This window comes from Novosphingopyxis sp. YJ-S2-01, assembly GCF_016093175.1.
Classification (GTDB): domain Bacteria; phylum Pseudomonadota; class Alphaproteobacteria; order Sphingomonadales; family Sphingomonadaceae; genus Novosphingopyxis; species Novosphingopyxis iocasae.
Map to the genome: position 1 here is coordinate 1,151,019 of NZ_JAEDAI010000001.1, position 57,671 is coordinate 1,208,689.

At 61.6% G+C, this 57,671-nt stretch carries 45 protein-coding genes and 1 tRNA gene (2 of these 46 cut by a window edge); 29 read left to right on the plus strand and 17 right to left on the minus strand.

Annotated elements, in window-relative coordinates; all coding sequences use genetic code 11:
• Positions 1-240, minus strand: partial view of an esterase-like activity of phytase family protein gene (locus I6A82_RS05615; RefSeq protein ID WP_198094087.1) — the start only. It extends 795 nt beyond the left edge of the window; only the first 240 of its 1,035 coding nucleotides appear in the window; it begins with the start codon at positions 238-240; its stop codon lies off the left edge, out of view.
• 432 nt (positions 241-672) lie between these two features.
• Between I6A82_RS05615 and I6A82_RS05620 the strand changes: the two genes are divergently transcribed.
• Positions 673-3,660 carry an L-glutamate gamma-semialdehyde dehydrogenase gene (locus I6A82_RS05620; RefSeq protein ID WP_187335468.1) on the plus strand — a complete coding sequence of 996 codons (2,988 nt, stop codon included), beginning with the start codon at positions 673-675 and terminating at the stop codon, positions 3,658-3,660.
• 173 nt (positions 3,661-3,833) lie between these two features.
• On the opposite strand, the gene I6A82_RS05625 is transcribed toward I6A82_RS05620, so the two are convergent.
• From I6A82_RS05625 to I6A82_RS05645, 5 genes are all read right to left on the minus strand, one after another.
• Positions 3,834-4,778, minus strand: a complete 945-nt coding sequence (locus I6A82_RS05625) for a D-2-hydroxyacid dehydrogenase (protein ID WP_232343305.1) — start codon at positions 4,776-4,778, stop codon at positions 3,834-3,836.
• A gap of 85 nt (positions 4,779-4,863) precedes the next feature.
• A complete protein-coding gene (gene cysS / locus I6A82_RS05630; protein ID WP_198094088.1) occupies positions 4,864-6,336 on the minus strand; it encodes a cysteine--tRNA ligase in 1,473 nt (490 codons plus the stop codon).
• Positions 6,337-6,489: 153 nt separating this feature from the next.
• Positions 6,490-8,307 (minus strand): cobaltochelatase subunit CobT, encoded by a 1,818-nt coding sequence (gene cobT, locus I6A82_RS05635; protein WP_198095502.1) that lies wholly within the window; start codon positions 8,305-8,307, stop codon positions 6,490-6,492.
• Between the two features lie 5 nt (positions 8,308-8,312).
• Positions 8,313-9,302 (minus strand): cobaltochelatase subunit CobS, encoded by a 990-nt coding sequence (gene cobS, locus I6A82_RS05640; protein ID WP_198094089.1) that lies wholly within the window; start codon positions 9,300-9,302, stop codon positions 8,313-8,315.
• Between the two features lie 90 nt (positions 9,303-9,392).
• Positions 9,393-10,115, minus strand: a complete 723-nt coding sequence (locus tag I6A82_RS05645) for a winged helix-turn-helix transcriptional regulator (RefSeq protein WP_198094090.1) — start codon at positions 10,113-10,115, stop codon at positions 9,393-9,395.
• A gap of 153 nt (positions 10,116-10,268) precedes the next feature.
• Here I6A82_RS05645 and I6A82_RS05650 point away from each other — a divergent pair, with 153 nt between their 5' ends.
• Entirely contained in the window at positions 10,269-10,925 is a 657-nt protein-coding gene (locus I6A82_RS05650; protein WP_198094091.1) for a glutathione S-transferase family protein, read from the plus strand.
• A gap of 30 nt (positions 10,926-10,955) precedes the next feature.
• Here I6A82_RS05650 and I6A82_RS05655 read toward each other — a convergent pair whose 3' ends face one another.
• A complete protein-coding gene (locus tag I6A82_RS05655; protein ID WP_198094092.1) occupies positions 10,956-11,549 on the minus strand; it encodes a J domain-containing protein in 594 nt (197 codons plus the stop codon).
• A 57-nt stretch (positions 11,550-11,606) separates the two neighbouring features.
• Between I6A82_RS05655 and I6A82_RS05660 the strand changes: the two genes are divergently transcribed.
• The 11 genes from I6A82_RS05660 to I6A82_RS05710 all read left to right on the plus strand — a co-directional run bounded on the left by I6A82_RS05660 (position 11,607) and on the right by I6A82_RS05710 (position 22,804).
• Complete coding sequence (locus tag I6A82_RS05660; RefSeq protein ID WP_198094093.1) at positions 11,607-11,891, plus strand: BolA family protein; 285 nt, start codon at positions 11,607-11,609, stop codon at positions 11,889-11,891.
• A 338-nt stretch (positions 11,892-12,229) separates the two neighbouring features.
• The gene (locus tag I6A82_RS05665; protein WP_198094094.1) at positions 12,230-12,940 is read left to right on the plus strand and encodes a glutathione S-transferase; all 711 of its coding nucleotides are present in this window, start codon (positions 12,230-12,232) and stop codon (positions 12,938-12,940) included.
• The gene (locus I6A82_RS05670) at positions 12,941-13,846 is read left to right on the plus strand and encodes a pirin family protein (protein ID WP_198094095.1); all 906 of its coding nucleotides are present in this window, start codon (positions 12,941-12,943) and stop codon (positions 13,844-13,846) included. It abuts the gene before it with no gap.
• Between the two features lie 201 nt (positions 13,847-14,047).
• Complete coding sequence (locus I6A82_RS05675; protein ID WP_198094096.1) at positions 14,048-14,965, plus strand: alpha/beta fold hydrolase; 918 nt, start codon at positions 14,048-14,050, stop codon at positions 14,963-14,965.
• Positions 14,966-15,036: 71 nt separating this feature from the next.
• Positions 15,037-15,705, plus strand: a complete 669-nt coding sequence (gene hisG / locus I6A82_RS05680) for an ATP phosphoribosyltransferase (RefSeq protein ID WP_198094097.1) — start codon at positions 15,037-15,039, stop codon at positions 15,703-15,705.
• A complete protein-coding gene (hisD, locus tag I6A82_RS05685; RefSeq protein WP_198094098.1) occupies positions 15,692-16,981 on the plus strand; it encodes a histidinol dehydrogenase in 1,290 nt (429 codons plus the stop codon). Before hisG ends, hisD begins: the two co-directional genes overlap by 14 nt.
• Positions 16,982-17,006: 25 nt before the next feature.
• Positions 17,007-17,462 carry a transcription antitermination factor NusB gene (nusB, locus tag I6A82_RS05690; protein ID WP_425498174.1) on the plus strand — a complete coding sequence of 152 codons (456 nt, stop codon included), beginning with the start codon at positions 17,007-17,009 and terminating at the stop codon, positions 17,460-17,462.
• A gap of 33 nt (positions 17,463-17,495) precedes the next feature.
• A complete protein-coding gene (gene thiL, locus I6A82_RS05695) occupies positions 17,496-18,404 on the plus strand; it encodes a thiamine-phosphate kinase (protein ID WP_198094099.1) in 909 nt (302 codons plus the stop codon).
• Positions 18,405-18,517: 113 nt separating this feature from the next.
• Positions 18,518-20,656: a sodium-translocating pyrophosphatase gene (locus tag I6A82_RS05700; RefSeq protein WP_198094100.1), complete on the plus strand. Its 2,139-nt coding sequence runs from the start codon at positions 18,518-18,520 to the stop codon at positions 20,654-20,656.
• Between the two features lie 121 nt (positions 20,657-20,777).
• Entirely contained in the window at positions 20,778-21,962 is a 1,185-nt protein-coding gene (locus I6A82_RS05705) for a GNAT family N-acetyltransferase (protein WP_232343310.1), read from the plus strand.
• A complete protein-coding gene (locus I6A82_RS05710) occupies positions 21,959-22,804 on the plus strand; it encodes a cupin-like domain-containing protein (protein WP_198094101.1) in 846 nt (281 codons plus the stop codon). The genes I6A82_RS05705 and I6A82_RS05710 overlap by 4 nt, the downstream gene beginning before the upstream one ends.
• A 4-nt stretch (positions 22,805-22,808) precedes the next feature.
• Here I6A82_RS05710 and gltB read toward each other — a convergent pair whose 3' ends face one another.
• From gltB to I6A82_RS05725, 3 genes are all read right to left on the minus strand, one after another.
• A complete protein-coding gene (gene gltB, locus I6A82_RS05715; RefSeq protein WP_198095504.1) occupies positions 22,809-27,287 on the minus strand; it encodes a glutamate synthase large subunit in 4,479 nt (1,492 codons plus the stop codon).
• Between the two features lie 62 nt (positions 27,288-27,349).
• Positions 27,350-27,946: a DUF2059 domain-containing protein gene (locus tag I6A82_RS05720; RefSeq protein ID WP_198094102.1), complete on the minus strand. Its 597-nt coding sequence runs from the start codon at positions 27,944-27,946 to the stop codon at positions 27,350-27,352.
• The gene (locus tag I6A82_RS05725; protein WP_442945061.1) at positions 27,943-29,376 is read right to left on the minus strand and encodes an NAD(P)-dependent oxidoreductase; all 1,434 of its coding nucleotides are present in this window, start codon (positions 29,374-29,376) and stop codon (positions 27,943-27,945) included. Before I6A82_RS05725 ends, I6A82_RS05720 begins: the two co-directional genes overlap by 4 nt.
• Positions 29,377-29,609: 233 nt before the next feature.
• Between I6A82_RS05725 and I6A82_RS05730 the strand changes: the two genes are divergently transcribed.
• Positions 29,610-30,455 carry an undecaprenyl-diphosphate phosphatase gene (locus tag I6A82_RS05730; protein ID WP_198094104.1) on the plus strand — a complete coding sequence of 282 codons (846 nt, stop codon included), beginning with the start codon at positions 29,610-29,612 and terminating at the stop codon, positions 30,453-30,455.
• A gap of 25 nt (positions 30,456-30,480) precedes the next feature.
• On the opposite strand, the gene I6A82_RS05735 is transcribed toward I6A82_RS05730, so the two are convergent.
• Positions 30,481-31,422, minus strand: coding sequence for a complex I NDUFA9 subunit family protein (locus I6A82_RS05735; RefSeq protein WP_198094105.1), 942 nt, complete (start codon positions 31,420-31,422; stop codon positions 30,481-30,483).
• 179 nt (positions 31,423-31,601) lie between these two features.
• On the opposite strand from I6A82_RS05735, the gene I6A82_RS05740 reads away from it, so the two are divergent.
• Positions 31,602-31,688, plus strand: a tRNA-Leu gene (locus I6A82_RS05740).
• A 248-nt stretch (positions 31,689-31,936) separates the two neighbouring features.
• Here the strand turns inward: I6A82_RS05740 and I6A82_RS05745 are convergent.
• The 5 genes from I6A82_RS05745 to I6A82_RS05765 all read right to left on the minus strand — a co-directional run bounded on the left by I6A82_RS05745 (position 31,937) and on the right by I6A82_RS05765 (position 37,489).
• Positions 31,937-32,605 carry a response regulator transcription factor gene (locus I6A82_RS05745; RefSeq protein ID WP_198094106.1) on the minus strand — a complete coding sequence of 223 codons (669 nt, stop codon included), beginning with the start codon at positions 32,603-32,605 and terminating at the stop codon, positions 31,937-31,939.
• Positions 32,602-34,026, minus strand: coding sequence for an ATP-binding protein (locus I6A82_RS14690; protein ID WP_332310934.1), 1,425 nt, complete (start codon positions 34,024-34,026; stop codon positions 32,602-32,604). Before I6A82_RS14690 ends, I6A82_RS05745 begins: the two co-directional genes overlap by 4 nt.
• Positions 34,023-35,912 (minus strand): potassium transporter Kup, encoded by a 1,890-nt coding sequence (locus tag I6A82_RS05755; RefSeq protein WP_232343311.1) that lies wholly within the window; start codon positions 35,910-35,912, stop codon positions 34,023-34,025. The genes I6A82_RS14690 and I6A82_RS05755 overlap by 4 nt, the downstream gene beginning before the upstream one ends.
• Before the next feature lie 190 nt (positions 35,913-36,102).
• Positions 36,103-37,308, minus strand: coding sequence for a tyrosine-type recombinase/integrase (locus I6A82_RS05760; RefSeq protein WP_198094109.1), 1,206 nt, complete (start codon positions 37,306-37,308; stop codon positions 36,103-36,105).
• 10 nt (positions 37,309-37,318) lie between these two features.
• A complete protein-coding gene (locus I6A82_RS05765) occupies positions 37,319-37,489 on the minus strand; it encodes a helix-turn-helix domain-containing protein (RefSeq protein WP_198094110.1) in 171 nt (56 codons plus the stop codon).
• A gap of 138 nt (positions 37,490-37,627) precedes the next feature.
• Here I6A82_RS05765 and I6A82_RS05770 point away from each other — a divergent pair, with 138 nt between their 5' ends.
• The 11 genes from I6A82_RS05770 to I6A82_RS14555 all read left to right on the plus strand — a co-directional run bounded on the left by I6A82_RS05770 (position 37,628) and on the right by I6A82_RS14555 (position 55,372).
• Positions 37,628-38,182: a helix-turn-helix domain-containing protein gene (locus tag I6A82_RS05770; RefSeq protein WP_198094111.1), complete on the plus strand. Its 555-nt coding sequence runs from the start codon at positions 37,628-37,630 to the stop codon at positions 38,180-38,182.
• 1,207 nt (positions 38,183-39,389) lie between these two features.
• The gene (locus I6A82_RS05775) at positions 39,390-39,692 is read left to right on the plus strand and encodes a hypothetical protein (RefSeq protein WP_198094112.1); all 303 of its coding nucleotides are present in this window, start codon (positions 39,390-39,392) and stop codon (positions 39,690-39,692) included.
• 372 nt (positions 39,693-40,064) lie between these two features.
• Entirely contained in the window at positions 40,065-42,824 is a 2,760-nt protein-coding gene (locus I6A82_RS05780) for a type I restriction endonuclease subunit R (RefSeq protein WP_332310935.1), read from the plus strand.
• A complete protein-coding gene (locus tag I6A82_RS05785) occupies positions 42,824-44,260 on the plus strand; it encodes a restriction endonuclease subunit S (protein WP_232343552.1) in 1,437 nt (478 codons plus the stop codon). Before I6A82_RS05780 ends, I6A82_RS05785 begins: the two co-directional genes overlap by 1 nt.
• Positions 44,257-45,111 carry a hypothetical protein gene (locus I6A82_RS05790; RefSeq protein ID WP_198094114.1) on the plus strand — a complete coding sequence of 285 codons (855 nt, stop codon included), beginning with the start codon at positions 44,257-44,259 and terminating at the stop codon, positions 45,109-45,111. Before I6A82_RS05785 ends, I6A82_RS05790 begins: the two co-directional genes overlap by 4 nt.
• A 68-nt stretch (positions 45,112-45,179) precedes the next feature.
• Positions 45,180-46,325: a hypothetical protein gene (locus I6A82_RS05795; RefSeq protein ID WP_198094115.1), complete on the plus strand. Its 1,146-nt coding sequence runs from the start codon at positions 45,180-45,182 to the stop codon at positions 46,323-46,325.
• Complete coding sequence (locus I6A82_RS05800; RefSeq protein ID WP_198094116.1) at positions 46,322-47,233, plus strand: DUF5655 domain-containing protein; 912 nt, start codon at positions 46,322-46,324, stop codon at positions 47,231-47,233. Before I6A82_RS05795 ends, I6A82_RS05800 begins: the two co-directional genes overlap by 4 nt.
• Positions 47,234-47,260: 27 nt before the next feature.
• On the plus strand, positions 47,261-49,012 hold the full coding sequence (locus tag I6A82_RS05805; protein WP_198094117.1) for a DUF262 domain-containing protein: 1,752 nt from the start codon (positions 47,261-47,263) through the stop codon (positions 49,010-49,012).
• The gene (locus tag I6A82_RS05810) at positions 49,002-50,444 is read left to right on the plus strand and encodes a type I restriction-modification system subunit M (protein WP_198094118.1); all 1,443 of its coding nucleotides are present in this window, start codon (positions 49,002-49,004) and stop codon (positions 50,442-50,444) included. The genes I6A82_RS05805 and I6A82_RS05810 overlap by 11 nt, the downstream gene beginning before the upstream one ends.
• A gap of 247 nt (positions 50,445-50,691) precedes the next feature.
• Positions 50,692-52,812 (plus strand): DUF4011 domain-containing protein, encoded by a 2,121-nt coding sequence (locus I6A82_RS14550; protein ID WP_332310981.1) that lies wholly within the window; start codon positions 50,692-50,694, stop codon positions 52,810-52,812.
• A gap of 643 nt (positions 52,813-53,455) precedes the next feature.
• Entirely contained in the window at positions 53,456-55,372 is a 1,917-nt protein-coding gene (locus tag I6A82_RS14555) for a DUF3320 domain-containing protein (protein ID WP_232343553.1), read from the plus strand.
• Positions 55,373-55,727: 355 nt separating this feature from the next.
• Here I6A82_RS14555 and I6A82_RS05820 read toward each other — a convergent pair whose 3' ends face one another.
• Complete coding sequence (locus I6A82_RS05820) at positions 55,728-56,609, minus strand: MBL fold metallo-hydrolase (protein WP_198094119.1); 882 nt, start codon at positions 56,607-56,609, stop codon at positions 55,728-55,730.
• Positions 56,610-56,680: 71 nt separating this feature from the next.
• Here I6A82_RS05820 and I6A82_RS05825 point away from each other — a divergent pair, with 71 nt between their 5' ends.
• The 3 genes in view from I6A82_RS05825 to I6A82_RS05835 are tightly spaced (at most 7 nt apart) and all read left to right on the plus strand, a layout consistent with a single transcriptional unit that may run on beyond the window.
• Entirely contained in the window at positions 56,681-56,992 is a 312-nt protein-coding gene (locus I6A82_RS05825) for an ArsR/SmtB family transcription factor (RefSeq protein WP_232343313.1), read from the plus strand.
• A 4-nt stretch (positions 56,993-56,996) separates the two neighbouring features.
• Entirely contained in the window at positions 56,997-57,515 is a 519-nt protein-coding gene (locus I6A82_RS05830; protein WP_198094120.1) for a rhodanese family protein, read from the plus strand.
• A 7-nt stretch (positions 57,516-57,522) separates the two neighbouring features.
• Positions 57,523-57,671: the 5' portion of a sulfite exporter TauE/SafE family protein gene (locus I6A82_RS05835; protein ID WP_198094121.1), read on the plus strand. The gene runs 631 nt beyond the window's last position; the window shows 149 of its 780 coding nt (coding positions 1-149); it begins with the start codon at positions 57,523-57,525; its stop codon lies beyond the right edge, outside the window.

A 57,671-nucleotide genomic window follows, 5' to 3' on the forward strand; every position in this document is an offset into this window, starting at 1 on the left:
CGCTTCGAGCGAGGAGATACCGCCGAACCGATCGTTCTCGCTCTTCAGCACCCAGGCGCCCAGAAAACGCAGTTTTCCCAGCTCGGTGCGCGAAGGATTGCGCGGATCAAGCGGAATGGAATGGCTGGAAATCACCTGATCATTATTAGGTCGGTGCTGCCGATCGCCGCTCAGCGCCATCCAGGATAGCGCGATGAGCAGGGCGATAACCAGCAGGGTGCGCCGCCGCTTAAATGTCAATCTGTTAATCTTGATGGCGATTTTCCTGAACGGAGGATAAAAGAGACATTCAGCGGCCACTCAACGCCAACTGTCCATAACAACATGGTCGATGGGGCAAAGCCTTCGCGTTTCGGAAGGCGCGTTTTGCTTCATCGCTACCCTTTTTTGCCCGGTGGTTCCCGCGTTTCGGGGCCGGGCGACAGGGGAACCCTCGCGTTGCGTAACCGGGGGTGGGGGTCGGCACGTCGAGACGCCGGCCCCCAATTTTTTTGGCCGGGCGTCGCGCCCGGTCGTCTCGCATCTCTTCGCGCCCGAAGTCCTGAAAAGCTGTGGAATGCACCCCCGGGCTTTTCCGCTTTCCTTGCCATACCCCCGGTGGACATGCGATTGGGAGCCTTTCCGGAGAACTTCTGTTCCCCTTACTCCCCCAATCTATTCCACTGGACTTACATGATCAGAAGCGACGACCTACGCGGCGAATTGCGCGACCTGCACCGCAAGGCAGAGCCCGACGTGCTCGCCCCCCTCGTACTCCAGGCGAAGGTGGGCGCGGAGGAACGCGCGCTGATTCTCGGTAAGGCCCGCAATCTGCTGGTCGACCTGCGCGAGGGGCAGTCCAAGGGGTGGATCAACCAGTTTCTGCAGGAATATCGCCTGGGCACCGAAGAGGGCACTGCGCTCCTCTCGCTGGCCGAGGCGTTCCTGCGCGTGCCCGATGCCTATACGTCGGACCGGCTGATTTCGGACAAGATGGGCGGCGCGGACTGGGGCGCGCATGCCGGTGCGTCCGCCAACCGCATGGTCAACAGCGCGACCTGGGGCCTCGTCCTGGGCAAAGCGGTGGTCGGCGGATCGCCGCGAGCCAATATCCTGCGCCGCCTGATCGCCCGCAGCGGAGAGCCGTTTGTGCGCAAGGCCGTGCATCAGGCGATGAAGGTGATGGGCGAAGTGTTCGTCATGGGCCGCAACATCGAAGAAGCGATCGCCCGCATGAACAAGAAGGAGAACCGCGATTTCGTGGCCTCTTTCGACATGCTGGGCGAAGCGGCGCGCACCATGGACGACGCCTATCGCTATTTCGAATCCTATCGCCATGCCGCCGATGTCGCGGGCGCGGCGGGCAACGGGCATAGCATCTCGGTGAAGCTGTCCGCTCTCCACCCGCGCTATGAGCCGGCACGTGCGGGCATCTGCATTCCGATCATTTCCGAAATGGTGCTCGATCTGGCGCTGCGCTGCCGCGAATCGGGTGTCGCGCTGACCGTCGATGCCGAGGAATCCGAGCGGCTGATGATCAGCCTGGACATCATCCGTGATGTCGCCCGCCATCCCTCGCTGGAGGGCTGGGACGGTTTCGGCATGGCGATCCAGGCCTATTCCAAGCGCGGCTCCGCCGTCGTCAAATGGGCCGATGCGCTGGGCGAGGAAACCGGCAACAAGATCAACACGCGCCTCGTCAAGGGTGCCTATTGGGACACCGAGATCAAACATACGCAGGAAATGGGTCTGTCCGATTTCCCGCTGTTCACGCGCAAGATTGCCACCGATGTCAGCTATCTGGCCTGCGCGAAGGAGATGATCCGGTCCAAGAACCTGGTCCCCGCTTTCGCCACGCACAACGCGCTCACCATTGCGACGCTGCTGCACTGGACGTCGGAAGCGGGTCTTTCCAAGGACGCGTTCGAATTCCAGCGCCTGCACGGCATGGGCGAGGGGCTATATGAGCGCATGGCCCGCGAACAGGGTTACCGCGTGCGCACTTACGCGCCTGTCGGCGGCCATGCGGACTTGCTCGCCTATCTCGTCCGGCGGCTGCTGGAGAACGGCGCGAACACCAGCTTCGTGCATCAGTTCACCTCCAGCGATGTGGATGAGGACGAGCTGCTCGCCGATCCGGTGGAGAAGGTGGAGGCGGTGGGCGGCACACGCCATCCCGGCATCGCGCTACCCGAAGACCTGTTCATGCCGGAGCGCAAGAACAGCAAGGGCCTGGACCTGGAGGATCGTGAGCTTCTCGAAGGGTTGGCAGAACGGCTGCGCAAGCCCGTTCCTGTGCAACTGCGTGGGGAGAAGGACGTCGATGAATGTATCGACAATTGCCACAAGGCGTTTCCAGCCTGGTCCAAGACCACCATCGAACATCGCGCCGCATGCCTCGAAAAGTTCGCCGACCTCATGGAGGAACGCCATGAGGACCTGATGGCCGTGATGGTCGATGAGGGTAGCAAGAACATCCCCGATGCGCTCGGCGATGTGCGTGAGGCGGTGGACTTCTGCCGCTATTATGCCGCGCAGGCGCGCAAGAACCTGAAGCCGATCGACCTGCCCGGACCGACGGGCGAACAGAACGTCCTGCGCATGGAAGGCCGCGGCGTTTGGGCTTGTATCGCGCCGTGGAACTTCCCGCTCGCGATCTTCGTCGGCCAGGTCGTCGCCGCCCTCGTCACCGGCAATACGGTGGTGGCCAAGCCCGCCCCGCAGACGCCGAAGATCGCCGCGTTGGCGGTGCGTCTGATGCGCGAAGCGGGTGTGCCGCGCAACGCGGTGCAGCTTGCCGTGGGCGGAGCCGAGACCGGCGCCGCGCTGACCTATGACCGGCGCATCGCGGGCATCGCCTTCACCGGCTCCAACGCCACGTCGAAGGTGATCGCGCGCAGCCTGGTGGCGGAGGATGACCGTCCGCTGATCCCGCTGATCGCGGAAACCGGCGGCATCAACGCGATGATCGTCGATTCCACCGCGCTGACCGAACAGGTGGTGCGCGACGTGCTGATTTCCGGCTTCCAGTCGGCCGGTCAGCGCTGTTCGGCCATGCGCCTGCTCCTGATCCAGGAAGAGGTGTATGATCGCACGATCACGATGCTGAAGGGCGCGATGGATGCTCTCGTCATCGGCGATCCGCACGAGCCCGATACCGATATCGGCCCGGTGATCGATGAGCCGAGCTATTACAAGCTGAACGCCTATCGCGAGGCTTGGCACAAGAATGTGATCCACGCCTGCGAGGTGCCCGGCAAGGACAAGGGCCTGTTCGTCCCGCCCACGCTGATCAAGCTCGACAGCATGGATGAGCTGGACAAGGAATGGTTCGGCCCGATCGTCCATGTCGCCACCTGGAAGGGCGGCGAGCTGGAGAAGACAGTGGAGCGTGTGAATGCCAAGGGCTACGGCCTCACCATGGGCATCCACAGCCGGATCCTGCGTGCCGCCGATCAGGTGGAAAAGACCGCGGAGGTGGGCAATCTCTACATCAACCGCTCGATGATCGGTGCGATCGTGGGCTCTCAGCCCTTCGGCGGCGAAGGTCTTTCGGGCACCGGTCCTAAAGCCGGCGGCCCGCATTATCTCTACCGCTTCTGCGCCGAGCGCACGACCAGCACGGACCTCACCAGCGCCGGCGGCAACGCCACGCTGCTCAGCATGGGTGACGGGATTTAAATCCTTCTCCCGGTGGGAGAAGGATAGGAAGCCTTATGAGCGCAGCGAATTAGGCTGATTTGGATGAGGGCGCGGCAAGCGGCAGGTTATGTCGTTCGTTCGCCCTCACCCAGCTTCGCTAGGCACGTGCCGTGCCAAGCTGCGCTACCTCTCCCGAAGGGAGAGGGGGGCGTTCAGTAGCCCAGCTTCAGATCGACCACATTCTTCATGTCGCCTCCCGACCGATAGCGCTCCAGATTTTCCAGAAACAGCTCGGCGGCGCGCTGGAACATTACCATGGTCGATTTGCCGGACAGGTGCATGCTGAACAGCGCATTCGGCGCGTCCCATAACGGATGGTCCGACGGCAGGGGCTCGGGATCGGTCACGTCGAGATAGGCGCCTGCGATCCGCTCCTCGTTCAGCGCGGCGATCAGCGCGTCCTGATCGATCACGTCGCCGCGGGCGATGTTGGCGATCATCGCGGTCTTCTTCAGCTTCGCGATCTCGCCCCCACCAATGATATGTTCGGTATCGCCGGTGGAAGGCAAAGCGATGATCAGCCAGTCGATATCGCCCAGCCGATCGTGCCAGTCATCCTGCCCGATCACGCCTTCGTCGGGCCGCGCGGTGCGGGCGACGGCGGTCACGTCGACACCGAAGGGTTTCAGCCGGTCGCCGATCGCCTTGCCGATGGCGCCATATCCCAAAATCATTGCCTTGGAGGCGAACAGCTCGCGGCGGCCGGGTGGGTTTTCGAGCCATTCGTGCCGATCCGCCGCGCGCACCACTTCGTCATAGCGCTTGGCGAGCGCGAGCATGCCGAGCAGGCAATATTCGGCAACGGGGATGGTGTTGATGCCGGTGCCGTTGGTGACGGTGACATCGAGCGCGGCAAGCCGCTCCATCGGCAGATGGTCAAGCCCGGCATAGATGGTGAACAGCCATTGCAGTTGGTCCGCGCCGTCCACGGCTTCGCGGATTGCCGCCTTGTTGTACATGTCGATCCACGCGATCTCGGCATCGCCTGCCGCCGCGATCGCCTCCTTGCCGCTGGTGAACCAGTGCGGCTCGATATCGGCGGGCAACCGGGCTTCGATCAAAGGTTTCGCCATGGCGGGGAGAACGGCTTTGATCATGAGCAGGTGTCCTTTAGAATTAGCGTGTAATGCGGAGAAACGCTTCGCTGCCCGATCCGATGCAGTGGGCGGGCAGGCAGGCCGTTCAGAGCGACAGGCGCCACTCCCAACCTAGCGGATCGCCGTCCATTAGCTCGATGCCCTTGGCGTTCAACTCGTCGCGCAGCGCGTCGGAGCGTTCGAAATCCTTTTCCTCCCGCGCAGCCTTGCGCTGGTCCAGCAGATCCGAGACTTCCGCGCGCGTGAGCTCGGCGTCGTCGGGCCGGATGCGCAGGCTTTCGCGCCGCAGATGCAGAAGGTCCAGCCCCAGCACCTCGTCCATATGCACGATCAGGCGGTAGCGATCGCCCTCGGACACCTTCTTCATGGCGATCACCTGCTCGACCACGGTCAGCGCCTTGGGGGTGTTGAGATCGTCGGCGATCGCCTCGTCGAACGCGGTCTTGGCGGCAAGGATCAGCGGATGCGAAAGCTCCCGCTCGTCCTCATGCTCCTTCAGCTTTTGCGCGCCCATGACGAGGCGTTTCAGGCGGGTGAGGGCGGCTTCCAGATTGTCCCAGCTGAACTCCAGCTCGCTGCGATAATGCGCCTGCAGGCACATCAGGCGATAGGCCAGCGGATGCACGCCCTTCGAAACCAGCAGCGGCAGGCGCAGGAACTCGCCCGACGACTTGGACATCTTGCCGGTGCGGTCGATCAGGAAATTGTTGTGCATCCAGATGCGCGCGCCGCTGCCGCAGGCATGGCCCTCCGCTTCGCAAAAGGCCTGGTTCTGCGCGATCTCATTGGGATGGTGGATTTCCCGATGATCGATCCCGCCGGTATGGATATCGAACGGCAGGCCGAGCAGCTTTTCGCCCATCACCGAGCATTCCAGATGCCAGCCGGGCGCGCCGCGGCCCCAGGGGCTGTCCCATTCCATCTGGCGCTTTTCGCCCTTGGGCGTCTTGCGCCAGATCGCGAAATCGGCCGGATGGCGCTTGCCCTCCACCGCATCGATCCGGCCTTCGCCATCGTCATCCGGCTTTTGCCGGGCGAGCGTGCCATAATCGGCGATCGTGGAGACGTCGAAATACAGGCCACTGTCGAGCTCGTAACAGTGCTTGTCCGCGATCTTTTCGGCGAATTCGATCATCGCGGGGACGAAGTCGGTGGCGATGGACCAGTGCGCAGGCTCGCGGATGTTGAGCGCCTTGACGTCGGCCCAATAGGCCTTGGTGTAGTGCCGCGCGATGTCCCAGATGGTGCGCGCCTCTTCGCCCGATCCGGCTTCCGCCGCGGCGGCCTTTTCCAGCTTGTCCTCGCCCGCATCGGCATCGTCGGTCAGATGGCCGACATCGGTGATGTTGATGACGTGGATCAGCCGCAACCCGCGATAGCTCAGCGCGCGGCCCAGCGTGTCGGCGAACACATAGGCGCGCATGTTGCCGATATGCGGATAATTATAGACCGTCGGCCCGCAGCTATAGACCCGCGCCTGGCCCTTGTGGACGGGGTGGAACACCTCGGTCTTGCGCGTGAGGCTGTTGTAAAGCTTGAGGGGGATGTTGTGAGGCATATCGGGTCAGTCTTTAATCGTCCTGTGCGCTACCCCATGCACTGATTTCATCGTCATTGCGAGGAGCCATAGGCGACGAAGCAATCCAGAGCGGCCCTAGCGCTGCGGCCGCTCTGGATTGCTTCGCCTTCGGCTCGCAATGACGACTTTCTGCTATTCCTCGTCGAACAGCTGGGCGAGCTGTTCGATCATCGTGCCGCCGAGCTGTTCGGCGTCCATGATGGTCACGGCGCGGCGATAATAGCGGGTGACGTCGTGGCCGATACCGATGGCAACCAGCTGGACCGGCGAGCGGGTTTCGATCCACTCGATCACCTTGCGCAAGTGCTGCTCCAGATAGGCGCCGTGATTGACCGAGAGCGTGCTGTCGTCCACCGGCGCGCCGTCCGAAATTACCATCATGATGCGCCGCTCCTCGGGCCGCGCGATGATGCGGTTGTGCGCCCATAAAAGCGCCTCGCCGTCGATATTCTCCTTCAGCAGCCCCTCGCGCATCATCAGGCCGAGATTGCGCTTGGCGCGGCGCCAGGGTTCGTCGGCGCGTTTGTAGATGATGTGACGCAGATCGTTGAGGCGGCCGGGCTGGGCGGGGCGGTCGGCGGCGAGCCAGTCCTCGCGCGATTGGCCGCCCTTCCAGGCGCGGGTGGTGAAGCCGAGGATCTCCGTCTTCACGCCGCAGCGTTCCAGGGTGCGGGCCAAAATCTCCGCGCTCACCGCCGCGATGCCGATCGGCCGCCCGCGCATCGAGCCCGAATTGTCGATCAGCAGCGTCACCACGGTATCGCGAAACTCGGTATCGCGTTCGCTCTTGTAGCTCAGCGAATGGCCGGGACTGACGACGACGCGGGCCAGCCGCGCGGCGTCCAGCAGGCCTTCCTCCTGATCGAAATCCCAGCTGCGGTTCTGCTGCGCCATCAGGCGGCGCTGCAGCCGGTGGGCGAGCTTCGTCACCGTGCCCTGCAGATTGGCGAGTTGCTGATCCAGGAACTGGCGCAGGCGCGTCAGTTCCTCTTCATCGGCCAGTTCCGACGCCTCGACGATTTCGTCGAACTTCTCGGTCCAGATGTCATAGCCAAGATCGGGCGTCGTATCCCAGTTCGGGCGGTTGGGGCGCACGGGCTGCATCCCCTCATCGCCCATATCGCCTTCCATCAACTCGCTGTCGTCGGACATCTCGCCGTCGGCCTGCTCGTCGCTTTCGTCCTGGCCGCTGTCGTCGCTCTCGGCGCGCATTTCGGTCTGGCTGCTGTCGGACTGCTGGTCGTCCTGCGTCTCGTCCTGTTCCTCCTCGGACAGGTCGTCCTCGTCGTCCCCGGCATCGTCGCCCTCATCGGGTTCGACTTCGCCCTCGGTCAGATCGAGATGTTCGAGCAGGCTCTGCGTCAGCGCGGCAAAGGCGTTCTGATCGTCCAGCGCCATGCCCAGCGCATCGAGATCGGAGCCGGCGCGCTCCTCGATCCAATCGCGTACCAGGTTGACGCCGGCCTGCGTCGCGGGCGGCGGGGCCTCGCCGGTCAGCCGCTCGCGCACCATCAGCTGCAGTGCGGTGGACAGCGGCACCTCGTCGCGGGCCTTGGCGCGGGTGATGGGATCGGAGCGCATGCGCTGTTCCAGCGCGGCCGTGAGATTACGGCCCACCCCGTCCATGCCGCGAGAGCCAAGCGCATCGATCCGCGCATGCTCGATCGCGTCGAAGGCAGCAGAGGCGATCGCTTCGGGGGGGCGCGCGGCGGCGTGGCGCGCGGCATCGTGATGGCGCATGCGCAGCGCGAACTGATCGGCATAGCCGCGCGCCTCGGCAATCTGTTCGGGCGGCAGATCGCGCTGCGGCATCGGCAGTTTCATATGCCCGCGCGAGGAGGAGGGCGCATCGGCGGTCCAGGCGACATCGAGCTCCGGCTCGCGCGCCATTGCCCGCGCGCATCCGGCCAGCGCGGATTTGAGGTCGTCGAGGCGGGTACGATCCGTAATGAGCTTCAGCCCCCAACCACGCTTTCAGGCAGATCCTCGCCAAACACGCGCTGATAATATTCGGCCACCAGCTGGCGTTCCGCCTCATCGCATTTGTTGAGGAAGCTGAGGCGGAAGGCGAAGCCGACATTGTCGAAAATCGCCGTGTTCTGCGCCCAGCTGATCACCGTACGCGGGCTCATCACCGTGCTGATATCGCCGTTGATGAAGCCCTGACGCGACAGCTCGGCCACCTTGATCATCTTCTGCACGGTGTCTTCGGCGGTGTCGGACACCTTGCTCAGCACCACCTTGGATTCGGTGGCGGCGGGCAGATAATTGAGCGTGATCACGATGTTCCAGCGGTCCATCTGACCCTGGTTGATCTGCTGCGTGCCGTGATAGAGGCCGCTCGTATCGCCCAGGCCCACGGTGTTGGCGGTGGCGAACAGGCGGAAATATTTGTTCGGGCGGATCACTCGGTTCTGATCGAGCAGGGTCAGCTTGCCCTCGGTCTCCAACACGCGCTGGATCACGAACATCACGTCCGGGCGCCCGGCATCATATTCGTCGAACACCAGAGCGGTCGGCGTCTGCAATGCCCAGGGCAGCAGGCCTTCGCGAAATTCGGTAACCTGCTGGCCGTCCTTCAGCACGATCGCGTCGCGACCGACCAGATCGATGCGGCTGATATGCGCATCCAGATTGATGCGGATGCACGGCCAGTTGAGGCGCGCGGCCACCTGTTCGATATGCGTCGATTTGCCCGTGCCGTGATAGCCCTGCACCATCACGCGCCGGTTGTGCGCGAAGCCCGCGACGATCGCGGCGGTGGTGTCCGGATCGAACACATAGCTCGGGTCCAGATCGGGCACACGCTCGTCCGCCTCGCTGAAGGCGGGCACCTGCATGTCGATGGGGATGCCGAACAGCTCTTTCGCGCTCACCATCTTGTCGGGCGCGTCCATCACCGTATCGGCGCGGCTATCGGGCTGGGCGTTGGAAATATCGGTCATCGCTGGTCCTGCAGGCGGGAGAGTCGGCCACCGAGTTAGGGGCTGGGGCCATGGCTTGCAACGCGTGAGAACCGATGATTGGTTGCAGCTTTACGGGAACGGCGTTTCGTCCGCATCCGGAAGCGGGGCCTTTTCGGGCACATCGAAGCAATCGGCAAAGCCCATCGCGAAGGCCAGATCGCCTTCCACGGCCAGCTTGTCGGCGGCGGCCAGCGTCTCATCGTCACCGCTGCCGAACAGCCATCCTGCCAGGATCGCGGGTTCGCCGGTGATCGTGACGCGCACCTTTTCGGGCCGTCCCCGGCCCACTTCGATATCGCCCTGCTCCAGCGTGGCGTAATAATCCTCGCCGCTCAATTTCATCCGGATAATGCCAGTGAGGGGGGCGGCGGCCTCCCGGTCCAGCATCACCTTCATCGATAGCAGCAGAGAGGCGGCGCTGAGCGGGCGCGCGGGATCGTGCAGCGGCGATTGCATGGCCCAGCCGCTCAGCATCCACAGGATCGGTTCGGCGGCATAGCCCCAGTCGGTCAGCTCGTAGATCTCGTCGGACAAGGGCGGGGGCAGCGCCTGGCGCGTCAGGACACCCGCGGCCTCCAGCGCGGCAAGGCGCTGCGCCAGAGCAGCTTCGCTGATGCCGAACACATTGTTCTCGATTTCCGAGAAGCGCCGCGGGCCCAGCATCAGTTCGCGCAGCACCGGGATCGCCCAGCGCTGGCCGACAATATCCATCGCATGCGCCGCCCGGCAGGCATCGCGGTAGAGCGGCCTGTCCTCGGGCGGGCGCCCGGCGGGGAGCATGGAGGGGTCCATGCCGCCATGCGTTACGCGCCGGGTGCGGGCGAAACAAGCGTGGGGCTGGATGGGGGCCGCCTTATCTTTACGAAAAAAAGCATGGGCAAACAGTCGCGAATGGGGAAGGTTGCGGCAAACCCCGATCACGGGGAAGGCAAGGAGAGACCCGCCATGATGCAGCTGTACGGCCACCCCTTTTCCTCTTTCACCTGGAAGGTGCTGATCGCGCTGTACGAGCGCGCGCTACCGTTCGATTTCCGCATGGTCGATCCCGGCCATCCCGATAACAGCGCATTCGTCCGGGAAGCGGGGCCGGGCGGGCAGTTTCCGGTGCTGGTCGACGGCGATCGCACGGTGATCGAAAGTTCCGCGATCATCGAATATCTGGAGGTGGTGCACGGCAGCGCAGGGCACCTCGTCCCCGCCGATCCGGTCCGCGCGATCGAGGCGCGGCAGATGGATGCGCTGCTGGGCGATTATATCGCCGCGCCGGTGCAGGCGATCGTGGACGATACCATGCGCGGGCAGGGCGAGCGCGATGCCCCGGGCGCGGCGCGGGCGAGAGAGAGGCTCGAAAAGGCCTACGCCTGGTTCGATCGCTGGATGGAGGACCGGGACTGGGCCGCCTGCGGGCGCTTCACCATCGCCGATTGCGCCGCCGCGCCCGCGCTGTTCTACGCCGATTGGGTGCACGAAATTCCCGAAGGCCACGCGAACCTGCGCGCCTATCGCCAACGCCTGCTCGCCCGCCCCACCATCGCCCGCGTAATCGACGAAGCGCGCCCCTACCGCCACCTCTTCCCGCGAGGCGCACCGGGCAGGGACTAAGCCAAACCCTCTCCCGGCGGGAGAGGGGCTTCACCCGAACGCCGGGCTTTTCTTCAGGCGCTCGTAAGCCTTGATCGCGCGTTGCAGCTTGTCCTCATGGCTGCGGTCGCCGCCATTGCGGTCGGGGTGGTAGCGTCGGACCAGTTCGGAGTAGCGCCGGCGGATCGTGCGGCGGTCGGCATCGCGTTCCAGGCCCAGCGTCTTCAGCGCGCGGGCATCCGCATCGCTTAAAGGCGTGCCGTCGGGCCGGGCGCGCGGCATGGTGCGGCGGAAGCGCGCGCCGATGGCGTCCAGCGGATCCTCGAAATCCTGCCAGCGCGGCGGCGGACTGGCGCCTGCGCCCCAGCGGTTCGTGCTCTGGTAGAAGCCGCCCAGCGGGGACTGCGCCTCGTAAATCTCGTCCGCGCCCATGCCGTCGAAGAAATCATAGCCCGCGTTAAATTCGCGTACATGGTCAAGGCACAGCCAGCGCCATTGCCCCGGCCCGTCACCGCTATGCCCGCCGGGCGGCGGTGCGCGAAATTCGCCCGCTTCGGCGCAGGCGGGATGGTCGCATGTCCGCTGACCGTCGCCCACGCGTCCGTGGAATCGGTCATGGCGGCGGCGGTCGGATTGAGAAGACATGAAGAGAAAGCGGCTCGGCCTTTGGGGTTTCGCGGGAGCCAAGCTATATAGGCGCGCATGACAACGGATTCAAAAGGGCCGGTACAGGCCGAGATCGAAACGCGGCTGACCGAGGCGCTCGCGCCCACCAGCCTCGTGGTAAGCAACGACAGCGCACAGCATCGCGGCCATGCCGGCGACGACGGATCGGGCGAAAGCCACTTTTCGGTGACGGTGGAAAGCGCCGCGTTCGCAGGCAAATCGCGCGTCGAGCGGCAGCGCATGGTCAACCGCGCCCTGGGCGACCTGATGCAGGAGCGCGTCCACGCCATGCAAATCAAGGCCAGCGCGCCGGGGGAATAGAGACGGGGCGCGGATGTGTGATCCGCGCGACAAAAATGATCCGTAAGTCCTGAGCCGGTGGCGCCATGCGCCGTCTGCGGCTCCGAAGGACGTCTATCGATCAAGCGCGGTGCACGGAGGAGAAGCGCCCTTCGACAAGCTCAGGGCTACGGTAAGTGGGCGAGTCACATTCAAGATCCGAAGTCCTGAGCTTGTCGAAGGACGTCTCTCGGTCGAGCGCCGCACGTGCAGGAGAGGCACCCTTCGACAGGCTCAGGGCTACGGTTTGAGCGGCGATCGGGAACGCCCGCCGGTCCCCGCCCATTCTCCTTGCCGAACCCCGCAAAGGAGAAGCCCCAATGTCCTATGATCTCTGGTACTGGCCCAGCATCCAAGGGCGGGGCGAATTTGTGCGGCTTCCCCTCGAAGCCGCAGGCATTGAATATCGGGATCGCGCGCGGGACGAAGGTGCCGAGGCGCTGATGGACGATATGGAGGCGCGCAGCGGCTGGGGCGCGCCCTATGCGCCGCCCTATCTGGTCGACGGCGATTTCTGCATCGCGCAGACCGCGCATATCGTCAGCTGGCTGGGCGAAAAACACGGCTTTGGCGGCGAGAGCGAGGCGGAAACGCTGGGCCTGATCCAGCTGCAACTGGTGGTCACCGATATCGTGGCCGAGGCGCATGACACGCACCATCCGGTCGGCACCGGCGATTATTATGAAGACCAGAAGGATGAGGCGAAGCGCGCCGCGAAAGGATTTCGCGAAAACCGCATCCCCAAATATTTCGATCATTTCGAAGCCGCGCTCGGCATCGTGGAAGGACCGTTCGTGCGCGGGGCAACGTGGAGCCATGTCGATACTTCGCTGTTTCAGCTGGTCCGCGGTCTCGAATATGCCTTCCCCAAACGCATGGCCGCGCTATCGTCCGACTATCCGAAGCTCCACGCCTGCGCCGATGCGGTGGAAGCCTTGCCGGGCATCGCGGATTATCTGAAAAGCGAGCGGCGCATTTCTTTCAATGAGGACGGTATTTTCCGTCATTATCCGGAACTGGACGCGGATTAGATGACCCTGCAAACCATCACCCCCACCACGCATGATCTGGGCGATTTCAAGGTGCGACGGACCTTGCCCTCGCGCGGCCGCACGATGGTGGGGCCGTTTGTGTTCGTCGATCAGTTCGGCCCCGCGCAGTTCGATCTGGGCGGGGGCATGGACGTGCGGCCGCACCCGCATATCAACCTGTCCACCGTCACCTATCTGTTCGACGGGGCGATCGACCATCGCGATTCGCTGGGCACTTTCGCCACCATCCGCCCCGGCGCGGCGAACCTGATGACGGCGGGGAGCGGCATCGTGCATTCCGAGCGCTCGCCGGAGGCGGAGAGGCAGCGCAGCGCGGGCGGCCATCAGGGGCGCATTTCCGGCATGCAGACCTGGCTGGCGCTGCCCGACGGCAAGGAGGAGATCGATCCCGCTTTCCAGCATATCGGTGCGGACGAGCTGCCGATCCTGGAAGACAGCGGCCTGAAGGCGCGCATCATCATGGGCGAATTATGGGGCAAGACCGCGCCGACCACGCAGCACGCGCAGACGATCTATGCCGATATCCTGCTGGATGCCGGAACGAGCGTACCGATCGAGGCGGGGGCGGACGAACGCGCCGTGCTGGTGGCGCTGGGGGATGCCGAGCTGGATGGCGACGCGCTGGAACGGCACACGCTTTACGTGCTGGCGCCCGGCGAGGCGATGACGCTGCGCGCCACGTCCGACGCGCGCGTGATGCTGCTGGGCGGAGAGGCCTTCGCAACGCAGCGCCATGTCTGGTGGAATTTCGTCAGCAGCTCGAAAGACCGCATCGCGGAAGCGCGCGAGGCCTGGAAGGCGAAGCAGTTCCCCGATGTGCCCGGCGACAGCGAAGAGCGCATTCCCATTCCGGATGGCGCGCCGAAAACGGTTAGCTATCCGTGAGGGCGGGGCGGACGACCGACGATTAGGAAATAGCTGTCCTACAGATAACCAAATAGGCTATCCGAATACGGTTATGCGAACCGTGTCAAACTCCGTCCAGGTGCCGATTCATTCCCTTGCGCTTCCGGCCTTCACTGTTCCGCCTCTGGACAGTGTGAAGTGTGTGAAGCAAGCTGGCCCAAATCGCTTCAGGAGAGCCCCATGCCCGATCCGACTCCCAACCTCGTTCCCGACTACGACCTCGTTCGCCACACGCTCGCCACCGGCGTGGAGATCGACGCCGTCGACGTGGGGCCCCGGGACGCGCCGGTCCTCCTCTTCCTCCACGGCTTCCCCGAAAGCCACCGCACCTGGCGCCACCAGATCGAGCATTTCAAGGACCGCTTCCGCTGCATCGCGCCCGATCAGCGCGGCTATCGCGGATCGTCCAAGCCGCAGGAGGTGGAGGCCTATACGCCCGACAAGCTGGTGGCCGATGTGTTCGCGCTGGCCGATGCCTGCGGTGTGGACCGGTTCACCGTCGTCGGCCATGACTGGGGCGGGGCGATCGCCTGGGCGGTGGCGTTGGCAGGGCAGCAAAACGGGCGCGTAGAGCGGCTGGTGATCGCCAATGCGCCGCATCCCTGGCTTTATCAGCGCGCGCTGATCCAGCGGCCCCAGCAGCGCGAGAGTGCACAGTACATCCGCGCCTTCCGGGACCGCGCGAACGACGATCTGGTGCGCGAGCATGGGCTGGTCGGCATCCTGGCCAAGGCGGTGAAGTGGGAGCGCAGCAGCGCCATGCCGGACGAGGAGCGGGACCGTCTGCTCGCCGACTGGAAGGATCGCGATGCGGCCTTCGGCATGCTGAACTGGTACCGCGCCAGCTCCGTCCACGTCCCCGCGATGGATGAGGATGCCGAGCTGCCCGAGTTCGCCAAGCGCGACTTCCCGAAGGTGACGATCCCCACGCTGGTGGTCTGGGCGCTGGATGACCTCGCGCTGCCGCCGGTCAACACCGAGGGGATGGACGAGCAGGTGGAGGACCTCACCCTGGTGGAGGTGCCGGGTAGCGGCCATTTCGTGCCCTGGGAAGCGCCCAACAAGGTGATCGACGCGATGGAGGCGTTTCTGGGTTAGCCGCGCCGCGCGCGAATAGGCGCGCGAGCTTCATTGCCCTTTAACGGAGCCGCAGCTACATCGCCGCCATCATGAACCGCCCCATCACCTTCGCCATCCCCAAGGGACGCATCCTCGATGAGGCCCTGCCCGTCATGCGCGAGGCGGGCATCGAGCCGGAGCCCGGCTTCTTCGACAAGGCGAACCGCGCGCTCGAATTCGCCACCAACCGCGAGGATGTACGCATCATCCGCGTGCGCGCGTTCGATGTCGCCACCTTCGTGGCGCATGGCGCGGCGCAGATCGGTATCGTCGGTTCGGACGTGGTGGAAGAGTTCGGCTATTCGGAGCTCTACGCGCCGGTCGATCTTGGCATCGGCAAATGCCGCCTGTCCGTGGCCGAGCCGAAGGATGCGGAGCCGGGGCAGGCGCTGTCCACGCTCAGCCATGTGCGCGTCGCGACCAAATATCCCGAGCTTACCCGCCGCTGGTTCGCCGGCAAGGGCCTGCAGGCGGAGATCGTGAAGCTGAACGGTGCGATGGAGCTGGCACCCGCGCTGGGCCTCACCCGCCGCATCGTCGATCTGGTGTCGACCGGGCAGACGCTGAAGGAAAACGGCCTCGTCGAGACCGAGACAATCATGGACATCTCGGCCCGGCTGATCGTCAACCGCGCGGCCTTCAAGATGATGTCCGGCACGCTTCCCGCGCTGGTCGAGCGGTTCCGCGCTATTGCCGGAGGCGTGCGTGAAGCGGCTTGATGCGGCCGATCCCGGCTTCGCCGAAGCCTTCGAGCGCATCGTTACCGCGCGCCGCGAGAGCGATCCGGATGTTGCGCGCGACGTGTCCGCCATCCTCGCCCGCGTCCGCACCGATGGCGATGAAGCGCTGGCCGAGCTGACCAAGCGATTTGACGGACATGATCTGCAAGAAAGCGGTTGGCGCATCGACCCCGCGGATTGCGATGCCGCGCTCGACGGACTCGATCCCGATCTGCGCAAGGCGCTGGAACTGGCCGCATCTCGGATCCGCGCCTATCACGAGGCGCAGCGGCCCGAAGACAGCGAGCGGACCGACGATGCCGGAGTGCGCCTGGGTGCGCGCTGGCTGCCGGTGGATGCGGCGGGCGTCTACGTACCCGGCGGACGTGCGGCCTATCCCAGCTCGGTGCTGATGAACGTGCTGCCTGCCAAGGTGGCCGGCGTGAAACGCATTGTCATGGTGACGCCCACGCCGGGCGGCGAGGCGAACCCGCTGGTGCTGGCCGCCGCGGCGCTGGCCGGTGTGGACGAAGTCTGGCGCATCGGCGGCGCGCAGGCGATCGCCGCGCTCGCTTACGGCACGGACAGGATCGCGCCGGTGGATGTCGTGACCGGCCCCGGCAATGCCTGGGTGGCCGAGGCAAAGCGCCAGCTCTACGGCGTGGTCGGCATCGACATGGTCGCCGGCCCCAGCGAAATCCTAGTGATTGCGGACGGCGAGAACGATCCCGCCATCGTCGCCGCGGACCTGCTCAGCCAGGCCGAGCATGACCCGACCAGCCAGTCCATCCTCATCACCGACAGCGCCGATCTGGCCCGCAATGTCGAGGATGCGGTGAAGGTACAGGCTGCTGCGCTCACCACGCGCAAGGCGGCCGAGGCGAGCTGGAACGATCACGGTGTGATCATCACCGTGGCGGACCTCGCCGACGCGGTACCGCTGGCGAACCGGCTGGCGGCGGAACATCTCCAGCTCTCGGTCGCCGAACCCGAAGCATTGTTCGCGCGGATCCGCCATGCCGGATCGGTCTTCCTGGGGCGGCATACGCCCGAGGCGGTGGGCGACTATGTCGCGGGGCCGAACCATGTGCTGCCGACCGGGCGGCGCGCGCGCTTCTCCTCCGGGCTTTCGGTGCTGGACTTCATGAAGCGCACCAGCTTCATTCAATTGGACCGGGCGTCGCTCGCCAAGGTCGGCCTGGCAGCGGTGCGGCTGGCCGAGGAAGAGGGGCTTCCCGCCCATGCCGAAAGCGTCCGGCGGCGGCTGGACGCCTGAGAGTTCACAGAGGAACAGGTAAAAGATGATGAGCCATTCCCGATCCCAACCCCGCTCCGCTGCCCGGCTCGCCGCCGTGCAGGCGCTGTACCAGATGGACATGGAAGACATCGGGCTGGCCCGCTTGCTGCGCGAGTTCCACGAACACCGTCTGGGTTCGGCGATCGAGGAAGAGCCGATCGCGGAAGGCGAGCCGGACTTTTTCGACGATGTGGTAACCGGGGTCGACTCGCGCCGCGCCGAGATCGATGCGCTGATCGAAGGGCGGCTGGCCGAAGGCTGGAAGATCGACCGGCTCGACAAGGCGATGCTGCAGCTGCTGCGCTGCGGCACCTACGAACTGCTCGCGCGGCCCGACGTGCCGACCGGCGCGGTGGTGAACGAATATGTCGACATTGCCCATGCCTTCTTCGACGACAAGGACGCCAAGTTCGTGAACGGACTGCTCGACGGCATTTCGAAAGAAGTGCGCGGCGAGTGAGTCCCGCCCTCGGATGACGGCTCTGGAGGGGCGGTGAGCGCCGAATTCGCCTTCATCGATCGCCTCCGCGCCCTCGCAACGCATCCGGCGGCCCGCGCCCTCCACGATGATGCCGCGGTGCTGAAGCTGGGCGGCGAGACGCTCATCCTGACGCATGACAGCATCGCGGAGGGGGTGCATGTCCGCATCGACACGGATGCTGCCGATGTCGCCTGGAAGCTGATCGCCACGAATCTCTCCGATCTGGCCGCCAAGGGCGCGGAGCCCTTGGGGGTGCTCACCAGTCACGCGTTGGGCGATGATGCCTGGGATGCCGCCTTCGCCGAAGGGCTGCGGGCCGTGCTCGATCGATACGATGTGTCGCTACTGGGCGGGGACACGATCCGCTTGCCCGAGGGCGCGACCCGTGTGTTCGGTTGTACGGCTATCGGCCGCGCTACCAGCGATCCGGTGCCGGCGCGGTCCGGCGCGCGGGACGGCGATGCGCTATGGGTGGCCGGCAGCATCGGGGATGCGCTTGCCGGCTTTACGCTGCTGGAAGCGGGCGGTGCGGATGACGGGCCGCTCACCTCTGCGTATCTGCGGCCTCGCCCGCTGCTGACGGAGGGACAGGCGCTCGCCCCGCTCGCCAGCGCGATGATGGACGTGAGCGACGGGTTGCTGATCGACGCCGCCCGGCTCGCGAAAGCCAGCGGCCTCGCTGCCGCCATCGACATGGCAAGGATCCCGGTTTCGGACGCGGCGCGTGCCGTCCTGCGAGGCAGGGAAGACGAACTGCTGCGCTGGGGTGATGACTATGCGCTGCTCTTCACGGCCCCGGCCGAGTGCGAACCGCCGGTGCCCGCCGCGCGGATCGGCACGATGGTGGATGGGCAGCCGGGCACCGTCAGGCTGGACGAGGCCGTGCTCGATCCCGATGCGATCGGCGGCTATCGGCACTAGACCCGCCCATCCGTTTGCCGCTTGTCAATTGACGGCATCCGGTTAGTCTCCCTTCCCAAGTCGCCCGAAAATGAGGCGGCACCTATTGGAGCAGGAGGGGAAGTCTGAACGCCATGTCTGTCATTGTCATTGCTATCATCTGCGGCCTCATCGCCGTACTTTACGGGTTCATTACCAGTCGTCAGGTTCTTGGGGCCGATGCCGGTAATTCAACCATGCAGGAGATTGCTGGCGCGATCCAAACGGGTGCTAAGGCCTATCTTGGCCGGCAGTATCGTACAATCGCCATTGTCGGTGTCGTCGTCGCGATACTGGTGTTCGTCTTCCTCGGCATTACCTCCGCCATCGGTTTCGTCATCGGTGCCATTCTATCGGGCGTTGCGGGCTATATCGGGATGAACATCTCGGTCCGTTCCAATGTACGGACCGCGCAGGCCGCCTCGACCAGCCTGCAGAGCGGCCTCACGGTGGCGTTTCGCGCGGGCGCCGTCACCGGCATGCTGGTGGCCGGGTTGGCGCTGCTCGCGATATCGGTGTTCTTCTGGTATCTGACGGGCCCTGCCGGTTATCGCCCGGACAACCGCACTGTGGTCGATGCGCTGGTCGCACTGGCCTTTGGTGCCTCGCTCATCTCCATCTTTGCGCGTCTCGGCGGTGGCATCTTCACCAAGGCGGCGGACGTTGGTGCCGATCTGGTCGGCAAGGTGGAAGCAGGCATTCCGGAGGACGATCCGCGTAATCCGGCGACCATTGCGGACAATGTGGGCGATAATGTCGGCGATTGCGCGGGCATGGCTGCCGATCTTTTCGAGACCTATGTCGTCACCGTGGGCGCCACGATGGTGCTGTCCGCGCTGCTGGTCGATGTCGGCAATGCGGCGCTCCTCAATCTCATGAGCCTGCCGCTGCTGGTGGGCGGGGTGTGCATCATCACCTCGATCATCGGCACCTATTTTGTGCGCCTTGGCGGCGGCACCAATATCATGGGCGCGCTGTACAAAGGGTTTCTGGTGACGGCGGTCCTCTCGATCCCGGCGATCTACCTGGCAACGCAATACATCTTCGGGGACATGAGCGCCCCGATCGGCGGTGCCTTGGCAACCGATGGCTTCACCACGGAAACGCCCGCCGCCACCGTCGCCAGCTTCACCGGCTGGGACCTTTTCTTCTCCATGATGGTCGGGCTCGCCGTGACCGGGCTGATCATCTGGATTACCGAATATTACACCGGAACCAATTACCGCCCGGTCCGCTCGATCGCCCGGTCCTCGGAAACCGGCCATGGCACCAACGTCATCCAGGGCCTTGCAATCAGCCTGGAGGCGACCGCCTTGCCCACACTGGTGATCTGCGTCGGCATCGTCATCGCTTATCAGCTGGCGGGTCTTATCGGCATTGCCTTCGCGGCCACGGCCATGCTGGCGCTTGCCGGTATGGTGGTCGCGCTCGATGCCTATGGCCCGGTGACCGATAACGCAGGCGGTATCGCCGAGATGGCGGGGCTGGATGACAGCGTGCGAGAGAAAACCGATGCACTCGACGCGGTCGGTAACACCACAAAGGCGGTGACCAAGGGCTATGCCATCGGTTCGGCGGGCCTCGCCGCTTTGGTGCTGTTCGGCGCTTATACGACCGACCTCGATGAGTTCTTTCCTAACCTGAACGTCGATTTCTCGCTCAGCAATCCATACGTCATTGTCGGCCTGCTGCTCGGCGCGCTGCTGCCCTATCTGTTCGGCGCGATGGGGATGACCGCGGTGGGCCGCGCCGCGGGCGCTGTGGTGGAGGAGGTGCGCGGGCAGTTCCGTGATAATCCCGGCATCATGCAGGGCACCGCCAAGCCGGATTACGGCCGCACGGTGGATCTTGTCACCAAGGCGGCGATCAAGGAAATGATCGTGCCGTCGCTCTTGCCGGTGCTGGCGCCGATTGTGGTCTATTTCGTCATCACTTTGGTGGCGGGGCAGGCTAATGGCTTTGCGGCTCTGGGCGCACTGCTTCTGGGCGTCATCGTGTCCGGCCTGTTCGTCGCGCTGTCGATGACGGCGGGCGGCGGCGCGTGGGACAACGCGAAAAAATATATCGAAGACGGCCATCATGGCGGCAAGGGATCCGAGGCGCACAAGGCCGCGGTAACCGGCGACACGGTGGGCGATCCTTACAAGGACACCGCCGGCCCCGCGGTCAATCCGATGATCAAGATCACCAATATCGTGGCACTATTGCTGCTCGCCGCGCTGGCGGCAGTTTAGTTCATTATTACGATCGGGATAGCGGGCCGCCGGCAGTTCCGGCGGCCCTTTCTCTTGGCCGCGACTTTAGCCGAATCTTTGTGATTAGCTTCTAGAACAAGCCGCTTAGGGAGCGTGCGGCTTGAACCAGACTATATTTCCGGAGGCCTTCGAAGGCGCAGTGCCAGTGCCGATTGCGGCATCAGGGTCGGTGCAGGCCGAACTGGTTGCGGCAAGCGCGATTGATGCTGCGCTATTATGGGCATGGCAGGAGCTGGATCGGCAAACCGCTGGCACCAATGTGTTTTTCGAAAGCAAGGTTTTGCCTGCGGCGTTGGCCCATTGTGACCCGGACGGCCGCGCGCAGCTGTTCCTGCTCTGGCAGGGTATTCCGCGGCTGAGCCAGCTGATCGGGCTGATGCCGCTTTCGCTCGAGCCGCTTTATGGAAACCGGCCCGTTCCTAACTGGCAGAACTGGCTGCATCCCAATGCCTTTCTGGGCAACCCGCTGATCGAGCACGGGCATGAGCGGGCCTTTTGGGAGGCACTGCTTGCTTATTGCGATGCGCATGCGGGGCGCGGCCTCTTCTTCCATCTCGATTGCTTTGCACTGGACGATCCAGCGTCCCGGACGCTCTTCAACCTCTGCAAGGAACAGCGCCGCCGCTGCGACGTGGTGCGGCGGCATGAGCGCGCCTTTCTCCAATCTCCGCTCGGCGCCGGAGCCTATTACGAACAGGCCGTCCGGTCCAAGAAGCGCAAGGAACTAAGGCGTCAGACGCGGCGGCTCGAAGATATGGGCGCGCTGACATTCGACCGGAGCGAGGGCGGCGAAGGACTGGAGCGCTGGATCGACGAATTTCTCGCGCTGGAGGCGGCCGGCTGGAAAGGGCAGGAAGAAAGCGCGCTGGGCAGCCAGGCGGACACCCGCGGGCTGTTCTGTGAAATGCTGGGGGCGCTGGCCGAGGCGGGCCGGCTTGAACTGCTTGCGCTGCGTTTCGAAGGCGCGCCGATTGCGATGCTGGTCAATCTACGATCGGGTGAGGGCGTGTTCTCGTTCAAGACGACGTTCGACGAAGCCTTTGCGCGCTTTTCCCCGGGCGTGCTCTTGCAGATCGAAAATTACGCGCTGCTGGATCGGCCCGATGTCGCCTGGGCGGACAGCTGCGCGGCTCCCGATCACCCGATGATCGACAGCCTCTGGACCGAGCGGCGCGCGATCGGGCGCGTATCGATTGCCATTGGTGGCAAGGCCCGTCGGCTCGCCTTCGATGCGCTGCGAAAGGCGGAGGACTGGATGGCGGCGCGACATGGAGATACGGCATGACCAGGGTATTCGACGATGAAACCACCGCGCGCTTTGCGGAGCATTATCCCGAAACGCCGCACCGGTTGAACCATCATCTTCGCGCGCACGACCTGCTGACGCTGGAGGCCATCGCCGACCTGAGCGAGGCGCTTCCGGCAGGCAGCGTCGAATATAATCCCGGCGATTTGCCGGTCGGCATCGATGCCGCCGACGTGCCCGACAACGGCCTCTCGATCGGTGAGACGATCCGCACCATCGATGTCTGCCGCAGCTGGGCGGTGCTTAAGAATATTGAGCAGATGCCCGATTATGCCGCGTTGCTGATGCAGCTACTGAACGAGCTGAGGCCCGCGATCGAAACCAAGACGGGACGCATGCTGCGGCCTCAGGGCTTTATCTTCGTATCATCCCCGCATTCGATGACGCCGTATCACTTCGATCCTGAGCACAACATCCTTCTCCAGTTGCGCGGAAGCAAGACGATGACGCAGTTTCCTGCGGGCGACGCCCGCTTCGCCCCGCCGACCGCACATGAGGCTTATCATTCCGGCCATCAGCGCAATCTCGTCTGGCGCGACGATTTTCAGGCCAGCGGCACCGCGATCGATCTGGCGCCGGGGCAGGCGGTGTTCGTGCCGGTGATGGCACCGCATTTCGTGCGCAACGGTCCGGAGCCGTCGATCAGCCTCTCCATCACCTGGCGCAGCGACTGGAGCTTTGCAGAGGCCGATGCACATGGCTTCAACCGGTTGCTGCGCAGCGCGGGGTTCGAGCCGAAGGCGCCCGGCCGTTTTCCGGCGAGCAACAAGCCGAAGGCTTATGCCTATCGCGCGCTGCGCAAGGCAGGCCTCACCGGTTAAACCTTCACTCCGCTGCGACCACCTCCGGCTCGCCCTCGCTCAGCGGATGGTCCAGCCGGCCGAGCATTTCCTTCGGGCAAACCTGCCAGAAAGCGCCGCGCGCGCTGTCCCAGTCCTCCAGAATGGAGGCGGCCCAGCGGCTGTCGGTTGCCGCGACATGGGCTTCGATCAGCGTTTTCAGCTGCTGTTCCCAGTGCGCGCTTTCCAGCCGCTGCCAGACGATGCTGCCGGGGTTGGCGCGCATCGGGAACACCGCTTCCGGATCGTAAACGAAGGCTATGCCGCCGGTCATTCCCGCGCCGAAATTGCCGCCGGTCTGCCCCAGGATCACGGCTGTGCCGCCCGTCATATATTCGCAGCCATTAGCGCCGCAGCCTTCGACGACGACTTCAGCCCCCGAATTGCGGACCGCAAAACGTTCGCCCGCCTGTCCCGCGGCGAAGAGCTGGCCCGATGTCGCGCCGTAAAGCACGGTGTTGCCGATGATCGAGTTTTCCTGACTTTTCAGCGGTGAGCTGACCGTCGGGCGCACGATGATGTGCCCGCCGGAAAGGCCCTTGCCGACATAATCGTTCGCATCGCCGAACACTTCGAGTCGGATGCCCTTGCAAAGGAACGCGCCGAGCGATTGCCCCGCGCTGCCGCGCAGCCGGACCTGGATATAATCATCGTCCAGAGCTTTCATGCCGAAGACTCGCGTCACCTCGCTGCTAAGCCGCGTGCCGACCGCGCGGTGCGTGTTGCGCACCGTATAGGTGAGCTGCATCTTTTCGCGCTTCTCGAACACCGGTCCCGCGTCTTTCAGCATCAGCGCGTCCAGGCTGTCGGGCACCTCGTTGCGGAAGGTGTTGATCTTGAACCGGCGATGCGTGTCCGGTGCGTCAACCTTGGCGAGGATGGGGTTGAGATCAAGATCGTCGAGATGCTCCGCGCCGCGGCTGACCTGGCGAAGGAGTTCGGTGCGGCCGATCACTTCGTCCAGGCTCGAAACGCCCAGGCGGGCGAGGATTTCGCGCACTTCTTCGGCGATGAAGGTCATGAGGTTGATGACCTTCTCCGGCGTGCCCGTGAATTTTTCGCGCAGCCGCTCGTCCTGCACGCACACGCCCACGGGGCAGGTGTTGGAATGGCACTGGCGCACCATGATGCAGCCCATGGCCACGAGGCTCAGCGTGCCGATGCCGAACTCCTCCGCGCCTAGAATTGCGGCGATCACGATGTCGCGCCCGGTCTTGAGCCCGCCATCGGTGCGCAGCTTCACACGGTGACGCAGCCCGTTGAGGGTGAGCACCTGATTGACTTCGCTAAGGCCCATTTCCCACGGCGTGCCGGCATATTTGATGCTCGTCTGCGGAGAGGCCCCGGTGCCGCCATTGTGGCCGGCAATCAGGATCACGTCGGCATGCGCCTTGGCAACGCCCGCAGCAACCGTGCCGATACCCGCGGCGGACACCAGCTTCACACAGACCCGCGCGCGCGGATTGATCTGTTTGAGATCGTAGATCAGCTGGGCCAGATCCTCGATCGAATAGATGTCGTGGTGGGGCGGGGGGCTGATCAGCGTGACGCCGGGTGTGGAGTGGCGCAGCTTGGCGATGAACTTGGTCACCTTGAAGCCCGGCAACTGGCCGCCTTCGCCGGGCTTGGCGCCCTGCGCGACCTTGATCTCCACTTCCTCGCAGGCGCCCAGATATTCGGCGGTGACACCGAAACGCCCGGATGCGATCTGCTTGATCGCGCTGTTGGCGTTGTCGCCATTGGGGCGCGGCTTGAAACGTTCGGGGCTCTCGCCGCCTTCGCCCGACACTGCTTTTGCGCCGATGCGGTTCATCGCGATCGCCAGCGTCTCATGCGCTTCCGGAGACAGCGCCCCCAGGCTCATCCCCGGGGTGAGGAAACGGCGGCGGATTTCCGTTACCGCTTCGACTTCGTCCACCGGAAGCGGTTCGCGTGCGTAATTGAATTCCATCAGATCGCGCAGATAGACAGGGTCCAGCGCGCGAACGCCCGCGGAAAACTGCAGATAACTGGAATAGCTGTCCTTCGCGACCGCGGTCTGGAGGAGGTGCATCAGCTGCGCGGACCAGGCATGCTCCTCGCCGCCCGCACGCTGCTTGTAGAATCCGCCGATGGGCAGTTTCGCCACCATGCTGTCGAACGCCAGCTTGTGCCGGTCGGTCGCGTTCAGGTGCAGCGACATATAGCCTTCGCCCGAAATCTTGTTGGGCATGCCGGGGAAGAGATCGTTCACCAGCGCACGGCTGAGGCCGACCGCTTCGAAATTGTAACCACCGCGATAGCTCGAGATCACGGCGATCCCCAGCTTTCCGATGATCTTCAGCAAGCCGTCGTCGATCGCCGTGCGGAAATTGGCGAGGCATTCTTTCAGCGAAAGATCGCCGAAGAGGCCACGGCCATGGCGCTCTGCGATGGCGGCCTCGGTCAGATAGGCGTTCACGGTGGTCGCGCCGACGCCGATCAGGACCGCGAAATAATGCGTGTCGAGACATTCGGCGGTGCGCACGTTGATCGAGGAAAAGGCGCGCAGGCCCTTGCGGACCAGGTGGGTATGGACCGCCGCTGCGGCCAGCACCATCGGGATGGCGCAGCGATCCTCGGAAATGGCCTCGTCGGTCAGGAACAGCTCGGTCTTGCCGCCGCGCACGGCCTCCTCGGCCTCGCGCCGGATGCGGGTGATGGCCGTGCGCAGCTCTTCATGGCCGGCATGCGGATCGAAGGTGCAGTCGATTTCCCCGGCCAGCTTGCCGAACGCCGATTTCAGCCGCGCCCAGTCGGCGGACAGCAGCACCGGGCTTTCCAGCACCAGCACATGATCGTTCTGGTCCTGCTCATCGAGGATGTTGGCGAGGTTGGAGAAACGCGTGCGCAGGCTCATCACATGCCGCTCACGCAAGGAATCGATCGGAGGGTTGGTGACCTGGCTGAAATTCTGCCGGAAGAATTGGCTGATCAGCCGCGGCTTGTGGCTGATGACGGCCAGCGGCGTGTCATCGCCCATCGATCCCACGGCTTCCTTCGCCTGCTCGGCCATCGGAGCGAGGATCATTTCCATGTCCTCGATCGTCTGTCCGGCGGCCACCTGACGGCGGGACAGCTCGGCGCGGTCATAGCGCGGCACGTCCGGCGCCTCGCATTCCGGTAGGTCGCCGAGCGTGCGGAAGCCCTTCACCAGTTCTGCATAAGGCTGTTCGGCGGCCACGCGGTCCTTCAATTGGCGGTCGCGGTAGAGTGCGCCTTTCTGCAGATCGACGGCAATCATTTCGCCGGGGCCAAGGCGGCCTTTTTCCACCACATCGGGCTCCGGCAAGATCACCATGCCGCTCTCGGAGCCGATGACGAGCAAGCCGTCCGAGGTGCGGCTGTAGCGCAGGGGACGCAGCGCATTGCGGTCCACGCCCGCCACCGCCCAGCGACCGTCGGTCATGCACAGCGCGGCCGGGCCGTCCCACGGTTCCATGACGCTGGCCATATATTCGTACATCGCCTTGTGCTCGGCCGGCAGATCGACCGATGCCTGCCAGGCTTCGGGGATCATCGTGAGCTTCGCCGTCGGCGCTTCCTTGCCCGACCGGATCAGTGTTTCGAACACGGCGTCGAGCGAGGCGGTGTCGGATGCACCGGCCGGGATGACCGGCTTGATCTCGTCCGAGGCGTCCCCGAAGGCGATGCTGGCCATGCGGATCTCGTGGCTCTTCATCCAGTTGCGGTTGCCGCGGATGGTGTTAATCTCGCCATTATGAGCCAGCGCGCGGAACGGCTGGGCCAGCCACCATTGCGGGAAGGTGTTGGTGGAATAGCGCTGGTGGAAGATCGCGACGCGGCTTTCGAACCGCTCGTCCTGCAAATCCGGATAGAAGACGGACAGGCTCTCGGCCAGGAACAGACCTTTGTAGACGATCGAGCGGCAGGAGAGGCTGCAGACGTAGAAATCCGCGATCTGCGCCTCGATCACCTTGCGCTCGATCCGGCGGCGGACGAGGTAGAGATCCTTCTCAAACTCCTCGAGCGTTTCCTCCTCCGGCATGGGGCCGGCGATCATCACCTGCTCGATCTCCGGGCGCGTGATCTGCGCCTTGCGACCGATCACGGACGGATCGACCGGTACCTGACGCCAGCCGTAAATGGTGTAGCCGCTGGCGATCAGCTCGCTCTCCACGATCATGCGGCACTGGTCCTGCCCGTTCAGATCGGTGCGCGGCAGGAAGATCATGCCGACGGCGAGGCGGTTAGGCAGCACACGGTGGCCGCCGTCCGCAATCGCATCGTCGAAGAAGCGCTCGGGCAAATCGACCATCATGCCCGCACCGTCGCCGGTCTTCCCGTCCGCATCCACCGCGCCGCGATGCCATACCGCGCGCAGCGCCTCGATCGCTCCTGTCACGACGCGGCGCGAAGGCTTGCCGGATACTTCGGCGACCAGCCCGGTGCCGCAGGCATCGCCCTCCATATCGAGATGATACATGCCCTCTTCGGCAATGCGGAGGCGTTCGGTTTCGCTCACCAGCTGCACGGATTCGCTCCTATTCACGACGCGGGGGTCTCCATCAGAATCGGCTGCAGCATTTCTTGTGTCAGAGTGACGGCGATTTCCTCACCTGCCTCCTCACCAGCCTGATTCATATGAGCTGCCATAGCCGGGATAAGGCTTACATATTTTCGTCCTACCGGACTGGTCACGAAACTCTTCACGCTTGCGATCTCTTCCGGCGACAATTCACGAGCGAAAAGCTTTGCCAGCCGTTCGCGAAAATCCGGGAAACGAGCCCGAAACCGCTCCGAGAACTGCTCTGCGAAACTTTCCGCGAAGCCGTTCAAGCCACCGTCATATTTTTGTTCGATCAGCGCCGCGAGTTCAGGTCCGCCCTCCTGGGTCGTGAATCCCCCCATGACGTTGTTAAACAAAAGGGGGCGCATCTGGTCCAAGGTGATTTCGAACTGTTGTTTCGTGCCGCTCACATCGACGAGCTCTCGCGCCGCGGCCAGCTGTTCCGGAGCAATAGCGTTGTCCCCGGTAGAGGCCGCGTCTTGCGCGCTGGCTGGCACCGCGATTGCCGCTAGGCTCAACGCGAATGCCGACAGGCCGGCGTGTATCGTCTTTTTGATAGTGCCGGACAGGATCATGCGGCTTCCTTCTGGATAATCTTTTTCATCTTCAGATAGCGGTGCATCGCCTCGCTCACTTCTCGTCCGTCGCGGATGGCCCATACGACGAGGCTGGCGCCGCGCACGATGTCTCCAGCGGCGAACACGCCGTCCAGGCTCGTCATCATCGTCTCATGGTCGATGCGCAACGTGCCCCAGCGGGTGACCGAGAGGTCTTCAGCACCGAACAGCACCGGCAGATCCTCCGCTTCGAAGCCGAGCGCCTTGATGACGAGATCGGCCTCCAGCGTAAAATCGCCTTCCGGATCGGGTTCGGGCGCGCGGCGGCCGCTGGCATCGGGCTGGCCCAGTTTCATGCGCGTGCCGCGAAGGGTGGTGACGCCGCCGTTCTCATCGGCTTCGAACGCGGTGGGGCCGCTCAACCAGACGAATTCGACGCCTTCTTCTTCCGCATTGGCAACCTCGCGCTGCGATCCGGGCATATTGTCCCGGTCCCGGCGGTAGAGGCACTTCACCGATTTCGCGCCTTGGCGGATCGCGGTGCGAACGCAGTCCATCGCGGTGTCGCCGCCGCCAACCACGACCACATGGCGGTTCGCGGCATTGAGGGAGCCGTCGTCATATTCCGGCACGCTGTCGCCAAAGCCCTTGCGGTTGCTGGCAATAAGGAAGTCCAGCGCAGGAACGATGCCGTCATGGCCGCTGCCCGGTGCCTTCAGGTCGCGCGCCTTGTACACGCCGGTCGCGATCAGGATGGCGTCATGCTTTTCGCGCAGCTCGTCCAGCGTGGCGTCTTCGCCGACTGCAAAACCTTCGTGGAAGTGGATGCCGCCGTCCTTCAGGCGATCGACACGGCGCATCACCACTTCCTTCTCCAGCTTGAAGCCGGGAATGCCGTAAGTGAGCAGGCCGCCGCTGCGGTCATGCCGGTCGTAAACATGCACCTCGTAACCGCCGACGCGCAGATATTCCGCTGCGGAAAGGCCCGCCGGTCCAGCGCCGATCACGGCGACGGACTGGCCGCGGTCTGGCCCCGGCTGCAGCGGCTCCACCCAGCCTTCGGCCCAGGCGGTGTCGGTGATATATTTCTCGACCGATCCGATGGTGACCGCGCCGTGGCCGGAAAATTCGATGACGCAATTGCCCTCGCACAAACGGTCCTGCGGGCAAATGCGTCCGCAGATTTCCGGCATGGTCGAGGTCATGTTCGACAGCTCATAGGCCTCGCGCAGCCGTCCTTCGGCGGTCAGGCGCAGCCAGTCCGGAATGTGATTGTGCAGCGGACAATGGACCGAACAATAGGGCACGCCGCATTGCGAGCAGCGCGATGACTGGTCCTCGGCTGCCTCGCGCGCATAGCGATCCGCGATCTCGCGGAAGTCCTGCGCGCGGGCATCGGCGGGGCGTTTGTCGGGATAGCTCTGCTGGCGATCCACGAATTGAAGCATCCTGTCACTCATGCGCGCGGGACTAAGCTGGATTAGGGCGCTTGTCAGCCACTTTCCGCGCAATAGGAAAGCATTAATTACCTAAATTGAACATTTCGAAGGGATGGAGATAATTTTATTGCGAAGCTGTGCTAGAACAACGTCCGCACCGGACCTAACATCCCGGCTGACTTTACTCGGCGCAAAGCCTAAAGCCGCGCGCGAACGCTTCTCCATCAAGCCGGAAACCGCGCATGTCCTTCATTCAAATGCTCCTGATCGCGCTCGTTCAAGGGGTCACCGAGTTTCTGCCGATCAGCTCTTCGGGCCACCTCATTATCCTGCCTTATCTGACAGGTTTCGAAGACCAGGGTCCGATGATCGATATCGCCGTGCATGTCGGTTCGTTGCTGGCGATCGTGACCTATTTCTTTCGCGATGTGGCGGGTCTTGCGCGCGGCGGCTTTGCAAGCATCGGCATCGGCAAGGCACCGCAGGAGAAGCGGCTGTTCTGGTGGATCATTATCGGCACCATTCCCGCCGTCGTCGTGGGTCTGGCGATCAAGACGGGAATGCTGAACGGCGTTTTCCAGACGATGTTCAACCTGCAGATCAAGAATGATGACCTGCTCGAATCGCTGCGTCTGACGCATCTCATCGCCGTGAACCTGATCGTCTACGGCATCCTGCTCGGCGTTGCCGACAAGTTCGGCCGCACCAACCGCAGCTTTGAAAATGTTCGTTTTCTCGACGGCCTGCTGGTCGGCCTGGCCCAGTCGCTTGCGCTTATTCCGGGCACCAGCCGTTCGGGTGTCACGATGACGATGGCGCGGACGCTGGGCTTTGCCCGCGTTGAGGCGGCCCGCTTTTCGTTCCTGCTGTCGATCCCGGCAATTGCCGGGGCAGGGGTGCTGATCGTGCCCGATCTGCTGAAGGCGGACAGCGCCCTGTTGGTCGAGGCGCTGATCACCGGTGGCCTCACCTTCCTCGCGGCCTTGGCGACCATGGTGTTCTTGATGCGCTTCCTGAAAAACGCGTCGATGATGGTGTTTGTGGTCTACCGTGTGCTGATGGGCGTGGCGCTGCTCTATTTCTTCTGAGCGAGCGCCGCCCCCTGCGGCCGCATCAGGCGGTGCGCGCCTTGCTGCTGAAGCGGCCGTGGCGACGGTACTTGATCAGATAGTCCGGCGCGATACTCGCCAACGGCTTCGGTTCGATGCCCAAATCCTGCAAGGTTTTGGCATCCTCTGCCACTACGTTGTCCTTCTTCAGCATGATTAGCTGATCGTCGGTGATCGGCGGCTTGGGAAGCCAGCGCGTAAAGAGCGCAAGGCCGAATGCGGCGGTGAAGGGTACTTCGATGAACAGGCGCTCGGCACGGATTTCATGTGCGATCCAGCGGTTCAGTTCCATCATCGTCATGCGCTCCGGCCCGCCCAGTTCGAAGGTCTGGCCTCCGAACGTGAACGGTTCGGCCACCGCACGGGCGATGGCTGCCGCGACATCCGCTGCGAATACTGGCTGGAACTTCGTGCCGGCGGCGATCACCGGCACCACCGGGCTCATGCGGATGATGTTGGCGAAACGATTGAGGAAATCGTCGTCCGGGCCGAAAATCACCGAAGGGCGCATGATGGTGGCGTTGGCAAACGCCTTGCGAACCCGCTGTTCGCCTTCGCCCTTGGTCTCGCCGTAGACGCTGTTGCTCTCCGGATCTGCGCCGATGGCAGAAACATGGACAAACGCCTTCACGCCGATCTGCGCTGCGGCATTGGCGATATGGTCCGCACCGTCACGGTTCACATCCTCGCCGCGATCGGCAAAAGCGCCGCACAAGTTGACGATCGCATCGCTTCCGCGCGCGGCCCGCAGCGGGCCATCCTTCTTGGTAATGTCGCAGGATACGAACTGCGTCTGGCCAAGGCCGCCCATCGGCTTGATGCCAACCGCGTTCGACGGATCGCGCTCGGCGATCCGGATGCGCCAGCCCGCCTTCAGCAATTCCTCGCAAACATAGCGGCCCAGGAAACCGCCGCCGCCGAAAACCGTCACCAACTGGTTCTGCATGATCGTCCTGTCTTCGTTTCTGGATGGAAGCGCTTCGGCTCCGTTCAATCTGTTCCTATACCAATCGGCAAGCGGCGCGAAAGCTCCCGCTGCCTGCAAACGCATCTTTCGTCACGCCGCAGCAGTTTCTTCCATTGACAATGCCGCGCCAGACGGTAGGACGCGCCTTCCCGTGATCAGCCCAGATGGCGGAATTGGTAGACGCGCCAGCTTCAGGTGCTGGTGACCGTATGGTCGTGGAGGTTCGAGTCCTCTTCTGGGCACCAGGGACTAGTTTGAGCATGTGCGCTAACGTGCGGCAACGTGCTGTAAATAATCCAAAAATCTGTTAGGTAGCGTTCGCGGTTGGTTGCGGACGTTCGTCTGAATTCACTGCGATTGGGGGCTTGTTTGGGGGCCGTTTTCAGCCGTAGAATTTGTGCAATCAAATAGGTTGGGCTCCCGCCTCGCTATTCCTCAATCGCATCCAGATAGCACACCGTCGCTTCATCACCCCTTTTTTTGGGTAGATCGTTCACTCGGCCAAGCGATACCCTATGCCGGGTTCGTTCAACACCAGCTTCGGATGCGAGGGGTTGGTTTCGATCTTCGCGCGCAGGGCACGGATGGCGACGCGCAGATAATCGATGTCGTGGACGTGCGCCTTTCCCCAGACTTTTTCGAGCAGCGCCGCGTGGGTGCGGATGCGCCCTCCGCCCTCGACTAGCACTTCGAGCAGAGCGAATTCGCGCGGGGTGAGCGCGATCGGGGAGTCGTTCAGGCTGGCGCGGTGGCGTGCGCCGTCGATCGTGATCGGGCCGTGACGCAGGATGCCGTCGACCGGTGCCCCGGTGCGGCGCAGCAGGACGCGTAGCCGCGCCAATAATTCGTCACCGTCGAAGGGCTTGGTGACATAGTCATCCGCGCCGAGATCGAGCGCTGCCACCTTCTCAGCCGTGTCGAGCTCTGCCGACAGCACAAGCACAGGAATGCCCACTTCGGCAATGCGGGGAATAAGTTCCAGCCCATCGATATCGGGCAGCCGCAGGTCGACGATCGCGGCCAGCGGATCGCGGTGCAGCAGTGCGAGCGCTTCGCGGCCATTCGCCGCCTCAAGAGCTTTTAGCCCGCCCCGCTCCAGCACCGCACCGAGCAAACGCCGGATCGCTGACTCGTCGTCGATCACGAGAATGGGCCGGCTCACGCGACCTCTCCGTTTCGTCCTGCGATGGGGAGGCGGAGAAGGAAGACGGCGCCGGCGTCCTCGCTCGGCGGCTCCAGCGACAGGTCGGCGGCCATTGCCTTAGCCAAGTCGCGCGCGATGGCGAGCCCCAGCCCCGACCCGCGCGCTTCGATGCGGCTCGTGACAAAAGGTTCGAAGATCGTCATGCCCAGATTGGGCGAAACGCCGGGGCCGTCGTCAGCAATGCGCAGGGTAACCGAACCGCCCTCTGCCCGGCAGGTGATCGCGACGCGGCGCTCCGCATGGCGCACGGCGTTGTCAATGATATTGCCGAGTAGATGTGCCAGCATCACGGGCTCCGCACGCACCAGCGGCAGGTCTGCAGGGATATCCACCTCCACGACGACCGGCGAACCACCCTGCGCATGCCGTCGCTCCAGTTCGGAAAGCGGATCGACCAGGTCGACCGGTTCGAGCGCCAAGGGAATGCCGGCGTCGAGGCGCGCGGACGCGAGCAAGTTTTCGCCCAACGTTCGCAGCCGCTCGACCTCCGCAGTCAGGCCGGCTTCCTGCGCGCCGGGCAATTGCGTTATTCCTTCCTTGAGAACCGTCAGCGGCGTGCGAAAATCATGGCCGAGCGCGGCCAGCATGGCGCGTCGGGTGCGCTCGCGCAGTTCGGACTCCTCGCGGCGCTGCCGTTCCGCTTGCGCGTCCAGATGATCACGGGCTTGGCCCCAATGACCTGCGATCCGGCCGAGCGCGCCGTCCGACTGGCCATTTGCGAGCGCGGCCTCGGGGATCGCAAGAACATCGTCGCCGTTGCGGCCGAAGGAAAGAAATCGGAAGTCGGCGCCGGGCATCACCTCGCTGGCATGGCCCGTCACCGCCTCGTGGTCCAGCGACCAAATCGCCGCCGAAGCGTCGAGCGGGGACAGGCCGGTTTCCTGTGCGGCGAGCCGGTCGCGCGTGAAAATACGGGCGTCGCCATAATGGCGGGCGAGAAACGCGGCCGCGCGCCGGTCCAGGTCCCTCCGGTCAGTGGCGAGCGCTATCTCGGCGAGGAATAAGGTTTCGAACTCGCTGTCCTCTGCCCGCGCCGCAGCCTCGTTGCGCCGTGCACGAAGGCCCGCCGCGAACGCCCCGGTTACCAGCGCCACCGCGACGAACACGATGAAGATGACGACATAGGTCGGCCCATCGATCGTAAAGGTATAGAGCGGGGGCAGCAGGAAAAAATTGAGCGCGATCGACGCCAGCAGCGCCATACCCGCGCCGACCGCTGCGTCGGTCCGCGAGGCGACCCATAGCACCGGCAGCAGCATCAGCAGCGCGGTGCCGGTGATGTTCAGCCCCATCAACCCGAAATGGCCGAGCGCCACGATCGCTGCGAGGCCCGCAGAGGCTAGCGCGCATTCGGCGAGGACGCGACCGGAGGCGCTCACAGCTCCACCTGCGCGCCCATCTCAACCACGCGGTTTGCGGGGATACTCATCGAGGCGAACGGGTTGGCGGCGTTGCGGTGGAGAAAAGCATAGATCGGCATCATCCAAGCCGGAATGCGCGAGCGCCTGGCCCTACGCAAGCTGTTGCGGCCGAGATAGAAACTCATGCCGCCGAGCGCCTGCATCCCGTCCCATTTGCGCCCCAGATCGCTCGGCAGATCGACCCGGTCCATATAGCCGTAGGTAAGCGTGCCGCGCGTGAAGTTCTCATTGATCGGTGTCAGCCGCAGCCGTAAGTTTTCCGGCACAGTCGGGGTTTCGGCGGTGGCGAGCGAAAGCACCAGGTTGCGGCGATGGATCACCTTCCCGTGCTTCAGGCTGTGCAGCAAGGCTGGCGGGGCTTCGCTGTCGTCCTTCGTCAGATAGACCGCCGTTCCCTCCACGGTCTGCGGCGGACGCGCGGCGATCGCGGCGGCGAAATCCTCCAGCGGGATCGCGCGCGCGCGCGCCGCCCGTGCCGCCGCCCTCTGCCCGGTTGTCCAGCAGGCGACCGCGAAGCCCACCAGCGCGGCTACGGCCAGCGGAACCCAGCCGCCCTCCGCCACACGCAGGATGTTAGCGCCGAAGAATATAAGATCGATTATCAGGAAAGGCAGGATCACCGCCAGCATCGCAGCCGTCATCCACTTCCAGGTCCGCACCAGCACGAAACCGGCGAGGATTGTTGTGACTACCATCGTTCCCGTCACTGCGATGCCGTAGGCGGCGGCCAGCGCCGAACTTGACTGGAACGCCATCACTAGTGTGACCACGCCGATCAGCAACAACCAATTGATCGCCGGCATGTAGATTTGTCCGCGCTCCTCGTGCGAGGTCTGCCGGATGCGCATGCGCGGCAGCAGACCCAGCGCGATCGCTTGGCTAGTAATCGAATAGGCGCCTGTGATCACCGCCTGGCTGGCAATGATCGTCGCCACCGTGGCCAGCACGACGAGCGGCGCACGCAGGGCCTCCGGCGGCATGTTGAAGAACCAGTCGGCATTGGCGAAGGGCTGCCCGGCGGACTGCGCCGCGGCGAGCGCGCTCAGCGCCATCGCGCCCTGACCAAGATAGTTGAGCGTCAGCGCCGGCCAGACAAAGCTCAGCCAGCCCAGCTGAATCGCGCCGCGCCCGAAATGTCCCATGTCCGCGACGAGCGCCTCGGCGCCGGTTACCGTCAGGAACACCGCGCCCAGGACAAACAGCCCGGTTGTGCCGTGGCTCGTCAGAAAACGCACGCCCCAAAGCGGGTTGATCGCATTGAGGATGGCGGGGTTGTCGGCGATATGGGCGACGCCCATCGCGGCGAGCGTGGCGAACCAGATTACGCAGATCGGACCAAACAGGCCGGCCACCTTCGCGGTGCCGCGAGACTGCACGGCGAAGAGCGCAATGAGGATGCCGAGCGCCATGGCCAGCACCACGGTGGGCGTGATTAGCGGCTCGATCGCGGCGACCGAACGCAGACCCTCCACCGACGACAACACGGACAGCGCAGGAGTGATGATTGCATCGCCGTAAAACAGTGCAGCCCCGGCCGCACCCAGCACGGTCACTATCGCAAGATGTCGTCCGCGCTCGCCATTTGCCAACGCCATAATCGAGAGCACGCCGCCCTCGCCATGGTTATCTGCGCGCGTCAGGAAGATAACGTATTTAAGCGTCACGACGATGATGAGCGCCCACAGCGCGAGGCTCAAAACCCCGAGGATTTCCGGCCGCCCAACCGACGCCCCATCCATCTGTCCCAGGGCTTCGCGAAAGGCGTATAGCGGGCTGGTGCCGATGTCGCCGTAAACCACACCGATGGCGCCCAGAGTCAACAGCGCGAGGCGCGAGTTGCGCATCTTCGGCGACGTGGTTTGAGTCGCGCTAATTTGGTCCAAGGTTGAAGCGGTCTGGGCTGCGTCTGTCATGCGACCGCGTTACGGCGGTCGCCCATGAAAATGCGCGGCGCTAAAGACAGCGCACGGCTAAAAATTGCATAAAAACCGAAGAGGTCTGCGGTGAGTTGAACGCTCTTGCTGTCTTCAGTTATTACGCTGCCCCGACGTTGCGTTCCTTGATTGCGTCCAGTTCATCGGACCACCACTGCATCATCTCCACACGTTCGTCCCAATAAGCGGATCGATTGTAGGCCGCTCTAACCGCGTTGCCGTCCTGATGGGCAAGCGCCCGTTCGATTGCGTCAGGGTTCCAGCGGCTGCTCTCGTTGAGCATCGAACTCGCCGTGGTCCGAAATCCGTGAGCCGTCATCACCCCAGCGTAGCCCATCCTCCGTAGAGCGCCATTGACTGCGTTCTCCGACAGAGGTTTCTTCGGGTTGAAACTCGGAAACACATACCTGCTGTGATCGGTCACTCCGCGCATAGAACGAATGAGGCCTCGCGCTTGACGAGAGAGCGGCACTCGGTGTTCCCTTCGCATCTTTGTTTCTGCGGAGGGGATCGTCCAGATCTCGTTGGCTAGGTCGATATTTTCCCACTTCATAGCCCGCACCTCCCCGGGACGCTGGAAGAGATGAGGGGAAAGCCGAAGGGCTCCTAGTGTAGACACCTGACCGCCGTAACTGTCGATTGCCCTCAGTAGCTCTCCCAAGGCACCTCGATCGATAATTGCGGGGTGATGCCGAACTCTTGGAGTGTAGAGTGCCCGCCTCAACGAGGGGGCAGGATTATGCTCGGCCCGACCAGTCGCGATTGCGTAGTCGAATACCCTACCGCAAAACGAGCGAAGCCGAATGGCGGTCTCTCTCCGTCCAGATCCTTGAATTTCCTGAAGCACTGAGAGTAACATTGGTGCCTTGATCTGATCGATCGCAATCTTGCCCAGTTCAGGTTCGACCAGCGATAGCAACCATTCCGTTTTGCTTCGCGTAGTTTCGCAGATCGCTTTGTCGCCATCCGCGGCGCGCTTGGCAATGAACTCCCTCGCAACGGCAGCGAAACTGTTCGCTGCTGAAAGTCTCTTCCTCAATTTGCGTGCCTGGCGCTGCTGGGAAGGATCCACCCCGTCAGAAATTGTCGCCCTCGCGGCGTCTCGCTTTTCGCGGGCCTCTTTCAGGCTGACCTCTGGATACGGGCCGAAGCTGATCTTCTTCTCTCTCCCATCGATGCGATATTTCGGGTGCCAACGTTTTGATCCGCTGGGGTTGATCAAAAGATACAGGCCCTTCTCATCCGCTAATTTCCGCTGTTTGGGCCCTGACTTTGCGCTCTCGATAGTTCTGACTGTTAACGGCATTGGGCCTCTCCTACCCGACAGGACGCTGAAGCAAGCGGTCGATCGATTCAGCAGCGATGAGTGTGCTGGCTCCGATTTTGATGCGGTCCAGTTTTCCCTCACCTATGAGTATGTAAATGGTGGTTCGGCTGAGCCCCAATGCCTCAACCACCTCGGCTATTCGGTAAGTTTTACGCTTCAATTTTTCTCTCTTAATTTTGCAATCGGTTGATCAACAAGAGGCGCGTCATTTATGACATGCATGAATATCAAATATCATACGCATCGCGCTTTTGCAAGCTGATTGACACGCATGCGTTAAAGCTGGCACGCACAAACAATGTCGAATGACTTTCCACATGCCGCAACCTCGGCAGCACGGATACTCGCTGAAGGTATAGCTCGCGCAAGAGAGGAGCGCGATCTCAGCCTCCGCCAGATCGCCAAGTTGATGGGATACAAATCGTCCGTTGTGATGAGTCACATGGCGAACGGCCGAATTCCGATTCCGATCGATCGGGTGCCAGAATTAGCGTATCACCTGCAGCTTGATGAGGCGTCCTTTCTGCGTGCGGTCGTCGTGCAGCGCCATCCAGATGTGTCGTGGCATCTGTTGGCAGAGGAGGGAGGCTTCTCCGTCGCGGACAGTCTCGCTCAGGAGCTCGAGGCTGTGCTCGGCGACAAGCTGGCGACCCTGAACGATGATCAAAGAGCAGTGATGCGAGAGGTCGTTTCAGATCGACGACCAAGGAGGCGCTGGCTATCCGTGCACGAACTCCACGCGGTCGAAATTTTGCGACAATCATTCCCGCGCATGCAAGCGCGGGGCATTTCGAGCAAGGCCTTGAACGCCTTGAGGACACTTGGTGTCGAATTTCGGGACTTAAGCAGTTGATCGATCATCAGGCGTTTGAATGGCCAGCAGGCTCGCCCAGCGCTGCGGTTGGTCGAATACCGCCACCGCCAGAGGTGCGCTGAATTGGGTTCCAAGGGTGGGTGAGACGGCGCGATGCGTCGAAAGGAGGCTAGGCTCGAATGCCCTAATTGACTGATTATTCTCAACGGTCGCCAGGATGTTTGGAGCTGTGGCAAGGCAAACTAGCAGGTGGCTGAGCGAAATTTGGACGAGAAGCCGTGCTAGAGCCGGTTTTTTCAAAATTGGCTGGCCGAGGCGCGAAAAGACGATTTCGGCGCTCTAGGGTGCGTTCTCGTGCCGAGAATGCCGAAGTTATGGACCGCGCCGCAATCGAGAACCGCGTCGCCGTGCGCTTGACCCCAAGTTCAGATCACGTCTGCCGCCACTCTGCTTTCGGTTCCGGTAATTTGCCGACCCCAACCCGAGCCCGTTACCGATGGAGACCGCACTAACGCCGGCAGCAGTTCCATGAGTCAGCCTCGCGCGCGCGTACAAGCGCTACGTGTACGTACGTAGGTAAATATATATATAATATATACCTACGGTATATGGAAAGCGCTGCTTTTTTGTTCAAAGGTTTTTAATTGCAACCTATCTAGGTTTTGAGAGCAGAGAAAATGAAAGAGATTTTGACCAGCAGATGCATGCTAGGTCACACACATGCGGAGAGAATGAGAGGCTGAAATGGGCAAGCGACTATCCACTGCGGAGTAGATAGGGCTCTGCCACCTCGGAGTGGCTGAAGCGATGGGTTGAGCTCCTTTTTCCGCGGGCTGAGAAAGCGTCCGATAAAAGCTCCTATAACCAAGCGGATGCCGTCTTTATGAGCAGCACGGTCGGGGCCTCAGCCAATCCTCTAGGCTCGCTCAATTGGTGCCTGAATGCGAGCCGTTACGGTCAATGGCACCGGCTATTGAACGGTATACGAGGGCGTGTTTCGCGCGGTATGCAGGTCTATGCAAAATTGTCTGATCTCCGGGTTAAGATCGATCAGCTTGAGCCAAGCTAGCACTTCTCACGCTCTCTGGTCTCGCTTCGCTTCCTCATACCTCGACGACTTACCAGTCTAATTGAATGGCTTCGACGCTCGTGACCCGCGACCCGCTTTCCCACTCTTTGCCACCCGCAATCGCATTCTGAACCAAATATACTCTGATCACTGTCAACAAAAAGAAAGTGATCTGACATGAAGCTGTTTTTCACACGCAACAAAGACCATCGCGTCGTGCCGGTATTCGCTCGAAGTAAGCAGAAGGCTCTTGAGCTCGTCTCGCTTTGGCGCATTGCTAATGGGGAATCTCTAGAACCGCCTGTGGAACTGTCCGAGTATGAAATCATCAACCGAGGTGAAGACCCGTTCCGAGATGAAATAAAGGAGGCGCTGAAGATCGAGGCTTCCGGGATCGGCACATATAATCGGGAGGACGGCTGGAAGATCATTCCGCCGGGTGAAGATGAGTCTATTTGGCCGCCCTATAGCGATTGGTGATTGCTACAAGTTGACGCATGTTGCCACCTCGAAGACGTTTGGGTTGAGCGTCAAAAAGCATCTTTGATGAGAGAACGAGCGCGCGCGTGTTCTGGGGCCTACACATGATGTCGACCGACGCCGCGAGAAACCTGCCTTCACGCACCTGAGCATCAGGTGCGTGAAGTTGCAGCTCGCAACTTATCGATAGTGGGTTAAATCACCTAGGCGGTGATGTTCATGTTTGGATATCGCCGCCGATATCAACTTAGCGCAAACTGGTAAGCAGGTATGAGCTTTACTCGAACCAGTAATCCTTTTCGCGGCAAACACCCCTTCTTCGGATTGCGCCGCCCTGTTGCCTATCAGCGCATTCGCAGGCAAAGCTACGACGTGGCGGGGAGTGAAGCACTAGCGCGTAAACAGATTGACCAGCTGCTGAGCGCGGCTGGTTGGGTGCTGCAGGATCGCGACGAACTAAACAAGACTGCTGCACTCGGCGTGGCCGTGCGCGAGTTCCCACTTCCTTCCGGGGCTTGCGACTATCTGTTGTTCGTCGACGGTAAGGCGGCTGGCGTGATCGAGGCCAAAAAAGCGGGTGCGACGCTCAGCGGCGTTGCCGATCAGTCCGACAAATATATGAGCGCACTGCCGCCATCGCTTGCGCGATGGAAAGACATACTCGTCTACGATTACGAGAGCACTGGCAACGAGACTTTCTTCCGGGATCTGCGTGACCCAAAGCCACGCTCGCGCCGTCTGTTTGCCTTTCACAAGCCGGAGACTTTGTTCTCGTGGCTCCAGCAGCCGGACACGCTCCGCGAGCGCCTTCGCGCCATGCCGCCGCTCAATGAGACTGGTCTACGGGATTGCCAGATCGATGCGATCCGCGGCCTCGAAAAATCGCTCGCGGACGACCGGCCGCGTTCCCTCATCCAGCTTGCCACCGGCGCCGGCAAGACCTTCACGGCCTGCTCCTTCTCGCACCGGTTGATCAAGGAAGCGGGGGCCAAACGCATCCTGTTCCTGGTCGATCGCAACAATCTAGGCGACCAGACGCTGAAGGAGTTTCAGAACTTCCACCCGCCGGGCGCGGCGAACCGGTTCACCGACACCTACATCGTGCAGCATCTGAATTCGCATCGGCTGGACCCGGACGCGAAGGTTGTCATCACGACGATCCAGCGGCTCTACTCGATGCTGCGGGGGCGCGAGCTCGACGTTGAGGACGAAGAGGAATCCGGTTTTGAGAAGTGGGATGGGCTCGGTGCCGAGCAGCCGCCAGTCGAATACAATCCCGATATCCCGATCGAGACGTTCGACTTCATTGTCACCGACGAATGCCATCGCTCAATCTACGGCCTCTGGCGGCAGGTGCTCGAATATTTCGACGCGACGATCATCGGTCTCACCGCCACGCCGTCAAAGCACACGCTGGGTTTCTTCAACCAGAACCTGGTGGCCGAATACCCCTATGAACGATCGGTCGCCGACGGCGTGAACGTTGGCTACGAAGTCTATCGCATTCGCACCCGCGTGACCGAGGAGGGCGCCACGCTGGAGGGCCAGCCGGGCTTCCCAGTCCCAGTGCGCGACAAGCGCACGCGCAAGGTGCGGTATGAAGAGCTGGACGCCGACCTCGAATATACGGGCAAGGACCTCGACCGGTCGGTCGTCAACCCCAACCAGATCCGCACCGTGCTCCAGACCTACAAGGACCGGGTGTTCACCGAGCTATTTCCCGGACGCACCGGCGAATGGCTGCCTAAGACGCTGATTTTCGCCAAGGACGATGCCCATGCCGAGGAGATCGTGCATCAGGTGCGTGAGGTGTTCGGCGAGGGCAACGATTTCGCCAAAAAGATCACCTATCGCAACACCGGTGAAAGCCCCAAGGAGCTTATCAAGGCGTTCCGCGTCGATCCCTTTCCGCGCATCGCCGTCACCGTCGATATGATCGCGACCGGCACCGACATTAAACCTGTCGAGGTGCTGATCTTCATGCGCGACGTGAAGTCGGAGGGCTATTACGAGCAAATGAAGGGTCGCGGGGTGCGCACGATCCCCGATGCCGATCTGAAGGCGGTGACGCCGGATGCCGAGACCAAGACTCGCTTCATCCTGATCGACGCGGTGGGCGTGTCGGAAACCAAGAAGAATGCGAGCCAACCGCTGGAGCGCAAGCGCGGCATCAGTTTCGAGAAGCTGATGGAGCAAATCGCCATGGGCGGGCGGGACGAGGATGCCCTGTCCTCGCTCGCCGGGCGTCTGGCGGCGCTCGATCGCAAGCTGGGGGACGAGGACCGGCGGCGCATCGCCGACGTTACCGGCGGAAGCAGGCCGCGCGACTTGGCGAATGCGCTGCTCGACGCGATCGACTCCGACAAGCAGCAGCAGGCGATCAGCGCGGAACACGGGCCCATGGCGTCGAAGGTTCAAGAAGATGCCGTTGTCCAGCGGCTCGCCGACGCCGCCTGCAGCCCCTTCGACAAGCCGGCGGTGCGCAATCTTCTGAAGGACATCAAGGCGAAGACCGATATCGTAATCGACGAGATCACGACCGATACGGTGATCAGCGCTGATTTCGATCTTAAGCGGTCGGAAGAGACGATCACCAGCTTCCGGCAGTTCATCGACGACAATCGCGACGAGCTCACTGCCTTGCAGATTCTCTACAACCAGCCGCTGGGGCGGCAGAAGCTAACCTATGCGGGGCTACGCGAACTGGTGATCGCGATGGCCGAGAAGCCGCCTTATCTCACCACCGCGAATGTCTGGCAGGCCTACAAGCGGCTGGACGCAAAGCGGGTGCGCGGCGCGCCGGTGGACGCGCAACTGACCGAGGTGGTCAGCCTGGTCCGCTTTGCGCTAGGGCAGGTGGACACGCTGGAACCCTTTGCCAGCGTGGTCGAACAACGCTTCAACCTCTGGCTCGGCCGCGAGAAGAAGGCGGGGCGCAATTACACAGCCGAACAGGAGGAATGGTTGCGCGGGATTGCAAGCTTCATCGCGGCCAATGCGGAAATCACACCGCAGGATTTCATGGAAGCGCCGGGCCTGTCCGACAAGGGCGGAATCCTGAAGGCGCGCGAACTTTTCGCTCCGCGCTTCACCGAGACGCTTGATGAGCTTCAGACAGCGCTGGTGGCGTGATGGAAGGTGATGAGGTTCCAGCGCAGTGGGGATGGTCCACGATTAGCGAAGTTTGTGAGACGATCTTCGGTCAATCACCCCCATCCTCGTCGTATAATCAAAAAGGGAGCGGGCTACCCTTCTTCCAAGGAAAGGCTGAATTCGGGGCTCGATATCCGACGGTCGTCAAATGGTGCACCAAGCCGACAAGAGAGGCCAAGGCTGGTGACATTCTGATGTCCGTGCGAGCTCCCGTGGGACCTACAAACATTGCCAAAGAACATTGCGCGATCGGACGTGGTCTTGCGGCGATTCGACCGTTAATCGATCGCGGATTTGTTGAGTATTGGTTCAAGCGCACTGAGCAGGACCTTGCCGCCCAGGGAACGGGGACAACCTTCAGTGCGATTACAAAGCGAGTCCTAAACAATCACGCGATACCCGTAGCTCCGCTTTTCGAACAGGAGCGCATCGTCGAAAAGATCGAGACGCTGTTCGCCGAGCTCGACAAGGGCGACGAGGCGCTACGCGAGGTGCAGAACCTGCTCGCGCGCTACCGCCAGTCAGTCCTGAAAGCCGCCGTCACCGGAACCCTAACCGCCGACTGGCGCAACGCCAACGGTCCGCCGAGGGAAAGCGGCAAAGACCTGCTCGCCCGCATTCTGAAAACCCGCCGCGGAACCTGGCAGGGACGTGGCAAATACATGGAGCCGGTGGAGCCGGACACCGACGGTCTGCCGGAGTTGCCGATTGGGTGGGTGTGGGCATCCATGGATCAGCTTCTCGGACACCTGACGAGTGGCTCGCGTGATTGGAAGCAGTATTACGGGGAAGGAACCGGCACATTCATCATGGCGCAGAACGTGCGTCCCATGCGCTTTGATCTGACCGAACGCTTCCTTGTGAACCCACCGCCGGGCAGTCCTGATGCCGTGCGCAGCCAAGTTCGCTTGGATGATCTATTGATTACCATCGTCGGCGCGAACACCGGCGATGTTTGTCGTTTCCCGCTCGATGTCGATGAGCACTATGTTTGCCAGAGCGTAGCTTTAATGCGGCTGGTTGAGCCAGACTTGAGCAGGTTCGTTGAACTGTATCTTTCAGGCAAGGGTGCAGGACGCGATCAGCTGGAAAAGCATATTTACGGTGCGGGGCGTCCACACTTGAGCTTTGAGCAACTTCGCTCGATTGCGGTTCCGTTACCTCCGAACGATGAACGCGAGGAGCTGATGGGAATCGTGAACGAGACTTTGTCGAATCTCGATCACGTTCGGTCCGCATGCAATGCTGAAGCGAAGAGATCAGCTGGGCTGCGCCAATCTGTTCTCAAGGCAGCCTTCTCCGGCAAGCTCGTGCCGCAGGATCCGTCCGACGAACCGGCCGACAAGCTGCTGGAGCGCATCCGCACGGCTCGCGCTGAAAAGCCCAAAGCCAAACGCAAAAAGGCGTCGGCATGAACCAGCGACTTCCTTCAATTGGTCGAGGCGCCATTGCCGTCACTTGCGACTTGCTGGAATGCGTTAAAACCAACGCCGAGATCGAGGGGCTATTGTTGGAATATGGCCTTTCAGATCACATCGAAAGCGGTGGATCGATCGCGAAGACCGTCTTGAGCATCAAGAAGTTTGCGGTCTCCAATTCTGCTCATATCGTCCAGACCGACTATGGGCCAAAGACCTTGTCGGTTGCCTTGATCGATGCCGCAATCCAGCTAGCGGGGCATCGAGGGGATCTGCCGCTCTGGGACAAGCTCGAACGCTATCTGAACCTCGATGGCTATGCCCTTCAGAAGCAGGTCACGGCTGGCAGGTTCGGGGACGACGTAGTGATCAAAGGCATCACGATAGCAATGCCGGGCTTCGTCGCATTGCCGGAAGCGGTGAGCGAAGTTGATCAGCTCTTGGAGCGATATGGGCTGAATGTCGCGCAGACGCACCTGTCGAGCGCGAAGGAAAACATCACTCAAGAGGACTGGGAAGCCGCAAACAGCCAATGCCGCACCTTCCTCGAAGCACTAATTGATGGCATTGCCGATCTGCTCTTTCCCGACAAGGCTGCGCCTTTGCCCGGTGGGTTGTCGAAACGGCAACTACTGGCGAAGCACGGTTTCCTCTCTCGCGAGAAACACGAATTCGGCGACGGCAATGGGCAGACGTTTCTCCCTGGCCTTGCGAAGCTCCTGCATCCTGATGGTGCGCATCCAGGCATATCGACGCAGCACGATGCGATGTTCCGGCTACAGCTGGTCGTAGTGACAGCTCGCTGGCTTCTCAAACGTTTAGAGGCTGGAAGGCCGACGGTGAACTAGATGAGCGACCTGAAGCTACCCCAAGCACGCTTCGATAGGCCGCATGAACTGACGACGCGAGCAGCGACATGAATTTCGCCTTTCTGTACAATAGCGACGATCCGTCGTTGATCGGCAACTATTGCTACGATTTTCGCGAACTCGTGCTCAACACCGGCATCTTGCAAAAATGTGACCGACCGATGCGCTTTGCAGAGGGTGACATCACGACGTTTGGCCACTCGCGGACCTATGAAGAATACAAAGCCCTGACCTTGCGGGTAGTGCAGCCGGTTTCGACTCAAATGCTGCTGGAACGTAAGATGGCCGACCTGCTGCCGAATATCACTGTGGCAACGATGGCATTTCAAAACATGGACACCGAGACCGCTGAAGCGCTGCATTGCGCCCTGCTGGAACATGAATGTTACCTTGGGGTGGTCGATGTGGAATTTTCTCTTCCTGAACATCTCGCGATGTTCCGAAATGCATTATGTGAAAATGGCCGCTTCAACGGTCGGTCCGTCAGCCTGTTTTATAGCATGGGCGATCTTGAGAATTCGGAAGACACCGATTTTCTTGATCAGTTGTCAGCTGCTGGATTTAACGCGACCTATGTCGATACGGGCGCGCGACGCACCATTTTCGATGATTTCGACACACTGGAGCACTTTCAGCGGATCCACGATTTCGCCATTCTCTTTACGACCGAGTTGGCAATTCCAGAACCAGAGGTATCGAATTTTTGCCACGCTTTGGAAGAAGTGCAGCCGAGGCTATTCGAGACCCTGTTTTCTGCCGGCAAAGCGCTGCGCAACGCCTCGACAGCTGACGAGGTTGCACAGGTCGGGTTAGCATGCAGGAGGTTTTTAAAGCTCCTGACAGACGCTTGGTTTCCAGGGATCCCCAAGGCGAAGTTTGGAACGAGGGACGTCACTGACGGCCACGTGAAAAATCGGTTTTGGGCGCACTTGGAAAAAAATGTCGGCTTGTCTGGCACTACCCTGACGGAGCACGGCAAACGGTTCGATGCGCTCTGGGAACAGGCATCAAAGTATCTTCACGAGAATGATCCGAGAGCGGACGAGGTAGTCGATTTATTGCAGCAGGTTATGTCGCTGGTGTCGGATGTCATTGCTCTCGATTTTGAAGCGGCGACGCGGCCCTACACGGCATATGAGGGATCAATCCGCTCCTTCTGGAAAGACGTTGTAGCGGACAGGGAGGCACCATGAGCGACCTCAAACTTTTCCAAACCCAAGCGGGTGCAATGTGCGAGCTCGAAAGCTCATCAGCGCCGCTGGAGAAAGGTCTCCAGACACAATTCGAGACCAATCTCGATACGCTGCTCGGCGTGCGGTTCCTCGCCAGCGAATACGCAACCACCCATGGTGGGCGCATGGACACGTTGGGTATCGACGAGAATGGCTACCCCGTCATCATCGAATACAAGCGCGACCGTTCCGAGAACGTCATCAATCAGGGGCTGTTCTATCTCGACTGGCTGATGGACCACCGCGGCGACTTCGAGATCCTCGTGCGCGATCGCTATGGAAAGCAAGCCGCCGAAGCGATCGAATGGAGCGCCCCACGACTGATTTGCATTGCGGCTGACTTCACGAAATATGACGAACACGCCGTCAAGCAGATGGGCCGCAACATCGAACTGGTGCGCTACCGCAAGTTCGGCGACGATCTCTTGTTGCTAGAACTGCTGACAGCCGTGTCTGCCACGACCTCGTCCAGCACAGCGGTCGTGGCTGGTAACGGCTCCAAGCCCCGCAAGGACAAGACAGTGTCCGAGTATATGCAAGACATGGGGCCGGAACTGGCCGAGCTGTTCGCAGATGCCGAAACCTATCTGCTGGGTCGTGGGGATGACGTGACGAAAAAGGTCACGCAGTTCTACCTCGCCTACCGCCGCATCAAGAACTTCGCCTGCGTCGAGGTGCGGCCCACGCTCAACCAGCTCAAGGTGTTCCTGAAGCTCGATCCCGATATGGTCGAGCTGGAAGAGGGTTTTTCACGCGATGTGCGCAAGATTGGCCATTTCGGGACCGGCGATCTCGAACTGACGATCGGCTCGCACGACGACCTGGAGCGGGCTAAACCGCTGATCCTTCAATCTTACGAGGAAAGCTGATGCCGATCACGTCGATTGGAGCTTTGCATGAATGACGTTGCATCCTTGCGCATAGAAGCCGCGCACAAGACGATATCCGAGGTCTTCTCGGATCAATATGCCTTCAGCATCCCTTCCTACCAGCGTCCTTACGCTTGGGAGAGCACGCAAGTTAAAGAGCTGCTCGCCGACCTCACCGAAGCAATGCAGCCGGCAAATGGCTCGGACGGGTTCTATTTCCTCGGCAGCATCGTCCTTGTAAAGTCGCATGGCTCGCCGGAGGCGCGCGTGATCGACGGTCAGCAGCGTCTGACCACACTGACGATCCTCTTGAGCGTGCTGCGTGACCTGACGGAAGCCGAGGCGACGAGGTTGAAGCGCGAGCGCTACGTAAAGCAAGCTGCCGATCTCGACCTTGGCCTGAAAGAAAAACTGCGCTTGCAGTTGCGCAAGAAAGACCAGCCTTTTTTCGAGCAGCACGTCCAGGCCAGTGGCGCCACAGCAAGCCTTCCTGCACTCGACAGCGTCAATGGCAGCAAAGCCCGAATCGTCGAAAACGCAGGCATTATCCGCAAGCGTCTGATCGAAATCGGCGAGGAAGCACGGAGCGAACTGATCCGTTTCCTCCTTCAGAATTGCTACCTCGTGGTCGTCGAGGTGCCCACAGATACTGCCGCAAGACGCATTTTCACTGTTTTGAATGCGCGTGGCCTTGATCTCACCGCGACTGACATCCTGAAAGCCGATTTGATCGAGCGCGCAGGTGAAGACAATGAAGCCCGGCTGGCCGAGCGGTGGGAAAGCCATGAAGCGGCGCTTGGGCGCGAGAACTTCAACGACCTCTTCGTCCAGATCCGCATGATCTTCCAGCGCGAGAAACCGCGATCGTCGCTGGAAGCAGGCTTTCCCGTCTCGGTGCCGATCTTTCGCGAGAGACCCGTAGAATTCATGGACAAGGTGCTGGACCGATATGCCGAAGCCCTTGCCCTGTCGGGAGATGACAAGCGGTTGGCAGCTAGGTTCGATGCGCGCACGGCCCAGCTGGTGCAGTCGCTGCACCGCCTCGACAATAAGGATTGGCTCGCGCCGCTGCTGCTGGCGTTCGGGCAGGCTGACGAAGGTAGGGATATCGACATCCCCGAATTCGTGTTCAAGCTGGAACGTCTCGCATACTATCTGTTTGTGCTGCGTGCCGACGTAAACATGCGTATGGCGCGCTATGCCGACGTCCTGGATGAACTCGACCCTCCACCGGCTTCAGACAAAGAGAAGAAAGAGCGCAGGGAGCGTTCGACCGGTCTCGCGATGACGCAGAGCGAAGCCTTCGCGATGTTCGAGAAACTTGATGGAGCAGTCTATCTTGTCACTCGCGTTGTCAAACCTTTGCTCCTTCGTCTGGAACAGGCATCGCACGATGGTTCTGCCAGCTATGACTATCCTACAATCACTGTAGAACATGTGTGTCCACAGACGGTGGCCGACGGTTCGCAATGGCAGCAATGGTTCCCTAGCCAGGAAGAGCACGCCGATCTCGTTCACCGGCTCGGCAACTTGGTCTTGCTCAATGTTCGCAAGAACTCCTCGGCGAGCAATTACAATTTCGCTACGAAGAAATTGACATACTTCGCGATGGATGACACCTGCGCTTTCACCCTAACGGCAGAAGTGCGCGGATACGATAGCTGGTCGCCAGCCGATGTTCGACGTCGACAGGCCGACGTCGTGAACCGTCTCGCCAAAGCATGGCGACTGACGGATGACTACCAAAGCTGGAAGGATGCGCAGACCGATGTCAAATGAACAACTCGTTTCCAAGGTCTGGAACTATGCCCACGTCCTGCGTGATCAGGGCATTTCCTACGGCGACTACGTCGAACAGATCACCTTCCTACTGTTCCTCAAAATGGACCAAGAGCGTGTCGAGCTTCTGGGTGAATCATCGTCGATCCCGCCCGAATGGCGGTGGCCCGAACTCGCCGGGAAGGACGGCGATGCGCTGGAACTCCACTACCGCCACACACTGGAAGAGCTCGCCAAGGCAGATGGGCTGATCGGCACAATCTTCCGCAAGGCGCAGAACAAGCTGTCCGACCCAGCCAAGCTGAAGCGCGTCGTCAGCCTGATCGACAAGGAAGGCCCCTGGATCGGCCACAGCGTCGACGTGAAGGGCGAGATCTACGAAGGGCTGCTCGAACGCAATGCTTCCGAGGTGAAGTCGGGCGCCGGGCAATATTTCACGCCGCGGCCGGTGATCGAGGCTATAGTGAAATGTGTCGATCCGAAGATCGGCGAGACGGTCTGCGACCCCGCCTGCGGCACCGGCGGATTCCTGCTGGCGGCCTACGACCACATGAAGGGGCAGAGCCAGGATCGCGAGAAGCTGCGCGACCTGCGACACAAGTCGTTCAAGGGCTACGACATCGTGGACGAGGTCGTTCGTCTGTGCGCGATGAACCTCTACCTCCATGGTGTAGGAAACGGCGGAAGCCCGGTCGAACAGGCCGACACGCTGGCAGGCGATCCCGGTGCACGCTTCGACGTGGTTATCGCCAACCCGCCCTTCGGCAAGAAATCGAGTTACAAGGTCGTCGGCGAGGACGGGGCCGTGACCACCGAGCGCGAAAACTACGAGCGCGAGGATTTTAAGTTCACGACCTCTAACAAGCAGTTGAACTTCCTCCAGCACATCATGACGATCATGGAGGCAAACGGTCGCGCCGGTGTGGTCCTGCCCGACAATGTCCTGTTCGAAGCGAACCGCGCCGGGGAGGGCATCAGGAAGCGTCTTTTGGAAGGCTTCAACTTTCACACTCTGCTGCGCCTACCCACCGGCATTTGGTATAGTCCTGGCGTAAAGGCTAATGTCCTTTTCTTTGACAAGCGCCCGGCATCGAAAGTGGCGCAGACGAACGAGTTGTGGGTCTATGATTACCGCACCAATGTTCACAAGACGCTCAAGACCAAGCGCCTGACCAGCGCCGACCTCGACGATTTTGTAGATTGCTACGGTGAGCGGCAGGAGACCGAACGCTTCCGTCGCTTCAGCTACGACGAACTCATCGACCGCGACAAACTGAACCTCGACATTTTCTGGCTGAAGGATGACAGCCTAGAAGACATCGACAGCTTACCCGAACCGGATGTGCTTGCGCAGAAGATCGTCGAGAATCTGGAAGCTGCGTTGGAGCATTTTCGCGGCGTGAGTGACGAGCTTGCACCTCAAGTTTCATAGCTATGCCACCTGCGACGGACCCGCAAAAGCCACGGCTGGGTTTGCGTATCGGGGGGAAGATGGAAGTCCTAGAACGAGGCCTCCACGGTCACCCTGATGGAGCCAATCAGGCAGCACTGCAAAAATTCCTGCCATCCATTAAGGAAGACTTAGAGGGAGCATTCCGATCAACCTTGCAAAATTTCGCTGAAATTGAATAAGGTTTCAATGGCGAGGCAGTGAATTCGAGGGGTCATCAGATTTGAGCGTGATAGACAGTCCGCAGGTTCGCAAGCTATTCGACGAGACGCGACGGCGCTTGGTTGAGACTGGCACGAGAAACCGACTGGTTCACGTCAATCGCGCCAATACTAGGGGCTCGGTCGTAAATGTCGTCAACGAACGATCGGACGACGTTTATTCGATTTTAGCGACCGGCAAAGCAATGCGCTTCCGAGCTCTCGGCAAGGACAAGCACGAGCAAGGCGAAATCCTGCTGGCTGGCGAGGAGCAGCAAGAGACTGTATTCGACGAGTCGCGCTATACCGACAATCAGCTCGAAACGATGCTGGGGCCAGACGCACTCGCCAAGAAGCTCCTAAAAATCGCTCGTGACGCTCGGACCGCAGAGGAGGAGCAGGGCGTCAATATTCTTTACCTCGCGTTGGGCTTCGTCAGTTGGTTTGAGGATGAGAGATCGGAAGTAAAGCGCGAGGCGCCGCTCGTTCTCCTGCCCGTCGAGCTAGTCCGCAACCAGCGCACATCGACCTATGACATTCGCATGCGGGCCGATGATCTGATCACCAACCTGCCATTGCAACAACGGTGGCAGGAAGATTTCGAGATGGCGCTTCCAGAGCTTGATACATCAGAAGAATGGAGGCCATCCGAATACTTCGATTTGGTAGATGCGATCGTCACTGAACGTGATGGGTGGTCTATCGATCGTGATGCGATTCAGCTCGGTTTTTTCTCATTTTCCAAATTGTTGATGTATCGGGACCTGGACCTCGACACTTGGCCAAGTGGCGAGCTCGAAGCGCACAAACTTGTCAGAGGGTTGCTCTATGAAGGGTTCGGCGAGGAAGATGATTTAGCCTTCGGCGAAGGGCAGCAGCTCGATGAAGTGCTCCCGCCGGACAAAATTTTTCACGTTGTCGATGCCGATGCGAGCCAAGCGCGTGTGATCGAAGAAGCCCGCTTGGGACGAAACCTTGTCGTGCAAGGGCCTCCTGGGACCGGCAAGAGTCAGACCATTGCGAACATCATCGCGGCCGCAGCGAAGGAAGGAAAGACCGTCCTCTTTATAGCTGAAAAGATGGCGGCGCTCGAAGTCGTGCATGATCGGCTGGTCAAAGTGGGACTCGCCGATGTTTGCCTCGAACTCCATTCGCGTAGCGCTAACAAGCGACAGGTGCTCGAAGAGCTGAAGCGAACCCTCAATGCTGGTGCTGCGCTGCCTGCCCTGCCGGAGCCGCCTGTCGCGTTACAGAAGATTCGTGACGAGCTGAATGCGATCGCCGATGCGCTCCACTCGAAAGTGGATGAAACGGATGAAACTCCATTTTCAATGCTTGGGCGACAGGTCAGTTATATGGGCCTCAAGGCACCCCCACCGGTATTCAATAGTGCCGTGCTTGCACAGATGGATCGCCAAGCGGAGAATGCTGCCATTGTGGCATTGGACCGATATGGCAAGGCTCTCGCTGAAGCCGGCGATCCTCGGTATCATCCCTTCCGCGGCGTGTGCGAAACGTCTCTTCAGCCGGTAGATCAAATGCGCTTGCGTCCGATCTTGGAAGAAGGGCGAGATGACGCGGTCAAATTAAGCGAAGCGGTAGACCAAGTGTTAGACGCCCTAGGTCTTGCCGAAGGCGGTTGGTTGGATCTTGTGGAGCCGCTGATCACATTGCTCGATGCTATGCCTGGAATGGATGAGCAAGACGCCGATCTCGCAATCGCAATGCTCGAATGTGCCGATCACCAGCGGCTGTCTGAAGTTCTGGCTCTCGGTCGAAAGTGGCGCGAAAAGCGCGATACTGCTGAGCGAGACTTCATCGACCACGCATTCGACGTCGATGCCACCTCACTGCGTGGTCCCCTTACGGTAGGCACCACATCATTCTTCAAGCGCTTGGGGGGGGGGCTACCGCACAGCATCCCGAGAGTTAACTGGCCTGCTGAAAGAAGCATTGCCGAAAACTGCTGGCGACCGCGTGGATCTTGTCGATCGACTGCTGGAGATTGCACGCCTGCGTGGGGCATGGGAGCAGGATGCGGATTTTTGTGCGCGGGTGCTGGGAGAGTATTGGCGCGGCGAGCGCACAGATTGGGCTCGCGCCGAGCATGTGCGCGAGTGGGCAAATCGAGTGCTCACTCTCAACAGTGACATAGGAGCTGATCCTGGTGCGCTCGTAGCGACGGCATTGCTACCGCAAGGAATCGAATGGGTCGCCAGCATACGCTCCCAAGAGAGTCGTGTGCGGTCAGCTTTGCAAACGGTCCGCCAAACACTCGACATCAATGCCGATCGTTTCTCGGAAGGGTGGGAAGAAACGCAACTGGGGACGATAGCGGATGCGCTATCCGAAATGGCTGATTCGATAGAGCGCTATCCCGAATGGGCGGATCTCAAAGATGCGCAACGAAGGGCCGCGCAAATTGGTGTTGGATCACTGACTGACAGGATGGATGCGGACGAGTTTGGCGCTGATGGCGCGATAACCGAATTGAAGTTCGCACGAGCAGAGGCGATCTGGCGGCGCGCACTGGATAGCGATCCGGCCTTACGCGATCTCGTGAACGTTGACCGACATGCTCTGGTCGCACAATTCTCGAAGCTGGAAGCGAAGCACTTGCGCGACAATGTTCGCAGCATCGTAGCTTCGCACCTTTCCCAGTTGCCCCGAGGTGCCTTGGGCGAGATGAAGGTTCTCCGAGGCGAGATGGGCAAGAAGCGGGGGCACAAGGCGCTTCGTAGGCTCTTTTCTGAAGCGCCGAATGCGATCCAACGGATAAAGCCTGTGCTATTGATGAGTCCGATCTCGGTCGCACAATATCTCACACCGGGCACATTCGCATTCGATCTATTGCTAATCGACGAGGCAAGCCAGGTGCGTCCAGAAGACGCGCTCGGCGCGATCGCGCGCGCTCGACAGATCGTAGTGGTAGGCGATCAGAAACAGCTACCTCCGACCTCGTTCTTTGATCGCCTTACGAGCGACGGCCAGAGTGATCAGGACAAAGATGGCGGTGACTCTGAAGAGGACATTCTTGGAGGTGCAGCGCAGCTGGCAGAACTCGAAAGCATCCTGACCTTGTGCGAAGCGCGAGGATTGGGAGGACGGATGCTGGAATGGCACTACAGGTCGCGCGATCCTTCGCTGATCAGGGTCTCCAATCGCGAATTCTATGCCGATCGCTTGATCCTGCCTCCCTCGCCGCTTGAGAAGGATCCAACCTACGGCCTCGTTTTCACCAAGGTAGAGGGCGCTTACGACAAGGGCGGCCGCCGCGACAACCGATTGGAAGGCGAAGCACTGGTGCGTGCTGTAGCGGACCATGCGCGGAATATGCCTGATCAAACGCTGGGTATCGTCACCTTCTCGATGGCGCAGAAGAACACGATTACGGAACTGCTGGAACTGGCAAGGCGCAACGATCCGGTGCTTGATGACTTCCTGCGTGAGGGCGACCGCGAGGACGTCTTCGTCAAGAACATCGAGAATGTTCAGGGCGACGAGCGCGATGTGATATTCATCAGCGTCGGATACGGCCCGACCGAGCCTCGGGGCCGGATGATCGGAGCGAGTTTCGGACCGGTGAATGGAGAAGGCGGAGAGCGCCGCCTCAATGTTCTCTTCACCCGCGCGCGTCTCCGCTGCGAGATATTCGCATCCTTCGATCCAGAAGATCTCGACGTCAGCCGCGCTTCGCGCGAGGGGCCGCGTGTGCTCAAGCGCTTCCTTGAGTTCGCCAAGAACCGTCAGCTGGTTGAGCATATCCCAACCGGAGCAGGTGCAGAGACGCCGTTCGAGGAAGATGTCGCGGAAATCGTTCGATCGTATGGCTTTCTCGCGGATCCGCAGGTGGGATCGGCCGGCTTTTGCATCGACATCGGCGTTCGCCATCCTGATCGGCCCGGCACATATCTTCTGGCGATCGAATGCGATGGCGCGACCTACCATTCCGCATTGTGGGCGCGCGAACGTGACCGGCTTCGACAGGGCGTATTGGAACACCTTGGGTGGCGTTTCTATCGGATCTGGAGCACTGATTGGTTCTATAACCGCGAGAAAGAAATTGAGCGCCTCCGCCTAGCACTTGAGGAGGCCCGCGAAGAAGATCGCCTAGGTTTGTTGCCCGATACCGTCTCGCCAACACAAAAGATGACGCAGGAAGAGGCGACACGAGAACCAGAGCCGGTGCCAGAGATCGAAGATCGGAAGATGCCGGCCTACGATCGAGCGAACTTCCCGATCCATTCAAGACGTGAGCCGCATGAGGCACCTCCAGCTCAATTGCGTGACCTTTTGCAAAGGATCGTTGAGCACGAAGGTCCAATCACCGCAGACGAAGCAGCTCGCCGTGTATCGGCATGCTACGGGCGCGAACGAGCGGGCCGACGAATCTTGGCAGTCACCCAAACTGCGCTCAATTCTCTCGTTAGTTCGCGAGCTGTTTACTTGGACGACGATTTCTATCTGACGTTGTCGCAGCTCGAAGCTCCGCCGGTCCGCGACCGTTCCGGTGAAACCGGGGCGACTCTGAAAGCGTCGTCGATCGCAGTCCTGGAAATCGGCGCAGCCCTCAAGATAGCCATCGCAGATAATGCGGGCGCCGAAGCGGAGGACCTCATCCGCGCAACAGCGCGACTATTGGGCTACAAGAGGGTCGGATCGGAGCTCCACGATCGAATTGCTATGGCGGTTAAGTCACTGGAGGGTTGATCGCGGCATTGCCCAGCATCCAAAGGCTCATAATAATCCCATGTTTGTTGGGTTAGCATGCTAAAAAGGGGGTCGAATTGGGGGCTAATGCTGTTTAGTCAAACAGAAAATCTCACTCTTATAGATACTTAAATCAAGTGTGTGATTCCTCTTCTGGGCACCATTTTATCGATCACGTAGCGCCGATCGGCGTGGCGCAGGGGCGCTGTCGTGCAAACGGAGACTCTGCCTAGGTTGGCCCTTCTTTTAGGTCAGGTTTCGCGTGGTAGCGGTGCTTGCGTAGCAGATATCGAGATGGCGTGACCGTCCGCGATGGTCGAGTTGCAGTGCGGGGAGGGAGCTCATCGAGCTATTTTCATCCTCCCTTTGCGCCCGTGCCCCACTTTACGGGAATGCGCAGATAGGTAACGCCGTTGGCGTGCGCCTCCTCGAAATGGCCGGCGCGGATGTTGACCTGGATTGATGGTAGCAGAAGCTTGGGCACTGAAAGGCCTGCATCGCGCTCCTCGCGCAGCGTAACGAATTCCTCTTCGCTGGTGCCGGCACCAACATGGATGTTGGAGCGGCGCTGTTCATCGACTGTCGTTTCCCACTGATATTCGTCGCGGCCCGGCGCTTTATAATCATGGCACAGGAACAGCCGCGTGTTTTCTGGCAGCGCCAGAAGCCGCTGGACCGAACGATAGAGGGTGCGGGCATCGCCGCCGGGGAAATCGGCGCGCGCGGTGCCGTAATCCGGCATGAACAGCGTGTCGCCGACGAAGGCCGCATCCGCGACGAGATAAGCGACATCAGCGGGCGTGTGGCCTGGTACATGCAGCACCCGGGCGTCCAGTTCACCGATCGAGAAGCGCTCGCCATCTTCGAACAGTCGGTCGAAGTCCGATCCGTCGGTGGCCAGGTCGTCCATTGCAAAGACCGGGCGGAAGATCTTCTGCACATCGCGGATATGCGCGCCGATGCCGATCCATGCACCGGTCCGCGCCTTGATGAACGGAGCCGCCGAAAGGTGATCGGCATGGGCATGCGTTTCCAGCACCATCGCGATCTGCCAGTCATTTTCAGCGGCGAAATTTAGGATGCGCTCTGCCGAGCGGGTGTCGGCCTCACCGCTGGCAAGGTCGAAATCCAGCACCGGGTCGATCACCGCGGCGGCTCGAGTCGCCGGGTCCCCGACGAGATAGCTGATCGTGTTGGTCGGCTCGTCGAAGAAAGCCTCGATGAAGGGGTGGGTCATGGTCATGCTCCTTTAGCGCTTGCTAATACATTAGGGCATGCTAAATAAGCAATCGCTAATGGGGTGCAGTGATGCTGAGGCCGATGGACCTTGAGACGTTCGAAGCCAGAGCGGGCGAAGTGGCCCGCATGTTGAAGGCGCTGGGCAATGGCCGGCGCCTGATGTTGCTGTGCAAGCTCGTCGAGCATGGGGAGGTGACGGTGAGCGATCTGGCCTCGGACGTCGGGCTGTCCCAGTCCGCCTGTTCGCAGCATCTCGCGCGGATGCGGGAGGAGGGGCTCGTCACCTATCGGCGCGAGAGCCAGACGCTCTGGTATTCCATCGCCGACCATCGCGTCGAAACGCTGCTCGCCACCCTTTACCAGCTTTATTGCAGGGACTGACCTGATGACCGCTTCAACTATCTCTCCTGAAGACGCGCGCTCCGCGATCGATGCGGGCGCAAGGCTCGTGGATATTCGCGGGGCCGACGAACATGCGCGGCAGCATATTCCCGGCGCGATCAACCTTCCGCTCGATCGGATCGAGGATCTGCAGGCTGAAGATGGACCGGTGGTGTTTCATTGCCGTTCGGGCATGCGGACCGATGCGAACGCGGCAAAGCTGCATGCCGCTGCGAAGGGTATGCCCGTCTATCTGATGGCCGGGGGGATCGAGGCCTGGCGCAAGCAGGGGCACCCGATCGTCACCGATCGCACGCAGCCGCTGGAGATCATGCGGCAGGTGCAGATCGTGGCAGGCGGGCTGGTACTGATCGGCGTGCTGCTCAGCCTGTTGTGGACGCCGGCATTTCTGGGATTGTCCGCCTTTGTGGGCGCAGGTCTGATGTTTGCAGGCGTGACCGGGTGGTGCGGCATGGCGCATCTTCTGCGTGTGCTGCCCTGGAACCGACGCGCGGCGGTCTGATGCGGCCATGGGCGCGGCGACAATTCTGGCGGCGCTCGCGTCCGGGGCTCTGATCGGTCTTATCCTCGGCCTCGTGGGCGGGGGCGGGTCGATCCTGGCAGTGCCGCTGCTGGTCTATGTTGTCGGTGTCGGCTCGACCCATGCCGCCATCGGAAC

Coding starts and splice junctions, on each gene's coding strand:
- I6A82_RS05810 (WP_198094118.1), top strand. CDS start 49,002: ATGTCAAATGAACAACTCGTTTCCAAGGTCTGGAACTATGCCCACGTC.
- I6A82_RS05735 (WP_198094105.1), bottom strand. CDS start 31,422: ATGCAGAACCAGTTGGTGACGGTTTTCGGCGGCGGCGGTTTCCTGGGC.
- I6A82_RS05710 (WP_198094101.1), top strand. CDS start 21,959: ATGACCAGGGTATTCGACGATGAAACCACCGCGCGCTTTGCGGAGCAT.
- I6A82_RS05650 (WP_198094091.1), top strand. CDS start 10,269: ATGATGCAGCTGTACGGCCACCCCTTTTCCTCTTTCACCTGGAAGGTG.
- I6A82_RS05800 (WP_198094116.1), top strand. CDS start 46,322: ATGAGCGACCTCAAACTTTTCCAAACCCAAGCGGGTGCAATGTGCGAG.
- I6A82_RS05670 (WP_198094095.1), top strand. CDS start 12,941: ATGACCCTGCAAACCATCACCCCCACCACGCATGATCTGGGCGATTTC.
- I6A82_RS05660 (WP_198094093.1), top strand. CDS start 11,607: ATGACAACGGATTCAAAAGGGCCGGTACAGGCCGAGATCGAAACGCGG.
- I6A82_RS05795 (WP_198094115.1), top strand. CDS start 45,180: ATGAATTTCGCCTTTCTGTACAATAGCGACGATCCGTCGTTGATCGGC.
- I6A82_RS05770 (WP_198094111.1), top strand. CDS start 37,628: ATGTCGAATGACTTTCCACATGCCGCAACCTCGGCAGCACGGATACTC.
- I6A82_RS05775 (WP_198094112.1), top strand. CDS start 39,390: ATGAAGCTGTTTTTCACACGCAACAAAGACCATCGCGTCGTGCCGGTA.
- cobS (WP_198094089.1), bottom strand. CDS start 9,302: ATGACCGATATTTCCAACGCCCAGCCCGATAGCCGCGCCGATACGGTG.
- gltB (WP_198095504.1), bottom strand. CDS start 27,287: ATGTATCATCTCGATATGGAGGGCGATGCCTGCGGCACCGGGCTGGTC.
- I6A82_RS05645 (WP_198094090.1), bottom strand. CDS start 10,115: ATGGACCCCTCCATGCTCCCCGCCGGGCGCCCGCCCGAGGACAGGCCG.
- cysS (WP_198094088.1), bottom strand. CDS start 6,336: ATGCCTCACAACATCCCCCTCAAGCTTTACAACAGCCTCACGCGCAAG.
- I6A82_RS05655 (WP_198094092.1), bottom strand. CDS start 11,549: ATGTCTTCTCAATCCGACCGCCGCCGCCATGACCGATTCCACGGACGC.
- I6A82_RS05820 (WP_198094119.1), bottom strand. CDS start 56,609: ATGACCCACCCCTTCATCGAGGCTTTCTTCGACGAGCCGACCAACACG.
- I6A82_RS14555 (WP_232343553.1), top strand. CDS start 53,456: ATGAGTCCGATCTCGGTCGCACAATATCTCACACCGGGCACATTCGCA.
- I6A82_RS05625 (WP_232343305.1), bottom strand. CDS start 4,778: ATGATCAAAGCCGTTCTCCCCGCCATGGCGAAACCTTTGATCGAAGCC.
- I6A82_RS05760 (WP_198094109.1), bottom strand. CDS start 37,308: ATGCCGTTAACAGTCAGAACTATCGAGAGCGCAAAGTCAGGGCCCAAA.
- I6A82_RS05665 (WP_198094094.1), top strand. CDS start 12,230: ATGTCCTATGATCTCTGGTACTGGCCCAGCATCCAAGGGCGGGGCGAA.
- I6A82_RS05785 (WP_232343552.1), top strand. CDS start 42,824: ATGGAAGGTGATGAGGTTCCAGCGCAGTGGGGATGGTCCACGATTAGC.
- I6A82_RS05755 (WP_232343311.1), bottom strand. CDS start 35,912: ATGCGCAACTCGCGCCTCGCGCTGTTGACTCTGGGCGCCATCGGTGTG.
- I6A82_RS05825 (WP_232343313.1), top strand. CDS start 56,681: ATGCTGAGGCCGATGGACCTTGAGACGTTCGAAGCCAGAGCGGGCGAA.
- I6A82_RS05725 (WP_442945061.1), bottom strand. CDS start 29,376: ATGCTTCAATTCGTGGATCGCCAGCAGAGCTATCCCGACAAACGCCCC.
- I6A82_RS05730 (WP_198094104.1), top strand. CDS start 29,610: ATGTCCTTCATTCAAATGCTCCTGATCGCGCTCGTTCAAGGGGTCACC.
- I6A82_RS05830 (WP_198094120.1), top strand. CDS start 56,997: ATGACCGCTTCAACTATCTCTCCTGAAGACGCGCGCTCCGCGATCGAT.
- nusB (WP_425498174.1), top strand. CDS start 17,007: ATGATGAGCCATTCCCGATCCCAACCCCGCTCCGCTGCCCGGCTCGCC.
- I6A82_RS05805 (WP_198094117.1), top strand. CDS start 47,261: ATGAATGACGTTGCATCCTTGCGCATAGAAGCCGCGCACAAGACGATA.
- I6A82_RS05620 (WP_187335468.1), top strand. CDS start 673: ATGATCAGAAGCGACGACCTACGCGGCGAATTGCGCGACCTGCACCGC.
- I6A82_RS05675 (WP_198094096.1), top strand. CDS start 14,048: ATGCCCGATCCGACTCCCAACCTCGTTCCCGACTACGACCTCGTTCGC.
- hisG (WP_198094097.1), top strand. CDS start 15,037: ATGAACCGCCCCATCACCTTCGCCATCCCCAAGGGACGCATCCTCGAT.
- I6A82_RS05700 (WP_198094100.1), top strand. CDS start 18,518: ATGTCTGTCATTGTCATTGCTATCATCTGCGGCCTCATCGCCGTACTT.
- I6A82_RS05720 (WP_198094102.1), bottom strand. CDS start 27,946: ATGATCCTGTCCGGCACTATCAAAAAGACGATACACGCCGGCCTGTCG.
- I6A82_RS05790 (WP_198094114.1), top strand. CDS start 44,257: ATGAACCAGCGACTTCCTTCAATTGGTCGAGGCGCCATTGCCGTCACT.